The organism is Nocardia arizonensis, assembly GCF_001310275.1.
GTDB lineage: Bacteria > Actinomycetota > Actinomycetes > Mycobacteriales > Mycobacteriaceae > Nocardia > Nocardia arizonensis.
Genome location: NZ_LGYZ01000014.1, coordinates 1 through 56,416 on the forward strand (window position 1 = coordinate 1; position 56,416 = coordinate 56,416).

59 protein-coding genes and 1 tRNA gene (1 of these 60 cut by a window edge) are annotated in these 56,416 nt (G+C 68.5%); 37 read left to right on the top strand and 23 right to left on the bottom strand.

The window, feature by feature from the left end; genetic code table 11:
- Positions 1 to 428: 428 nt before the first annotated feature.
- A complete protein-coding gene (locus APZ21_RS02575) occupies positions 429 to 1,379 on the top strand; it encodes a hypothetical protein (protein WP_082392771.1) in 951 nt (316 codons plus the stop codon).
- Positions 1,380 to 1,422: 43 nt separating this feature from the next.
- Positions 1,423 to 3,690, top strand: coding sequence for a heavy metal translocating P-type ATPase (locus APZ21_RS02580; protein WP_054811580.1), 2,268 nt, complete (start codon positions 1,423 to 1,425; stop codon positions 3,688 to 3,690).
- Positions 3,691 to 3,740: 50 nt separating this feature from the next.
- On the opposite strand, the gene APZ21_RS02585 is transcribed toward APZ21_RS02580, so the two are convergent.
- Positions 3,741 to 3,902, bottom strand: coding sequence for a hypothetical protein (locus APZ21_RS02585; RefSeq protein ID WP_156370581.1), 162 nt, complete (start codon positions 3,900 to 3,902; stop codon positions 3,741 to 3,743).
- A gap of 202 nt (positions 3,903 to 4,104) precedes the next feature.
- Positions 4,105 to 4,177, bottom strand: a tRNA-Gly gene (locus tag APZ21_RS02590).
- 125 nt (positions 4,178 to 4,302) lie between these two features.
- Here APZ21_RS02590 and APZ21_RS02595 point away from each other — a divergent pair.
- Positions 4,303 to 4,578 (top strand): helix-turn-helix domain-containing protein, encoded by a 276-nt coding sequence (locus APZ21_RS02595; protein ID WP_054811582.1) that lies wholly within the window; start codon positions 4,303 to 4,305, stop codon positions 4,576 to 4,578.
- Position 4,579: 1 nt separating this feature from the next.
- On the opposite strand, the gene APZ21_RS02600 is transcribed toward APZ21_RS02595, so the two are convergent.
- Positions 4,580 to 5,341: a lysophospholipid acyltransferase family protein gene (locus tag APZ21_RS02600; protein WP_054811636.1), complete on the bottom strand. Its 762-nt coding sequence runs from the start codon at positions 5,339 to 5,341 to the stop codon at positions 4,580 to 4,582.
- 108 nt (positions 5,342 to 5,449) lie between these two features.
- On the opposite strand from APZ21_RS02600, the gene APZ21_RS02605 reads away from it, so the two are divergent.
- Complete coding sequence (locus APZ21_RS02605; RefSeq protein ID WP_054811583.1) at positions 5,450 to 6,358, top strand: hypothetical protein; 909 nt, start codon at positions 5,450 to 5,452, stop codon at positions 6,356 to 6,358.
- Between the two features lie 63 nt (positions 6,359 to 6,421).
- Positions 6,422 to 7,960, top strand: coding sequence for an MBL fold metallo-hydrolase (locus APZ21_RS02610; RefSeq protein WP_054811584.1), 1,539 nt, complete (start codon positions 6,422 to 6,424; stop codon positions 7,958 to 7,960).
- A gap of 77 nt (positions 7,961 to 8,037) precedes the next feature.
- On the opposite strand, the gene APZ21_RS36230 is transcribed toward APZ21_RS02610, so the two are convergent.
- Both APZ21_RS36230 and APZ21_RS02615 read right to left on the bottom strand, forming a co-directional pair.
- On the bottom strand, positions 8,038 to 8,142 hold the full coding sequence (locus tag APZ21_RS36230; protein WP_420845269.1) for a BP74-related protein: 105 nt from the start codon (positions 8,140 to 8,142) through the stop codon (positions 8,038 to 8,040).
- A gap of 130 nt (positions 8,143 to 8,272) precedes the next feature.
- A complete protein-coding gene (locus tag APZ21_RS02615) occupies positions 8,273 to 9,220 on the bottom strand; it encodes a DMT family transporter (protein ID WP_054811637.1) in 948 nt (315 codons plus the stop codon).
- Positions 9,221 to 9,378: 158 nt separating this feature from the next.
- Between APZ21_RS02615 and APZ21_RS02620 the strand changes: the two genes are divergently transcribed.
- Genes APZ21_RS02620 through hisD form a run of 3 tightly spaced genes read left to right on the top strand, consistent with a single transcriptional unit; the run spans position 9,379 to position 13,774 of the window.
- On the top strand, positions 9,379 to 11,298 hold the full coding sequence (locus APZ21_RS02620; RefSeq protein ID WP_054811585.1) for an HAD family hydrolase: 1,920 nt from the start codon (positions 9,379 to 9,381) through the stop codon (positions 11,296 to 11,298).
- Entirely contained in the window at positions 11,295 to 12,431 is a 1,137-nt protein-coding gene (locus tag APZ21_RS02625) for a pyridoxal phosphate-dependent aminotransferase (RefSeq protein ID WP_054811586.1), read from the top strand. The genes APZ21_RS02620 and APZ21_RS02625 overlap by 4 nt, the downstream gene beginning before the upstream one ends.
- Entirely contained in the window at positions 12,428 to 13,774 is a 1,347-nt protein-coding gene (hisD, locus tag APZ21_RS02630; RefSeq protein WP_204249029.1) for a histidinol dehydrogenase, read from the top strand. The genes APZ21_RS02625 and hisD overlap by 4 nt, the downstream gene beginning before the upstream one ends.
- A gap of 52 nt (positions 13,775 to 13,826) precedes the next feature.
- Here the strand turns inward: hisD and APZ21_RS02635 are convergent, their stop codons facing one another.
- The 3 genes from APZ21_RS02635 to serS all read right to left on the bottom strand — a co-directional run bounded on the left by APZ21_RS02635 (position 13,827) and on the right by serS (position 18,428).
- Positions 13,827 to 15,152: an MFS transporter gene (locus APZ21_RS02635; RefSeq protein ID WP_371852349.1), complete on the bottom strand. Its 1,326-nt coding sequence runs from the start codon at positions 15,150 to 15,152 to the stop codon at positions 13,827 to 13,829.
- Between the two features lie 78 nt (positions 15,153 to 15,230).
- Entirely contained in the window at positions 15,231 to 17,081 is a 1,851-nt protein-coding gene (locus tag APZ21_RS02640) for a putative bifunctional diguanylate cyclase/phosphodiesterase (RefSeq protein WP_239476464.1), read from the bottom strand.
- An 84-nt stretch (positions 17,082 to 17,165) separates the two neighbouring features.
- Positions 17,166 to 18,428: a serine--tRNA ligase gene (serS, locus tag APZ21_RS02645; RefSeq protein ID WP_054811588.1), complete on the bottom strand. Its 1,263-nt coding sequence runs from the start codon at positions 18,426 to 18,428 to the stop codon at positions 17,166 to 17,168.
- A gap of 106 nt (positions 18,429 to 18,534) precedes the next feature.
- Between serS and APZ21_RS02650 the strand changes: the two genes are divergently transcribed.
- The 5 genes from APZ21_RS02650 (at position 18,535) to APZ21_RS02670 (ending at position 22,558) form a co-directional block, all read left to right on the top strand.
- Positions 18,535 to 19,665, top strand: a complete 1,131-nt coding sequence (locus APZ21_RS02650; protein ID WP_082392773.1) for a septum formation family protein — start codon at positions 18,535 to 18,537, stop codon at positions 19,663 to 19,665.
- Between the two features lie 2 nt (positions 19,666 to 19,667).
- On the top strand, positions 19,668 to 20,018 hold the full coding sequence (locus APZ21_RS02655) for a metallopeptidase family protein (protein ID WP_054811589.1): 351 nt from the start codon (positions 19,668 to 19,670) through the stop codon (positions 20,016 to 20,018).
- A 159-nt stretch (positions 20,019 to 20,177) separates the two neighbouring features.
- Positions 20,178 to 20,501, top strand: a complete 324-nt coding sequence (locus APZ21_RS02660) for a PE family protein (protein WP_054811590.1) — start codon at positions 20,178 to 20,180, stop codon at positions 20,499 to 20,501.
- Between the two features lie 47 nt (positions 20,502 to 20,548).
- Complete coding sequence (locus APZ21_RS02665; RefSeq protein ID WP_054811591.1) at positions 20,549 to 21,727, top strand: PPE domain-containing protein; 1,179 nt, start codon at positions 20,549 to 20,551, stop codon at positions 21,725 to 21,727.
- The gene (locus APZ21_RS02670; RefSeq protein WP_054811592.1) at positions 21,728 to 22,558 is read left to right on the top strand and encodes an ESX secretion-associated protein EspG; all 831 of its coding nucleotides are present in this window, start codon (positions 21,728 to 21,730) and stop codon (positions 22,556 to 22,558) included.
- A gap of 1 nt (position 22,559) precedes the next feature.
- Here APZ21_RS02670 and APZ21_RS02675 read toward each other — a convergent pair whose 3' ends face one another.
- The 3 genes from APZ21_RS02675 to APZ21_RS02685 are packed head-to-tail and all read right to left on the bottom strand — an operon-like array spanning position 22,560 to position 24,582.
- The gene (locus APZ21_RS02675) at positions 22,560 to 23,222 is read right to left on the bottom strand and encodes a histidine phosphatase family protein (protein WP_054811593.1); all 663 of its coding nucleotides are present in this window, start codon (positions 23,220 to 23,222) and stop codon (positions 22,560 to 22,562) included.
- Positions 23,219 to 24,133 carry a prephenate dehydratase gene (pheA, locus tag APZ21_RS02680; RefSeq protein ID WP_054811594.1) on the bottom strand — a complete coding sequence of 305 codons (915 nt, stop codon included), beginning with the start codon at positions 24,131 to 24,133 and terminating at the stop codon, positions 23,219 to 23,221. The genes APZ21_RS02675 and pheA overlap by 4 nt, the downstream gene beginning before the upstream one ends.
- A 47-nt stretch (positions 24,134 to 24,180) precedes the next feature.
- Positions 24,181 to 24,582, bottom strand: a complete 402-nt coding sequence (locus tag APZ21_RS02685; protein WP_239476465.1) for a hypothetical protein — start codon at positions 24,580 to 24,582, stop codon at positions 24,181 to 24,183.
- Positions 24,583 to 24,717: 135 nt separating this feature from the next.
- On the opposite strand from APZ21_RS02685, the gene APZ21_RS02690 reads away from it, so the two are divergent.
- The 6 genes from APZ21_RS02690 to APZ21_RS02710 all read left to right on the top strand — a co-directional run bounded on the left by APZ21_RS02690 (position 24,718) and on the right by APZ21_RS02710 (position 28,525).
- Positions 24,718 to 25,479, top strand: coding sequence for a DUF2470 domain-containing protein (locus APZ21_RS02690; RefSeq protein WP_054811595.1), 762 nt, complete (start codon positions 24,718 to 24,720; stop codon positions 25,477 to 25,479).
- Positions 25,480 to 25,500: 21 nt separating this feature from the next.
- Entirely contained in the window at positions 25,501 to 25,626 is a 126-nt protein-coding gene (locus APZ21_RS35950) for a hypothetical protein (RefSeq protein WP_275426174.1), read from the top strand.
- Positions 25,627 to 25,638: 12 nt separating this feature from the next.
- On the top strand, positions 25,639 to 25,860 hold the full coding sequence (locus tag APZ21_RS02695; RefSeq protein WP_054811596.1) for a hypothetical protein: 222 nt from the start codon (positions 25,639 to 25,641) through the stop codon (positions 25,858 to 25,860).
- Between the two features lie 27 nt (positions 25,861 to 25,887).
- Positions 25,888 to 26,688: a CPBP family intramembrane glutamic endopeptidase gene (locus APZ21_RS02700; RefSeq protein ID WP_054811597.1), complete on the top strand. Its 801-nt coding sequence runs from the start codon at positions 25,888 to 25,890 to the stop codon at positions 26,686 to 26,688.
- A gap of 99 nt (positions 26,689 to 26,787) precedes the next feature.
- Positions 26,788 to 28,200 (top strand): LCP family protein, encoded by a 1,413-nt coding sequence (locus APZ21_RS02705; RefSeq protein WP_082392774.1) that lies wholly within the window; start codon positions 26,788 to 26,790, stop codon positions 28,198 to 28,200.
- A 55-nt stretch (positions 28,201 to 28,255) separates the two neighbouring features.
- Entirely contained in the window at positions 28,256 to 28,525 is a 270-nt protein-coding gene (locus tag APZ21_RS02710) for a hypothetical protein (RefSeq protein ID WP_169812096.1), read from the top strand.
- A gap of 91 nt (positions 28,526 to 28,616) precedes the next feature.
- On the opposite strand, the gene APZ21_RS02715 is transcribed toward APZ21_RS02710, so the two are convergent.
- The 4 genes from APZ21_RS02715 to APZ21_RS02730 all read right to left on the bottom strand — a co-directional run bounded on the left by APZ21_RS02715 (position 28,617) and on the right by APZ21_RS02730 (position 31,856).
- Positions 28,617 to 29,537: a DUF5926 family protein gene (locus tag APZ21_RS02715; RefSeq protein ID WP_054811600.1), complete on the bottom strand. Its 921-nt coding sequence runs from the start codon at positions 29,535 to 29,537 to the stop codon at positions 28,617 to 28,619.
- Positions 29,538 to 29,561: 24 nt separating this feature from the next.
- A complete protein-coding gene (locus APZ21_RS02720) occupies positions 29,562 to 30,323 on the bottom strand; it encodes a glycerophosphodiester phosphodiesterase (RefSeq protein ID WP_054811601.1) in 762 nt (253 codons plus the stop codon).
- Entirely contained in the window at positions 30,320 to 31,432 is a 1,113-nt protein-coding gene (locus APZ21_RS02725) for a DUF4328 domain-containing protein (RefSeq protein WP_054811602.1), read from the bottom strand. The genes APZ21_RS02720 and APZ21_RS02725 overlap by 4 nt, the downstream gene beginning before the upstream one ends.
- Positions 31,433 to 31,493: 61 nt before the next feature.
- Positions 31,494 to 31,856 (bottom strand): rhodanese-like domain-containing protein, encoded by a 363-nt coding sequence (locus APZ21_RS02730; RefSeq protein WP_082392775.1) that lies wholly within the window; start codon positions 31,854 to 31,856, stop codon positions 31,494 to 31,496.
- A gap of 506 nt (positions 31,857 to 32,362) precedes the next feature.
- Between APZ21_RS02730 and APZ21_RS02735 the strand changes: the two genes are divergently transcribed.
- The 4 genes from APZ21_RS02735 (at position 32,363) to APZ21_RS02750 (ending at position 35,556) form a co-directional block, all read left to right on the top strand.
- Positions 32,363 to 32,974: a hypothetical protein gene (locus tag APZ21_RS02735; RefSeq protein ID WP_054811603.1), complete on the top strand. Its 612-nt coding sequence runs from the start codon at positions 32,363 to 32,365 to the stop codon at positions 32,972 to 32,974.
- Between the two features lie 218 nt (positions 32,975 to 33,192).
- Complete coding sequence (locus tag APZ21_RS02740) at positions 33,193 to 33,816, top strand: superoxide dismutase (protein WP_054811604.1); 624 nt, start codon at positions 33,193 to 33,195, stop codon at positions 33,814 to 33,816.
- Between the two features lie 182 nt (positions 33,817 to 33,998).
- Entirely contained in the window at positions 33,999 to 34,526 is a 528-nt protein-coding gene (locus APZ21_RS02745) for a hypothetical protein (protein WP_054811643.1), read from the top strand.
- 295 nt (positions 34,527 to 34,821) lie between these two features.
- Positions 34,822 to 35,556: a TMEM165/GDT1 family protein gene (locus tag APZ21_RS02750; protein ID WP_054811605.1), complete on the top strand. Its 735-nt coding sequence runs from the start codon at positions 34,822 to 34,824 to the stop codon at positions 35,554 to 35,556.
- A 7-nt stretch (positions 35,557 to 35,563) separates the two neighbouring features.
- On the opposite strand, the gene APZ21_RS02755 is transcribed toward APZ21_RS02750, so the two are convergent.
- Positions 35,564 to 36,223 (bottom strand): TetR/AcrR family transcriptional regulator, encoded by a 660-nt coding sequence (locus tag APZ21_RS02755; protein WP_054811606.1) that lies wholly within the window; start codon positions 36,221 to 36,223, stop codon positions 35,564 to 35,566.
- Positions 36,224 to 36,421: 198 nt separating this feature from the next.
- On the opposite strand from APZ21_RS02755, the gene APZ21_RS02760 reads away from it, so the two are divergent.
- The gene (locus APZ21_RS02760) at positions 36,422 to 37,189 is read left to right on the top strand and encodes an SDR family NAD(P)-dependent oxidoreductase (RefSeq protein WP_054811644.1); all 768 of its coding nucleotides are present in this window, start codon (positions 36,422 to 36,424) and stop codon (positions 37,187 to 37,189) included.
- Positions 37,190 to 37,260: 71 nt separating this feature from the next.
- On the opposite strand, the gene APZ21_RS02765 is transcribed toward APZ21_RS02760, so the two are convergent.
- The 3 genes from APZ21_RS02765 to APZ21_RS02775 form a co-directional block, all read right to left on the bottom strand.
- Positions 37,261 to 38,079 (bottom strand): class I SAM-dependent methyltransferase, encoded by an 819-nt coding sequence (locus APZ21_RS02765; RefSeq protein WP_054811607.1) that lies wholly within the window; start codon positions 38,077 to 38,079, stop codon positions 37,261 to 37,263.
- A 135-nt stretch (positions 38,080 to 38,214) separates the two neighbouring features.
- Entirely contained in the window at positions 38,215 to 40,170 is a 1,956-nt protein-coding gene (htpG, locus tag APZ21_RS02770; RefSeq protein WP_054811608.1) for a molecular chaperone HtpG, read from the bottom strand.
- A gap of 50 nt (positions 40,171 to 40,220) precedes the next feature.
- On the bottom strand, positions 40,221 to 41,939 hold the full coding sequence (locus APZ21_RS02775) for a TM0106 family RecB-like putative nuclease (RefSeq protein WP_063125163.1): 1,719 nt from the start codon (positions 41,937 to 41,939) through the stop codon (positions 40,221 to 40,223).
- Between the two features lie 311 nt (positions 41,940 to 42,250).
- On the opposite strand from APZ21_RS02775, the gene APZ21_RS02780 reads away from it, so the two are divergent.
- The 9 genes from APZ21_RS02780 (at position 42,251) to rraA (ending at position 47,467) form a co-directional block, all read left to right on the top strand.
- Entirely contained in the window at positions 42,251 to 42,883 is a 633-nt protein-coding gene (locus tag APZ21_RS02780) for a DUF6474 family protein (protein ID WP_054811610.1), read from the top strand.
- Positions 42,884 to 42,891: 8 nt separating this feature from the next.
- Complete coding sequence (locus tag APZ21_RS02785) at positions 42,892 to 43,431, top strand: hypothetical protein (protein ID WP_054811611.1); 540 nt, start codon at positions 42,892 to 42,894, stop codon at positions 43,429 to 43,431.
- Positions 43,432 to 43,477: 46 nt separating this feature from the next.
- On the top strand, positions 43,478 to 44,140 hold the full coding sequence (locus tag APZ21_RS02790; RefSeq protein WP_054811645.1) for a YcnI family copper-binding membrane protein: 663 nt from the start codon (positions 43,478 to 43,480) through the stop codon (positions 44,138 to 44,140).
- Positions 44,137 to 44,667 (top strand): copper resistance CopC family protein, encoded by a 531-nt coding sequence (locus tag APZ21_RS02795; protein ID WP_054811612.1) that lies wholly within the window; start codon positions 44,137 to 44,139, stop codon positions 44,665 to 44,667. The genes APZ21_RS02790 and APZ21_RS02795 overlap by 4 nt, the downstream gene beginning before the upstream one ends.
- 10 nt (positions 44,668 to 44,677) lie before the next feature.
- Positions 44,678 to 45,610, top strand: a complete 933-nt coding sequence (locus tag APZ21_RS02800; protein WP_174553626.1) for a CopD family protein — start codon at positions 44,678 to 44,680, stop codon at positions 45,608 to 45,610.
- 37 nt (positions 45,611 to 45,647) lie between these two features.
- A complete protein-coding gene (locus APZ21_RS02805; RefSeq protein ID WP_054811613.1) occupies positions 45,648 to 46,136 on the top strand; it encodes an SRPBCC family protein in 489 nt (162 codons plus the stop codon).
- On the top strand, positions 46,133 to 46,513 hold the full coding sequence (locus tag APZ21_RS02810) for a DUF5313 family protein (protein ID WP_054811614.1): 381 nt from the start codon (positions 46,133 to 46,135) through the stop codon (positions 46,511 to 46,513). Before APZ21_RS02805 ends, APZ21_RS02810 begins: the two co-directional genes overlap by 4 nt.
- Positions 46,514 to 46,560: 47 nt before the next feature.
- Positions 46,561 to 46,926 carry a DUF5313 family protein gene (locus APZ21_RS02815; RefSeq protein ID WP_054811615.1) on the top strand — a complete coding sequence of 122 codons (366 nt, stop codon included), beginning with the start codon at positions 46,561 to 46,563 and terminating at the stop codon, positions 46,924 to 46,926.
- 64 nt (positions 46,927 to 46,990) lie between these two features.
- Positions 46,991 to 47,467, top strand: a complete 477-nt coding sequence (rraA, locus tag APZ21_RS02820) for a ribonuclease E activity regulator RraA (protein ID WP_054811616.1) — start codon at positions 46,991 to 46,993, stop codon at positions 47,465 to 47,467.
- Between the two features lie 11 nt (positions 47,468 to 47,478).
- Here rraA and APZ21_RS02825 read toward each other — a convergent pair whose 3' ends face one another.
- Complete coding sequence (locus tag APZ21_RS02825; RefSeq protein WP_054811647.1) at positions 47,479 to 47,700, bottom strand: RNA-binding S4 domain-containing protein; 222 nt, start codon at positions 47,698 to 47,700, stop codon at positions 47,479 to 47,481.
- 132 nt (positions 47,701 to 47,832) lie between these two features.
- Between APZ21_RS02825 and lysX the strand changes: the two genes are divergently transcribed.
- A complete protein-coding gene (gene lysX, locus APZ21_RS02830; RefSeq protein ID WP_082392776.1) occupies positions 47,833 to 51,156 on the top strand; it encodes a bifunctional lysylphosphatidylglycerol synthetase/lysine--tRNA ligase LysX in 3,324 nt (1,107 codons plus the stop codon).
- A gap of 121 nt (positions 51,157 to 51,277) precedes the next feature.
- Positions 51,278 to 51,505 carry a hypothetical protein gene (locus APZ21_RS02835; RefSeq protein WP_054811617.1) on the top strand — a complete coding sequence of 76 codons (228 nt, stop codon included), beginning with the start codon at positions 51,278 to 51,280 and terminating at the stop codon, positions 51,503 to 51,505.
- A 63-nt stretch (positions 51,506 to 51,568) separates the two neighbouring features.
- Here APZ21_RS02835 and APZ21_RS02840 read toward each other — a convergent pair whose 3' ends face one another.
- Positions 51,569 to 53,080 (bottom strand): MFS transporter, encoded by a 1,512-nt coding sequence (locus APZ21_RS02840; RefSeq protein WP_054811618.1) that lies wholly within the window; start codon positions 53,078 to 53,080, stop codon positions 51,569 to 51,571.
- A gap of 79 nt (positions 53,081 to 53,159) precedes the next feature.
- Here APZ21_RS02840 and APZ21_RS02845 point away from each other — a divergent pair, with 79 nt between their 5' ends.
- Entirely contained in the window at positions 53,160 to 53,864 is a 705-nt protein-coding gene (locus APZ21_RS02845) for a winged helix-turn-helix transcriptional regulator (protein WP_054811619.1), read from the top strand.
- A 56-nt stretch (positions 53,865 to 53,920) separates the two neighbouring features.
- Positions 53,921 to 54,547: a histidine phosphatase family protein gene (locus APZ21_RS02850; RefSeq protein WP_054811649.1), complete on the top strand. Its 627-nt coding sequence runs from the start codon at positions 53,921 to 53,923 to the stop codon at positions 54,545 to 54,547.
- 85 nt (positions 54,548 to 54,632) lie between these two features.
- Here APZ21_RS02850 and APZ21_RS02855 read toward each other — a convergent pair whose 3' ends face one another.
- Together APZ21_RS02855 and APZ21_RS02860 are read right to left on the bottom strand one after the other, a co-directional pair.
- On the bottom strand, positions 54,633 to 55,529 hold the full coding sequence (locus APZ21_RS02855; RefSeq protein WP_082392777.1) for a cutinase family protein: 897 nt from the start codon (positions 55,527 to 55,529) through the stop codon (positions 54,633 to 54,635).
- Positions 55,530 to 56,013: 484 nt separating this feature from the next.
- Positions 56,014 to 56,416, bottom strand: the 3' end of a protein-coding gene (locus tag APZ21_RS02860) for a glutamate synthase subunit beta (RefSeq protein ID WP_054811620.1). The gene runs 1,067 nt beyond the window's last position; only the last 403 of its 1,470 coding nucleotides appear in the window; its start codon lies off the right edge, out of view; its stop codon occupies positions 56,014 to 56,016.

The following is a 56,416-nucleotide window of genomic DNA, read 5'->3' on the forward strand; positions in this document are numbered from 1 at the left end:
GTCTTTGGCCGCGACTTCGTGGGCGGCGGGGTCGCGGCCCTTTGGGCTTCGCGAACTGTGACTTTGTCCGTGACCGCGCCTTCGGGGCGGCGGGGTCGCGGCTCTTGGGTCCTGCGAATTGGTTCTGTGGTCTCGAGCCTTCGTCGTGGGGTTTGCGGGCCTTCTGGGGCGTGCCTTTGTTGCGGCGGGGTCGCGGGGGTTTCGGGGCTCGCGGGTGGGTGGCCGAAAGGTGCTTCTTTGTCGCTTTGTCTCGGTCGCTCGGGTACGAGGGAGGGCCTTGTCGGCGGGCTCTGGTCCCCGGTTCGACCGGGGGCTTTGTTGTATCCGCACCTGGGTTCGAATCTCTTGACAAAGTACCCTAGGGGGGTATGGTAGCCATTGCAATCGGCGCGACTGGCGCGCCGCTCAGACGAGCACACGGAGCACCGATGAACGCACCGCTCAAGTTCGCCGGATTCGCCCTCGGTCTCGCGGCCGTATTCGGCATCGCGCTCGCCACCGGCGCGCTGCTCGGACCCGAGCCGTCCGAGCCGGTCGCGCACGAGGAGCACACCGCGGGCGCCGGTGGCGCGAACGAGATGCCGGGAGGCCTCATGGCCGCCGACCGCGGCTACACACTGCAACTGGAGAATTCGATCGCCGCCGCCGCGCCCGATGCCGCGCTGCCGTTCCGCATACTCGACGCGCAGGGCGCGCCGCTCACCCGTTACGTGACCGAGCACGAGAAGGATCTGCACCTGATCGTGGTGCGCCGGGACATGGTCGGCTTCCAGCACGTCCATCCGGTCCTCGACGACAGCGGCCGCTGGACCTCGACCGTCGACCTCACCCGCGCGGGCGATTACCGCGTCTTCGCCGACTTCGTCCCGCAAGGGGGTTCGAATCTGATCCTCGGCGCGGACCTGCGCGTCGCCGGGCAGTACGACGTCCGCGCGCTGCCCGCACCCGCCGCCGTGGCGACAGTCGGCGACTACACCGTCACGCTCGACGGCGCCCTCACCGCGGGCCGGACCGCGCAACTCACCCTGTCGGTGCGCCGCGACGGGCGCCCGGTCACCGACCTGCAACCGTATCTGGGCGCCTACGGCCACCTCGTCGCGCTGCGCGCCGCCGACCTGGCCTACTTGCACGTCCACCCGCAGGGCCATCCCGGCGACGGCGTCACCCCGGCCGGACCGGGTATCACGTTCGCGGCCACCGCGCCGAGCGCGGGCGACTATCGCCTGTTCATGGACTTCCGGCATCAGGGGGTGGTCCGCACCGCGGAATTCACCGTCCGCGTCGCGGCGTCCGATGGGACCGCCGCCGAGACACACGGCGACATCGCCGAACCGGACGGCGACCACGGCGCCACCCCCGCCCCGGCCCATTCGCACTGATCAGACGACAATCGGCACTGTGCCGCACAGAACGGAGCACACGATGACCACCGCGACGCGACCGCCCGAGACCGCGCAAACCGCGCCGGACCGGGTCGAACTGGTGATCGGTGGCATGACCTGTGCGTCGTGCGCCAATCGCATCGAACGCAAACTCAACAAACTCGACGGCGTTCGCGCCACCGTGAACTACGCCACCGAGAAGGCGGGCGTCGAGATCACCGGCGGCGCCGTCACCCCGCAGGACCTCATCGACGCGGTCACCGAGACGGGTTACACCGCGAGCCTCCCCGGGCCGAAGAACGAAGCGCCCCGCGATACCCCCGAGGGGGATCCCGCGGCCGCGCTGCGCACTCGGCTACTGATCTCGCTCGCGCTTTCCGTACCGGTGATCGCCATGGCGATGATCCCGGCGCTGCAATTCACCAACTGGCAGTGGCTGTCACTGACCTTGGCCGCACCGGTGGTGGTGTGGGGCGCGCTGCCGTTCCACCGCGCGGCGCTGACCAACCTGCGCCACGCCGCCGCGACCATGGACACCCTGGTCTCGCTCGGCACTCTCGCCGCCTTCGGCTGGTCGCTGTACGCGCTGTTCTTGGGTACCGCGGGCACGCCGGGCATGACGCATCCCTTCGAATTCACCATCGCCCGAATGGACGGCACCGGCAGCATCTACCTGGAAGCCGCGGCGGGCGTCACCACCTTCATCCTGGCCGGGCGCTACTTCGAGGCGCGTTCCAAGCGCCGGGCGGGCGCCGCGCTGCGGTCACTGCTCGAACTGGGCGCCAAGGAGGTCTCGGTCCTGCGCGACGGCGTCGAGGGCCGCATTCCGATCGAGGAACTGCGTGTCGGGGACGCGTTCGTGGTGCGCCCCGGGGAGAAGATCGCGACCGACGGCGTCGTGGTCGACGGTTCCTCCGCGGTGGACGCCTCGATGGTGACCGGTGAATCGGTGCCCGTCGAGGTCGGCGTCGGCGACACCGTTATCGGGGCGACCGTCGACGTCGGCGGCAGGCTCGTCGTGCGTGCCACCCGGGTCGGCACGGACACCCAGCTCGCCCAGATGGCGAAGCTGGTCGAGGAGGCGCAGAACGGCAAGGCGAACGCGCAGCGACTCGCTGACCGGATCTCCGGCATCTTCGTGCCGGTGGTGATCGCGCTGTCGGTCGCCACCCTAGGCTTCTGGCTCGGCACCGGCGGTTCGGTGGCCGCGGCGTTCACGGCCGCGGTCGCGGTGCTGATCATCGCCTGCCCCTGCGCGCTCGGGCTGGCCACACCGACCGCCCTCATGGTCGGCACCGGTCGCGGCGCCCAGCTCGGGATTCTCATCAAGGGCCCCGAAGTCCTCGAATCCACCCGCCGGGTGGACACGGTGGTGCTGGACAAGACCGGCACCGTCACCACCGGCACCATGACCCTGCTCGACACCGTCCCCGCCGATGGTGTCGACGCCGAACAGATGCTGCGGCTGGCGGGCGCGCTGGAGGACGCCTCCGAACACCCCATCGCCCGCGCCATCGCCGAGGGCGCCCGCGCACGGGTCGGGACGCTGCCCGCGGTCGCCGATTTCACCGCGTCGGCCGGACTCGGGGTCAACGGCATGGTGGACGGGCATGCGGTGGTCGTGGGCAGGCCCCGGCTACTGGCCGACTGGTCGCTGCGACTCGATGACGACCTGGAGCGGACCCGGCTGGCCGCCGAGGCCGACGGCCGGACGGTCGTCGCGGTCGGCTGGGACGGCAGTGCCCGCGGACTGCTCGTGGTCGGCGACGCGGTCAAGCCCACCTCCGCCGAGGCCGTCGCCCGATTCCGGGCACTCGGCCTCACCCCGATCATGCTGACCGGCGACAATGCCGCCGCGGCCCGCGCGATCGCGGATCAGGTCGGCATCGACGAAGTGGTCGCCGAGGTGCTGCCGCAGGAGAAGGTCGAGGTCGTCGCCCGCCTGCGGGCCGAGGGCAAGGTGGTCGCGATGGTCGGCGACGGAATCAACGACGCCGCCGCGCTGGCCGAGGCCGACCTCGGTCTGGCCATGGGCACCGGCACCGACGTGGCAATCGAGGCGAGCGATCTGACCCTGGTCCGCGGTGATCTGCGGGCCGCCGCGGACGCCATTCGCCTGGCGCGCGCCACGCTGACCACCATCAAGGGCAACCTGTTCTGGGCATTCGCCTACAACGTCGCCGCGATCCCGCTGGCCATGGCCGGACTGCTGAATCCGATGCTCGCGGGCGCCGCGATGGCGTTCTCGTCGGTATTCGTCGTCAGCAACAGCCTGCGGCTGCGCCGATTCGAGCCCGCGGCACGCTGAGACCGGATACCGAACGGCCTCGGCCTATCCGCCGCGCGACCCCGCCTGGTTCAGCGGGCCGCGCGGCGGAATTCGGTCGTTGTCGCCCCCGGCCCTTCGGCGGCGATGAGGCGCAGACAGGTGTCGTGTTCGGATTCACCGGGTCGGCGTTCGTTGCGGAGCCGTAGGACGGCATGCGCCAGATCGATGCCCAGAACATTCGATAAACGCATCGCGTCGACCTTGGCCACGGAAAAGCCCTCCTATGTCTCGAGAAACGATGTACCCGGACATCCGGCTGCTGAACCCTCTTATTCGATTCGGTCCCGCGAGTACGCGGAGTAGTCGGATCACCGGAAATCTCGGGCGCGTCGCGCGCTTCGCACCGGGAAGGCCGACGGTGCGGTGGCCCTCCGGTTGTTCGGAGGGATTGAGAGCGGATGACGAGATTCGAACTCGCGACCCTCACCTTGGCAAGGTGATGCGCTACCAGCTGCGCTACATCCGCGTGCACGCCGCTCCGACCTGGATTTCCGGCGGCGCCCTCGTGCGAGGGTGAACTGTAGTCGAACATTACGGAAAACCGGAAATCACCAGGTCGGGGCGGGTTCGCGGGATGTAGTCCCTTCCAGCGTGATCCGCAGTCGCGCCACCGCCCTCGGCCGTATCCGCTGGCTCACCGCGTGCATCGGCGTCTCACCCAAGCACTTCGCCAGGCTCAGGCGGGTGCGCCGGGTGCTGGAGCACGCGGGTCGCACGCCACTGGCCCAGCTCGCGACGGGCAGCGGCTACTACGACCAATCCCATATGAACGCCGATTTCCGCACCATCATGGGTATTCCGCCCGCCTCGTTCCAGCGCGGCGAACGCCCACGGCCCACGCCGTGCGCCGCGCTGCGGGCGGCGTGATTCACCCCTGATCCGACTCCTCCCGGCGGGCTTTCGCGGCGGCGCGCTCGGCGGCCTCCGCCTCGTCGAGCGCGTTGGCCTCCTCGAGGGTCGGCGCGCTGCCGCCGAGGCGGGCAGGCACCCAGTACGCGCCGGGTTCGTGGACGTAGTCGCGCTGGAGTTCGGCCAGCATGGACTGCATGGTGGAGCGCAACCGCGCGGTGAGTTCGGCGGCGGGCTCGACGGCGGGAATCGGTTCGCCGACCGCGATGGAGATGGGGGTGTTGGTGCGGCCGAGCCGTTTCGGGAATCCCTTGGTCCAGACCCGCTGCGCGCCCCAGATGACGATCGGGATGATCGGCACCCCCGCCTCGATGGCCATACGGGCGGCGCCGGACTTGAATTCCTTGATCTCGAAACTGCGGCTGATCGTCGCCTCCGGGTAGACCCCGACCAGTTCCCCGCGACGCAGATACTCCACGGCCGCCTTGTAGGAGTCGGCGCCCGCGGTGCGGTCCACCGGAATATGCCTGAGCGCGCGCATGATCGGACCGGTGACCGCGCTGTCGAACACCTCCTTCTTGGCCATGAACCGGATGTAGCGCTTGGGGGTTCGCACGGGGATGCCGGCATAGGTGAAGTCCATGTAGCCGGTGTGATTGACCGCGAGGACGGCTCCACCGGTCGCGGGGATGTGCCCGTCCCCGGTGACGGTGAACTTCAGACCTTCGACGAAGAAGACGGTACGGGCCAGCCCGATGATCGTCCGGTAGACGGGTTCCACAATTCCGCTAGCGTAGTCGCAGACTGTTCCGTAGGGCAGCGGCGCCGCCGCCCGCCCCGGCACGGACACGCCGATTCGGACACACACCGACGAAAGAGGATCTCCGAAGTGGAACGCGCCCGACCGCTATCGCGTGAGCACCACCGGACGGCGCGCGGTGGTCCCGGCGGAATTTCCGCCGCGGCGCTGGTCGGCGGTGTGGTGCTGAGCGCGTTGCTGCTCGGCGGCTGCGATTCGGTATCCGGCATCCCGGTCGACGATCCCGCGCCCGCGCGGGCCGCGGCGAGCACCATCGTCACCACCGCGACCCCGCCCCCGACGTCGACGACCGCCGCGCTCGCACCGCCGCCCGCGGACGCGCCGCCGGTCGGCGAGGTGCCCGGGTGGCCCGATGCCGCGGTCGCGGTGCGCCGCTGGGCCGCCGACCTGCGCACCGCGACGCTCACCGAACTCCAGGCCAAGTGCTGGACCATCGCACCGGGCAACGCGGCCGAGATGTACCAGGGCAAACAGGCGATCCTGAACGCGCTCGCGCAGCCGGGCGTCGCGAGCGCGAACGCCGCGACCTGGAAGTCCCGGGCGACCACGGTCACCGTCGAGCGTGACCTGATCCACACCGGCTACGCCTGTCCGCGGGTGTTCCCCGCGGGTTCGGAGATCGCCTACAACGATGCCGACGCCCGTCACACCGTGCGGCGCTATCTCGCGCGACTGGTCGGCTCGCCGCTCGACGCCGCCGATCGGGAGGCCGACTACCCGCTGGTGTGCAAGGCCACGCCCGCGACCTGGGATCCGAAGGGCACCGGCTCGCCGACCCAGCCGCCCTTGGCCGTCAATTCCGCGAAGTTGTCCGGTATCACCGAATTCGACGGCCAGGAGATCAGCTCGGCCCGACTCGGCTCGGAGTACCTGGCTGTCGAGGCTCCGGTGACCGATTCGACGGGGACGACGAAGACCCGTACCTTCACAGTGGCGGAGGGGCCGGAGGGCTATTGCATCGGCGACGTCACGTCGTAACCGAGTCCCATGCGCCCATCCCGGTACCCTTGATGGCTGGTAAAGGTCAGGAGGAAACAGCTCGTGCAGATCACCAGCGTCGGACACGCGGGATTCCATATCCGCACCGCGGCCGGGACGATCCTTTGCGATCCCTGGGTCAACCCCGCGTATTTCGGATCGTGGTTCCCCTTTCCCGACAATACGGAGCTGGACTGGGACGAGCTGGGCAGTTGCGACTTCCTCTATGTCTCGCATCTGCACCGCGATCATTTCGACGCGAAGAATCTCCTCGAACATGTCGACAAGGACGCCACGGTCCTGTTGCCGGACTTTCCGGTGCCGGATCTGAAACGTGAGCTGCGGAAGCTCGGCTTCCACAAGTTCTTCGAGACCGAGGATTCGGTCAAGCACACCGTCAGCGGTCCCGGCGGCGATATCGACATCATGATCATCGCACTGCGCGCGCCCGCCGACGGTCCGATCGGCGACTCGGCACTGGTCGTCTCCGACGGCGAGACCACCTGTTTCAACATGAACGACGCGCGCCCGGTGGATATGGACGTGCTGCGGGACTCCTTCGGCCACATCGACATCCACCTGCTCCAGTACTCGGGCGCGATCTGGTATCCGATGGTGTACGACATCCCCTCCCGCACCAAGACCAACTTCGGCAAACAGAAGCGTCAGCGCGGTATGGACCGGGCGCGCAGCTATATCGAACAGGTCGGCGCGACCTGGGTGGTGCCCTCGGCGGGACCGCCGGTATTCCTCGACGACGAATTGCGCTATCTGAACGACGATCACGGCGACGAGGGCAATATCTTCCCGGATCAGATGGTCTTCCTCGACCAGATGCGGATTCACGGCAACGAGGGCGGCGTTCTCATGATTCCGGGATCGGTCGCCGATGTGCGCGGCGCCGAACTGGAATTGAATCATCCATTCGAACCCGGTCTGATCTACGACAACAAGGCCGAGTACATCGAGAAGATGGCCCATCGCCTCGCGCCGGTGCTCGAGGCCGAGAAGGCCACCTGGGCAACGGGTGACGGGCCGCTGCTCGAACCGCTGCGGGAGCTGTTCGAGCCGATCATGGCGCAGTCCGATCTGATCTGCGACGGCATCGGCTATCCGGTCGGCCTGGTACTCGGCGCGGAGACCGTCGTGCTCGATTTCCCCAAGCGTGTGGTGCGCGCCCCCGTCGAGGGTGAGGGCAAATACCGCTACGGATTCCGTATCGAACCCGATCTCGTGCGCACCGTCCTGCGCGACCACGAACCCGACTGGGTGAACACCATTTTCCTGTCGACCCGCTTCTCGACCTGGCGGATCGGCGGATACAACGAATTCCTCTACACCTTCTTCAAATGCCTCACCGACGAGCGCATCGCCTATGCCGACGGCTGGTTCGCCGAGGCGCACGACGATTCCGCGTCGACCGAACTGGACGGCTGGGAGATCCAGCGTCGATGCCCGCACCTCAAGGCGGATCTCTCCAAATTCGGCGTGGTGGAGGGGAATACGCTCACCTGCAATCTGCACGGCTGGCAGTGGGATCTGGAGTCGGGCCGCTGCAAGACCTCCAAGGGCCACGAACTGCGCTCCAAGCGCCTGCCCTGACCGTACGGATCCGCCGCTTCCGACCTACGCCTTCGGCCGGCACCCGTCCCATGCCGGCCGAAGGACTCACCGCCGGATCAGGCCGCGATCTCCCTGGTCAGCCGGGACGACCACGGGCACCAGAAACAGCCGGGCAGGAAGGCGCCGCATGCCTCGTCGAGGTGATCCTCGGTATAGGTGATGCTCGAATCGCTATTCGATCAGCATGTCCGCACCATCGCACACCGGTCCAGCTCGCGAAATACGAATCGGCGGAACGGATCAGACAACAGACGGCAACCGTCCGGTATGCGGCGGATCGGTCCCGCTCCGCTACCGGCGACAGCTCGCGAGGGCGACCGCCACGAGGGTGAGCGCGCAGCCCGCCGCGGTTGTCACCGAGATACCCGCATCGGTCGGAGCGGCCACATCCAGTACCAGCGCCGCGCTCAGCTGACCGGCCACCGAGGTCAACGCCAGCAGCAGTACGCCGATCCAGCGAACCGTCAGCGCCGCCAAGGCGATGAAGCCGACACCGATGACGCCGCCGAGATACAGCCACGGCTGCGTGGGCAGAACGAGATGCCTGTCCGAGACCGCCCACAGCGCCGCCTCCAAGGCGACCAGCGCGACCACACCGACCCCGAAATTGACCAGCGCCGCCGCGAGCGGGCCACCCGCGGCGCCGACCCGGCCATTGACCGCCTGCTGCCAGGCCAACCCGATGCCGGCCAACGCGGGCGCGACGATCAGCAGCCAGGGGGGCAGCGCCCGCAGCGATTCCGGCAGCGCCGACGCCGCGCCCCCGGCCTGCGACCGGCCGAGCCCGGCCATCAGCACCGCGCCCGTCGCCAGTGCCGCGCCGCCCATCCGCGCCGCGGTGACCGGGGTGCGCCCGCTCGGCGCGAGTCCGAGTCGATCGACGACCAGACTGCTCGACAGCTGACCCGCCACTGCCGCGACCGTGAAGGCGGTGACGCCGACGGCCGCGATGGTGAGCCCCTGACAGGCGACGAACAGCGCACCGCAGAGCCCGCCGAGCAGATGCCACGGCCGTAATTCGGCGCACGCGAGCGCCCGCCGGACACCGCCCATCCCCCGGCGCACGCGTGCGTCGAACACGAAGACCGAGCACAGGATCACCAATCCCACCCCGAAACTGATGGTGGCCGCGGCGATCCCGTCGTGCAGCCGGACACCGAGCGCACCGTTGATCCGGCCCTGCACCGCGACGCCGGCGCCGATGCAGAATCCGCAGATCAGCCCGCCGGTCCTGCGCATATCCACTCCCGCACGGTACTTGGCGCGCGGACCCGTGATCGACACGACCGTCTGCCTCGAATTCCAGCGCGGATCGGGTCGCGTCCTATACGATACGCAGCAGGTATGCCCAGGCAGCTGCATGCCGAGGCGTGCGAGGCGCCGGGTATGATCGCGACATGCTTCTCGCTGGTCGCCTCGCCATCCCCGAGGGCATCGAGGCCCTGCTCTTCGATCTCGACGGGGTCATCATCGACTCGCTCTCCCTCGATTACCAGGTGGTCGGGGAGATGCTGCGTGCCGAGCTGGGCGAGACCACCGAGGTGCCGAAATCGATCATCCGCACCCATTTCGCGCTGTCGCTGCCGGATTTCTGGCGGGCGATCTCCGACAGCCGCGGTCTCGGGCTCAGCGCCGAGGCCGTCGACCGGCTGGTCGAGGCGCACGAGGCGCGCCGCCGCGAGATCACCATGACGGTGCACGATGGCATCGCCGACATCCTGACCGACGCGCGCGCCGCCGGTCTGCGGGTGGCCGTCGTATCCAACAATCCCGAGGCCGAGATCCGCAAGACCTTGGCCAATATCGCGCTCACTCCCGATCTGGTCGTCGGCAACGACGTGCCGGGACTGCGCCGCAAGCCCGCGCCGGACATGTACCTCGAGGCCGCGCGCCGCATCGGGGTCGAACCCGCCGTGTGCGTCGCGATCGAGGACTCCCTGGTCGGCACCCGGGCCGCGCACGACGCGGGCTGCGTCACCATCGGCGTCGCCACCGGCGCGAACTCCTACCGCGAACTGTCCGAGTCGGGCTTCGTGGCACACACTTATCTGGATTTCGCGCCGTCGGCGGTAACGCTCGGCCGCGACGGCGTCACGAACAAGACGCTGCTGACCCCCAACGAATTCGTCAGCCACATGGTCGAGCACATCGCCTGGCGTCTGGGCTGCTCGGTGCGTTTGACCTGGCGCAACGACGACTGGCACTGGCTCGGGCGCGCGGTCGGCGAGCAGGTGCGGGCGCAGTCGCTGCGACTGCCCGCGGCCAGGACCATCGGCATGATCGATGACGGCAGCGCCGAGGTCACCGTGGACGTCACCGAGCCGGGACAGGTCGTGGTCCACGGCTCCGGCCAGGTCGATCTGGACTGGTTCCTCTCCGCCCGTGTCGAACAGGTCGCCGAGGGGTCCGCGCTGGTGGAACTGCTGCGCGGTGTCGCCGAGGGCGCGCGGGTGCGCATCGACGTGCGCGTCGCCAGTTTCGAGGACCCGCACCACACCTGGGAAGGCGTCTACCGCGGCGTCGGCATCGCGTTCGACCGCCTGGTCAACGAGCGTCCCGTCGCTCCCGGCAAACCCGCGGGCGGTATCGCCGCCGCCGGCGCCTGCGCCACTGACGCCTTCGAGCGTCCGGTCGAACGCGGCTGGGTGGTGCGCGGCGCGTCACCGTGGAGCGCGCGGGTCGAGCGCCGCACGGCCGAGAGCGTGGTCGCCATCGACGTCGAGATCGACGCTCCCTCGGTGCGCTACACCGTCGAGGTGGCCGACACCATCGACGTCGCGGGCATCGGCGACCTGCTGCGCGAATTCGCCGAGGGCGCGGGTCTGCGACTGGACGTGCTCTTCGAGGCCACCCGGCTCAACTCGAGTCACGTCGTGACCGAGGATGTCGGCATGGCGCTCGGCCGCGCGCTCAAGCAGATGTCGGTCGAGCGCATGGAAGCCTTCGGCATCCAGGGCGCGGGCTCCAATTACGAACGCGTCGGCGAGCACACCCCGATCCGGGTCGGCGTGAGCATGGAGGGCCGCAAGTTCTGGAAGTTCGTGCCGATGGACGAGACGTACGCCGATCTGCGCAAGCGCTTCCTCATCGGGCACACCCTGTCCAACGGCCTGTTCACCGAGGATCTGGACGATTTCATCGACGGCCTGTCCGGCGGTATGGAAGCCAGCGTCATGGTGCACATCGACCGTGATATCGACCCCGAGAAGGGCTGGCCGCTGCTGTTCCGCGGACTCGGCGAAGCCGTCGCCGGACTGCTGTCGGCCAACCCGCACCGGCGTTCCCTCGCACCGGGGGTAAAGGCGACCCTGGCATGACGACGTCCGATCGCGCGACGGTGCCCTTCCGTATCGCCGACCACGTTCTCCACGCCTCGCCCTACGTTCCCGAATGGCTCGACCTCGACCGGTCCCGCTACATCCGGCTGGACCGCAACGAGAACACCCGGCCGCTGCCCGCCGCGGTGCGCGAGGCGCTGGCGCGCGGTATCGACGCGGCCGCGGTCCAGTCGTACCCGGAACCGGCGCCGCTGCACCCGCTCGTCGCCGAGTACGCGGGTGTGCCCGCCGACCACGTGATGGTCACCAACGGCTCGGATCAGGGTATCGATCTCACCGTGCGCCTCGCGCTGCCCCCGGGCGGTTCGATGGCGGTGGCGCGACCGGAGTTCGCGGTGTTCCACCATGTGGCCGATGCCATCGGCGGGCGGATACTCGGCGTGCCCTACGGGCCCGGATTCGAATTCCCGTACGCGGAGTTCACCGCGGCCGTCGAATCGGGACGGCCCGATCTGATCACGCTGATCAACCCGAACAATCCGACCGGAACCGCCATCGACCCGCGGTACGTCGAATCGGTGGTGGCCTCGAATCCCGGTGTCGCGATCATCGTCGACGAGGCGTATTACGAATACACCGGCCACACCGTCGCGCGGCTCACCGAGCGGTACCCGAATCTCATGGTGCTGCGCACCTTCTCGAAGGCGTTCGCGATGGCCGGGCTGCGGCTCGGCTATGTGATCGCCGCCCCGGAGATCATCGGCCACCTGCGCAAACTCCAGAATCCGTTCGACGTCAACCAATTGGCGATCGTGGCGGGCACGGCGCAACTCGCCCGGGCCGACGAGGCGATGGCCGAGGTCCGCGACGCCATGGAAGTGGTCAAACCGTTCGTGGTGCGGTCGCTGACCGAACTCGGGGTCGAATTCACGCCGGGCTCGGCCAATTTCGTCCTGATCCGCCCGCGCGACTGCGCCGACGCGGTCCGGTACCTGAGCGACGCGGGCATTCTGGTGCGCTCCATGACGGCGCCCGCGCTGCGCGGCACGTTCCGGGTCAGCCTCGGCACGTTGACGGAGATGCGGCGCTTCATCGAGGTGTTCGGGACATACGTGAACGGGGAACGACACGTCGGCTCGGACCCGAATCGTCCGAAGGAATGGGAAGGGTGACCGTGACCGACACGCTCCAAATCAACCGATACGTCCTGAGCGACCTGTCGCCCGCCGAGCGGCGGCGGTTGCTGGAGCTGCGCGCCCAGGACAATCTCGAGACGGTCGAGCCGACCGTCCGCAAGGTGGTCGAGGCCGTCCGGTCCGAGGGGGACGCGGCCCTCGTCCGCTTCACCGCGGAATTCGATCGCGCCACCGTGTCGGCGGCGGATCTGCGGGCCTCGGAGGCCGAATTCGACGCCGCGGAGAAGCTGGTCGACGACAGCCTGCGCACCGCGATCGCGCAGTCCATCGAGAACATCCGCAAACACCACCGCGCGCAGCTGCCGCGGGCGATGTGGATGGAGGAGGTCGTGCCCGGCGTGCTCGCGGGCGAGCGGGTCACCCCGATCGACTCGGTGGGCCTGTACGTGCCGCGCGGCAAGGGCTCGTTCCCGTCGGTGATGATGATGCTGTGCGTGCCCGCGATCATCGCGGGCGTGCCCGAGATCGTGGTGTGCACCCCGCCCGGCCCGGACGGCACCGTCGACGCGGCGTCACTGGTCACGGCGCGGATGTGCGGTGTGACCACCGTGATCAAGGTCGGCGGCGCGCAGGCGATCGCCGCCATGGCCTACGGCACCGAGACCGTCCCGAAGGTGGACAAGATCCTCGGACCGGGCAACCAGTACGTGACGGCCGCGCGCCGCATGCTCTCCGGCGTGGTCAACCCGGGCCCGCCCGCGGGGCCGAGCGAATCGGTGGTGCTGTGCGACGGCGACGCCGATCCGTTGACCACGGCACGCGAACTGCTGGTCGAGGCCGAGCACGGCGAGGATTCGGCCGTACTGCTGGTCACCGATTCGGCCGAGCTGGCCGACGCGGTCATCGACCTCGTTCCGGGGCTGGTCGCACAACTCCCGGAGCGGCGCGCCCTGAACTGCACCACGGTGCTGTCCAATTACGGCGGCGTGGTGATCACCGACACCGTCGCCGAATCGGTCGAATTCGTGAACGCCTACGCGCCCGAACATCTCCGGGTACTGGTGCGCGACCCGTTCGAACTGCTGCCCTCGATCGTCCACGCGGGTGAGGTGCTGCTCGGCGAATACGCCTCGATCCCCTACGGCAACTTCGCGATCGGCGTGAACGCCATCCTGCCGACCGGCCGCAATGCCCGCACCTATTCGTGCATGGGCGTGGAGGAGCTCATGAAGCGCTCCTCGTTCGCCTACGTTTCCGAGGCGGGCGCCCGACGCATCGGCCCCGCCGCCGTGAAACTCGCCTCCTACGAGGGCTTCCCGGCACACGAGGCCGCCGCGCGGCATGTGCTCGATCGGATCGCGGGCGACGGCGACAGCTGACGGCTCCGCACACGCGCGCCCATCCGTCCGGGTGGGCGCGCGACAGGCCGATTCACCTTTCGATACCGCGGCGCGGCAACCACTTCGGGGCCGCCCAAGCGATGACGAGCATGACCACGCCGAGTAGCGCCACCGTGCTCGACAGCGACAGCCACCGCGTCACCACCACGACGAACCCGAATACCGCCAGCGCCACGACCTCCGACAGCAACCCCGACACCGAGGTGACGGTGGCGCGCGCCTGCCCTTCGATCGCGTCCTGCAGGCGCGCCTCGGCGACGACATCGGCATTGAAGACGATGCCGTAGGCGAGACCGATCGCCGTGAAACCGGCCACGGTCAGTGGATAGACGAGTCGCGGCTGTCCGGCCGCGATTCCGGCGGCCACCGTGCCCGCGATGAACAGCACCCCGGCCACCGCCAGCGCCACGCCCATCACCACACCCGACATGCGTTGAGTCCGACCGGCCAGCAGCGACCCGGCCAGCGACCCGAGCACCGTGACCCCAACCAGCAGCGGCACTATCGCCGTCGAGACGCCCGCGTCCTCGGCCAGCAGGGCGAAGTACTCGTCATAGGCGGTGACGCCGTAGATCAGCGCGACCAGCAGCACTCCCGCGCGCACGTGCCGCACCCGGACCGATTCGCCGATACCCGCCCGCAGCATGGACCGGTACCGCGCGAAGATCTTCGGTTCGGCGCCGCCGATCGCGGGTCCGATCTCACCAGGTATGGACGGGATCTGTGCCGGCGCGTCGGCATCCAGTTCGTCCACGCCCGCGGCCGATACGGCCTTGGGCGGGCTCGGCAGGGTCAACGCGATCACGCAGTGCAGACCGGACACCGCCACACTGACCCAGCCGACCAGCGCGTAGCCGCCCAAGGCGTAGAGCGGCGCGGCCGCGAGAATCGCCACGACCACCGAGGATTCCTGGGCCGCCCGTGCGTAACCCATGACGCGCGGATACGACTTGCCCGCGCCCGCCGCGGTGAGTTCGTCGTAGACCAGCGCCTCGAAGGTGCCCGACTCCAGGGCGCTCGCCACACCCCAGACCACGAAACCGACACCGAATCCGACGAACGACGGCGCGAGCGTCCACACCGTGAATCCGGTGGCCATCAGCACCGCGCTGAGTATCAGCATCGCGCGGCGCGACACCGTATCCGCCCATGCGCCGGAGGGCACCTCCAGCAGGAACGCGGTCACCGACCACATGGCCAGCAGCAGGGAAATCTGCGCGGTGCTCAGCCCGTGGTCGGCGAACAGCAAGGCGTAGAGCGCATACAGCGGGATCAGGTCGCGCGAACCCCGGAACAGGACGGCGCGAACGGTCAGCCCGCGAATATCGCGGCGACGGCCCCGCGACAGGGCCGTCAACGAACCGAGGAATCAACAGCCGTAGACGAGAAGACGCATACCGTCAGCTTCGAGCGCGACGACGTATCCGTCAAGCGATTATCCGAGCGGCAGCCAGCCGTTGGCGGCGTGGCGGGCGTCGTCGTCGCGATGGGAGTCCGACGTACCGGGACCGATGCGGCCGCGCCGCTCGTTCAGATCGCTGATCAGCTCCGACACCGGATGCGAATCGCTGTAGTGATAGCCCTGGGCCAGCGCGAAACCGAGTTCGGTGAGCACCGCGGCCTGATATTCGGTCTCCACGCCTTCGGCGATGACCTGGAGGTCGAGTGCGTTGCTGAGCGCGGCAATCACGCCGAGCAGCGGCGGCGCGGGCGAGTCGGAGCGGATCGCGGCCACGAAGGACTGGTCGACCTTCAGTATGTCGCTCGGCAGGGTGGCGAGCCTGCTGAGCGAGGAATAACCGGTGCCGAAATCATCGATCGCGATACGGACGCCGCTGTCGCGCAGGGCGTGCAGATTCGCGATGGCGGTCTGGGATTCGGCGGCGAGTTCGCTCTCGGTGACCTCGAGGACCAGCTGATCGGCGGGCCATCCGGTGCTTGCCAGAATGCCCGCGACCCGCTCGGCATAGTTGGATTCGGCCAGTTCAAGTCCGCTCACGTTGACATTGAGCGTGAGATCCAGCAGTGCGAAGGTCTCCTGGAGGCGGGCCGCGTCGGCGCAGGCGCGCCGCAGCACCAGCTCGTCCAGGTCGGAGATCAGGTCGTATTCCTCGGCGACCCGGATCAGTCCCTCGGTGGTGACATCGGGTTGGGCGCTGGAGGACCAGCGCAGCAGCGCCTCGACGCCGACCGCCTTGCCGCCGCCCTCGCTGAGGCTCACGATCGGCTGGTAGTGCACGTCCAGCGCGCCGCTGTCGATCGCCTCGCGCAGTTCCACCGCCAGCGGCAGCTGCCGGGAGGATTCCAGCACGGTGCGATTGCGGCCCGCTTGCTTGGCCCGGTAGAGGCCGACGTCGGCGCGGCTCACCAGCAGTGATCCCGACTCCCCCGGCTGCCAGGAGGTGACACCCGCCGAACAGCCCGTGGTGACCGCGGCGCGCAGTTTCTCGGTGAGCAGTATCGCGGCCTGTTCGGTGGTGTTGGGCAGCAGCAGAGCGAAGGCGTCGCCGCCGTAGCGGGCCAATCGCTGATCGGGGGCGAGCAGGGCGGCCCAGGTGTCGGCGACCCGTTGCAGCACGGCGTCGCCCGCGCGGTGTCCGAGATGGTCGTTGATCTTACGGAAACGGTCGAGGTCGACCAGCACCAGCGACAGGCCCTGGCCGCCGCGGGCGGCCGATTCGATGGCGGCATTGAGCGCCCGGTCGAATCCGCGTCTGTTCAGCAGGCCGGTGAGCACGTCGATATCGGCCTCGGAGGCCATCCTGGTCAGGATGCCGACCACGACGCCGACCCCGAAGGTCACACCCGCCGGAATCATCCCGGACCACCAGGGCAGATCGCGGGTCGGCAGCACCAACAGGCACATGACGATGGCGAAGGCGAGATGCGCCGATGCCTGCGACCAGCGGAAGAACAGCGCCGCGTCGCAGGCGACGAAGACGTAGAAGGCGGCCAGGCTGATCGCGCCGACGGTGTTGGGGAACGAATGCACGGCCACGGTGATCAGCACGGTCGCTATCGCGACGTAGGCGTGGTGGATGCCGTGCGGCATCCGCGGCCCCCACGCGAGCAGCGTAAGACCCAGCACCAGCGCAATGGCTGCCGCCGTACCGACCAGCGGTCGATTACCCTCGTCGCCCGGGGCGATGGCCGTGATCACCAGGCCGAGCACACCGCCCATGACGTAGAACGCCCCGGTGGTCCGGGCCATGACCATTGCCGTCGCCAACGCCGATGCCGCCCGCACCCGGGTTCGGGTATCGCCGCGCGCCCCGATTCCTCGCACGGCCAATAGCCTAGACACAACGCATCCCGCCGGATGCCACATCCCGCTAATCGGCACGGCGAACCGTCAGCTATTATCCGGCGGTCACGCGCGCGGGGTGATCACCTCTGCGCCGACGAAGGGTACCAGCGCTGCGGGCACGCGCACCGAACCATCGGCCCGCTGGTGGTTCTCCAGGATCGCCACGAGCCAGCGCGTGGTCGCCAGCGTGCCGTTCAAAGTGGCTGCGATCTGCGGTTTCCCATTCTCGTCGCGATAGCGCACGGACAGCCTGCGGGCCTGGAAGGTGGTGCAGTTCGAAGTCGAGGTCAGCTCGCGGTAGGTGCGCTGGGTGGGAATCCAGCCCTCGCAGTCGAACTTGCGCGCGGCCGAACTGCCGAGATCGCCTGCCGCGACGTCGATGACCCGGTAAGGGACCTCGACGGCGGCGAGCATGTCGCGTTCCCACGCCAGCAGGCGCCGGTGTTCGGCCTCGGCCTGTTCGGGCGTGGTGTAGACGAACATCTCCACCTTGTCGAACTGGTGCACCCGGATGATGCCCCTGGTGTCCTTGCCGTAGCTGCCCGCCTCTCGGCGAAAACACGACGACCAGCCCGCATACCGCTTCGGCCCGCCTGCGAGATCGAGGATCTCCCCGGAGTGGTAGCCGGCCAGCGGCACCTCCGACGTGCCGACCAGATAGAGATCGTCCTCGGCCAACCGATAGACCTCGGCGGCGTGCTGCCCCAGGAATCCGGTGCCCGCCATGATCTCGGGGCGAACCAGTACCGGCGGGATCATCATGGTGAAACCGTTGGCGACCGCGCGCTGGGCGGCCAACTGCAACAGCCCGAGCTGCAACAGCGCGCCGTAGCCGGTGAGGAAGTAGAAGCGCGCGCCGGAGACCTTCGCGCCGCGTTCGGTGTCGATCACGCCGAGCGATTCGCCGAGCTCGACGTGGTCCTTCGGCTCGAAATCGAATTCCGGCGGCGTCCCGACGGTTTCGAGGACGACGAAATCGTCCTCGCCGCCGGGGGGCACGCCGTCGGCGACCACATTGGAGATCGCGCGATGGGCGGCATCGAGTTCGGCGTCGGCCGCGTGCTGCGCCGCCTCGGCCTTCTTGACCTCGAGAGACATCTCCTGCGCGCGCGCGAGCAGGCCGGAACGTTCCTCCTTGGACGCCTTGCCGACCAGTTTGCCCATGGACTTGTGTTCGGCGCGCAGGGTGTCCGCGGTGGCCACCGCCGCCCGGCGGGCCGCGTCGGCGGCGAGCAGGGCGTCGACGAGGGCCGGGTCTTCGCCGCGGGCACGCTGCGAGGCGCGGACCGCTTCCGGGTCCTCTCGCAGGTGTCGGAGGTCGATCATGAGTGGTCAGCCTAGTCGGCCCGCGCCGGGCCGATTCGGCCGCATGAGCGGCGCGATTCCACCGGGTCGTGGCACCGGGGGTTCGGCACTGCCATGATGGATCGCGATGTCCACCGACGATGTGCCCCAGGATCCGCGGGCGAGCGCGCCTTCCGATGGCGCGCCGCACCCCCAGTCGCTGCCGCAGTCGCTGATCATCGACCGGAAATCGGTCGCGGGCGGCGGCGCGCCCCTGTCCGCGCCGAAGCTGCGCTGGGCGCTGCTCACCGTCGCGGTCGGCGCGGTGATCGCGGCGCTGGTCGGGTTGTTCATCACCGGATTCGACAACGAGAAGGGCTTGGAGGCGCACAATCCCGCCGCGCCCGCCCAGCCCGTGATCGACAAGGAGTTCGGCACCGCGGCCCGCGGCGACTGCCTGAGCTGGACGAAACAGGATCGCTCGGATCTGGTGAAGGTGGCCTGCTCGAACAAGCATCTGTTCGAGGTCGCGGCGGATATCGACATGAGCAAGTACCCGGGCGTCGAATTCGGTCCGGGCTCACGTTTCCCGGACTCGCTGCGGCTCACCGAACTCAAGGAGGAGCACTGCGTCCCCGCGGTGCAGCAGTACCTGGGCGGGCGCTTCGATCCGCGCGGCCGCTACGTGGTCGGCCTGATGTACCCGAGTACGGACGGCTGGAAGCACGGCGACCGGACGCTGCGCTGCGGCGTGCAGTACTCGGGCAGTTCCGGTACGCCGCTGACCTCGACGGGCAGCGTGATCGAGCACGATCAGTCCAAGGTGTTCGAACCCGGCACCTGCCTCGGCATCAACCAGAACCTGCCAACCGATCCGGTGGACTGCGCGCAGCCGCACGCGGTCGAGATCATCTCCACCGTCGACCTGGCCGCCCATTTCCCCGGCGGTCCGCCCTCCAAGGACGAACAGGATCGCTTCGTCGAGGAGGAATGCACCCGCGCCGCAACCGATTACCTCGGTTCGCCGGACGCGGTCCGCAACAAGACGCTGACACTGTTCTTCGACTACCTCGACGCGCGCAGCTGGCTGGCGGGCAGCCGCAAACTCGACTGCATGATCGGCAAGGGCGCCGACCGCGAGGGTTTCGCGCCGATCACCGGTTCGGCCAGGGGTGAGATCCTCATCAACGGCCAGGCCCCGGTGCCGCCGCCGAACAGCGGGCGCTCCACTCCCACACCGCTGCCCGGCGCCGCACCGCTGCCACCGCAGCCCCGCTGACCATGTCGGTGGTCATGTCCGAGGACCGGTTCGAGGAGCTGGTCGGCGACGCCCTCGACCGCATACCGCCCGAATTGACCAGGGCCATAGACAATGTCGTGATCCTGATCGAACCGCGCAACGACGAGGACCCGCACCTGCTCGGGCTCTATCACGGGATCGCGCTGACCGAACGCGACAGCCACTACGGCGGCTCGCTGCCGGACACCGTGACCATCTACCGCGAGGCCATCCTCGACATCTGCGGCGACGAACACGAGGTGGTCGAAGAGGTCGCGATCACCGTGATCCACGAGATCGCACACTATTTCGGCATCGACGAAGACCGCCTGCACGAGCTGGGCTGGGGCTAAGATAACCAGTCGACAACTCTTGCGAGTTCAGTGCGAACTGGGCAAGATCGCACTGAAGCAGGGGATTCGATGGAACCGATCGCGTAGCTGTCGCGTCCTATCACTCGAAGGGGGAATTCTCAGTGGTTCCGCCCCACCGCCACTAGAAGGAGTCGAGTCATGGTTGGTCTGGTCAACATCTCACCCGAGGCCGTGCTTCTCGCGGCATCGGAGTTGGATCTTCTCGCCGAGCGGCTGGGGGTCGCCGCCGCGCTCACCGCACCCGCGACGCACGTTCTTCCCTCCGGCGCCGACGAGGTCTCGCTGCACGCGGCGAACCACCTCAACAAGGCGGCGATGTCACACGATTCGTCCATTGCCAACGCCCAGCTCCAATTGCACCACGCCGCAGCGATTCTGCGTATGCAGTTGGCCACGCACATCGGTGAGGACACGGTCAAGGCCGGCGTCATGCACGGGGTCGCAGGCACCATCGGAGCCTGAACGGCTGCCGCTACGCGCCGATCACAACACAAGGGGAGATAGAGACAATGACCGCAGGAATCACCGGGGTCTTCTGGCTGCCGCGAATGGCGGCGGGTAATTCCATCGCGCTGAACTCCGGCGCGCACGCGATCCCGATCTCGGCCGCGGCCACGGCGTGGGGCGGAATGACGGCCGCGTGGGTGGACGCGACCGCGACGGTCACCCGCGTCGTCGCCGAACTCGGCGTCGGCATGCAGGGTGTCAACGGCGTCGCGGCGCTGTCGCGGCTTGTCGGCTTCACCGGCTGGCTCAACCAGCAGAGCGCCATGGCCACCACGATGGCGTCCAAGGCCGCCGCGAACGCCACCGCCTACACCGTCGCGTCGCTTGCCATGCCGAGTCTGCCGGAGATCGCCGCCACCGAGGGCGCCGTCGTCGCCTCGGCCAATCCGCCCGGTGCGGTGTCGGGTGCGCTCGAGGCCGCCGAAGTCGCCAAGCAGGCCATGGACATTCGCGCCGCGATGGTGATGGAGACCTACGAGGCGGCCACCACCGCGATGGTGGTGACGCCCGGCGAGTTCTACAGCCCGCCGCCGATCGCCAACGGCGCGGGTACCGCCGAAGGCGGCTCGCCGGATGCCTCGCAGTCGCCCGACACCGCCTTCCAGGGCGATCCGGTGCAGGCCGCGGTCGGCGCCGCCATCTCGGCGATCAACAATCCGGCGGTCGCGAGCGCGGCCACCCAGGTCGCCAATGTCGCGGGCACGGTCGCGACCGGCGGCGTCAGCACCGTGGGCAACCTCGGCGCGAATGCCATCGCCGCGGCCACGAGCATGTCGGCCCCCGTCGCCGGAACCGGCGCCGCGCCGATGACGATGATGGGTGTCGGCGCCGTCGGCGCGGGCGCGGCATCGGCCGTCACCCGCTCCGCCTCGACCGGCGGCATGTCGGTGGGCCTCAACGGCGGTTCGCTGAAGCTGCCCGAGGGCTGGGGCGTCGGCGGCTCGATCGGCTCGACGGCCGCGTCCACCCCGGTCGCCGAGAATGTCGCCGCACGTGTGGAGGCCGCGCCGGTCCGTACGTCCTCGCCCACGTCGGGCAGTCCGCTGATGGGCAATGCCCGCGCCGAGGACGAGGACGAGAGCCTGCACAAGGGCGCGGAGTACCTGCGTGCCGACCATTTCAACGACGGTCGCTACGCCGCCGACGGCGTGATCGGCGCCGAGCCGGTCGGAGATCGCTGAGTGACGATCCTGGGTGAGGGCCGCGGCCCGTCGTTGCTCGGGGGCGTCGTCCTGTCGCTCGACGAAATGCAGTTCCTCATGGAGGAATTGGAAACCGACGAGATGCCCGTCGTCCTCCAGGCGATGGGCCGCTACGACAATGTGACCGCCCACGATGCCGCGATGGCCGTGGCCGCCCAATCGCTCACCGAGCGGGAACTGCTGATCGACCGTGCGGTGCACAGGGAGCTCGAAGACAGGCTGCGCACCCTCAATCGCCCGCACTGGCTGCTGGCGATGCGGTGGGTCGTCGAGGGCCGGATAAGCAGGCTGTGTCTCGCGAAGGGCGACGACTTGGTCGTCGTCGCCCTTCGCGGGCCCGAGTCCTATGTCATCGACGAGGTCGAAGAGGATCTGCCCGGTCCGATCATCGCGGCGCTCGGTCCCGCCGAACCACTCGGACTGACCGGGATGAATGCGCAGACCGACGCACTGGCAACGATTTTCGCCGATCTCGGCGATGCCGCGGCCACCGCGAACCGGCTCGCGAAGGCGGGCAATCCCCCGCGCGACGCACAGGCGCTGGCCTCCGCGCTCGTCGATATCCATTCGCACGCACAGATTTCCGGCGTGGTGTACGGCGACGGCACCCGGGAGATCGCCGACAATCACATCGCCATCTTCAATACTCGCGGCGGGCGCTTCATCATCACCGCGAGCGTCGCCGAAGACGGCATCAAATGGTCCTCGATCAGCAGTGGCACCAATGCCCGGCTGCGCCAAGCCCTACTCGATCTCATGAACTCCCTGCCCGAACGGCGGGAGTTCCCGCCGACGGCTCCCCGGGATTGAGCTAACCCATCGGATCGTCGGGGGTCGCCGACACCTCGAAGGTGAAGGGCTGGACGAAGCGTCCCCATCGGACGCATTCCCATCCGCCGTCCACCCGCGGAACGAGTTCGATGGTTTCGGTGTTGTCGAGGTGGTTGTTCGTGGTGAACGGCGGTTCCACCCCCGCGATGGTGCGCGAAACCAGCCGCATGGCGGCGCCATGCGTCACCAGCAGGACATCACCCGCGTCGGGGTCGCTCAGGTAGTCGCCGCGCAGGGTGTGCACCACCGGCAGGAACCGGGCGAGTACCTCGTGCCCGGACTCGCCGCCGGGCGGTCGTCGGTCCAGATCGCCTTCGTGCCAGGCCCGATAGACCCGCTGGAACAGGTCGTGCGAGCGTGGATCGCCGCGGCCCTCCATGTCTCCCACCTGCACCTCGTGCACACCTTCCAGCGACAAAGCGCCCACACCGGTGGCCGCCTCGATATAGCTCGCGGTCTGGCGGGCGCGCAGCGCCGTGGAGGAGAACAGCGCGGTGGGCGGTGTCGACAGACCCGCGCCGAAGGTCTTCGCCTGTGCCACACCGCGTTCGGTCAATGGCAGGCCGGGTACCCGCGTATCGAGAATCTTGGCCACATTGCCTTCGGTCTCCCCGTGCCGGACCAGGATCAATCTGCCGCTCATAGGTCCGCCACCCCCTTTCGTAGTTGGATCAGCCACTCCGCGGCCGCCTCGTCCGAGGGCGGCGCGGCGCCGATGGCCGAGACGGCGGGCCAAGATCCGAGGAAACGGACCCGCGCCGTGCGATGCAGCGCCTTGAGCGCCTCGGCCACCGCGGCGTCATCGATATGTCCGACGCAGTCGAGAAAGAATCGGTATTCGCCCATTCCGGCTCGGGTCGGCCGGGATTCGATCCTGGTCAGGTCTATGCCGCGGGTCGCGAATTCGGCGAAGGCGCGCATGAGCGATCCGGGTTGGTTCGGCAGTTCGAAGACCACCGAGGTCCGGTCGGCGCCGGTCGCGGGCGGTGCGACGCGAGGCTTGGTGACCAGGACGAATCGGGTGATGGCCTGATCGTTATCGGCTACTCCCGATGCCAGCGCGGTGAGTTCGAGTCGTTGCCCGGCCAGCGCGGTCGACACCGCCGCGTCGGCATGTCCGGCCGCGACGTCCTCGGCGGCGGCCGCATTGGATGCCGAGGTATAGATTCGCGCCTGCGGCAATTGCTGGGCAATCCACCCGCGTACCTGCGCGGCGGCGACCGGATAGGCGGCGAGCAGCCGGATATCGGCCAATGCCGTACTCGGCCGGGCCAGGATGGTGAAACTCACCTCGAGTTCGGTTTCGGCGATGATCTGGAGCCTGGGTCCGACGGCGAGCGAATCCATGGTCGCGGAGATCGACCCCTCCACGGAACTCTCGATGGGCACCACCGCTCCCTCGACCTCGCCCGCGCGCACCATGTCGAGCGCGGCGCCCTGACTCGGCGCCGCCACCCGCTCGACGGGCCCGTCGAAGGCGCCGGAGGATTCGAGGTCGGCCAAGGCCATCTCGGTGAATGTTCCTGAAGGTCCGAAATACGCGATTCGCGGCACGCCTACGAGATTACTGGCGTGCGGGGTGGATGCTCCAAGATCGCGGTCTACCCGGCGAGAACGCCGAGCGCGGTCGCGACCGTCTCGGGAGATTCGGTCTCGACGGCAAGCAGCACGTCGCGCAGGGCCGTCACAGCTGGGGGTTCGAGTCCGCGCAGGAAGTCGGCGTCGGGTCGGGTCAGCGCGGCGGCGATGTCCTCTCCGCACAGTGCCGCGGCGGTTGCCGCGATCACCGCCACGGCCCGCTCGCCATCGTCGGTGCGCGCGATGAATCCGGTGTCGGCATGGGCGATGCCCGCCAGGAATTCGGCGACCTCGACATCGGGGCGGTCGGCGTCCAGACGCGGAATCGACGGCGCGGCGCCGGTACCCGAAGGACGCACGAGATCGTCGACGAGGCTGCGCCGCGGGGGCGGCGTCAGCGAGACCATGACCGGATCGTTCACCACAATCCCACGGTATCCGGCGACACCGCGCGGTCCGCGACACGTCCCGGACCGCTTGCGCCGGACGCTTGCGGTTCTACGCCGCGTGACTTAGCTTAGGTTTACCTAATTTTATTGCCTTCACAATCGGAGGTCCGCATGCCGAACTCGACCGCCACACCGACCACCGCCGAGCGAGTGCGCAACGCGTGCGCCCGCGCCGAGCAGGCGGTGCTGGCACTGCCCGGCATCGACCCCACCCAGACCTCGGTCCACCACCTGCGCCAATGCGGTGATGTGGTGATCGCCGTCCCGTCGGATTCGGCGGCCGCGGCGCTCGTCGCCCGCGGCGGACCCGGCGGCGCGGCCGCGGTGCTCGAACTCACCGATCACGCACCGCTGCCGCTGCGCGAACCGGTGCGCGCGCTCGTCTGGCTTCGCGGCGTGGTCCGGGCGGTGCCCGCTCCGGCACAGCGCGCGCTGGCGGCCGAGGTGGCCAAGGATCACCCGCACGCGGCCCTGCTCGACATCGGCCACACCGCGACCCTGCTGCGCCTGGTGCTCGGCTCGGCCGTCATGGCCGACGCGACCGGCGCCGAAGCGGTATGCGTCGACGAACTGCGCCTCGCCCGGCCCGACCCGTTCTGCACGCTGGAGTCGGCATGGCTGCAACACATGGACGCCGACCACGGCGATGTCATCGCCCAACTCGCCCGTCACCTGCCCGCCGCGTTGCGGCGCGGCGCGGTGTATCCGCTGTCCATCGACCGCTTCGGCATCACGCTTCGGGTCGAGACCGCCGATGCCGACCACGATTTCCGCCTACCGTTCAGCGCCCCCGCCGACGATGTCGACGCGCTCGGCCGCGCGGTGCGGACGCTGGCGGGTTGCCCGTTCCTCAACGGGCTCCGGCGGATCTGATCGTCGTCCGAGAACTGAGTCATGTGTCCGTATCTGCCCGCCTTCGAACCGACTCCGGGCAGCGGCCTGCGCAAGCGGATTCGCGACGAGATCAATTACCGCGTCCAGATCGGCTACACGGGATTCTGGCTGCCGCCGGGCACCTAGGCCCGCCACCGAATGCCGCGCCGATTCCCGTGGGTGTTGCATCCGCTACTGCAATTCCCGTTCATCCTGACCGCGGAGACGGCTCGGCGGTTGATCCCGGGCGTGGACGGCGTGGTCGACCGGATACAGCGGCGCCGCCGGGAAGCCTGGTACCGCAACGAGATGGGCGAGGCGGCCGCGGAATTGCGTCCCGTGGAGAATTCGTCGCTGACCTCGCGCCCCGACGCCCGATGACGCGGTAGCGGCAATAGATTCGTGCCCATGTGTGCGGAATCGGGCGACGGCTCGGACAGCGGATGGGACAGCGCCGATTCGGCGCGACAGCGATTCGCGATCAAGGTCGAGATCATGATCGTGTTGACCGTCACCTTCGGATTGAGCGGTGTCGGCGCCGCGCTGACACTGGTGGACAGTGCGCTGTCCCCGGGCGGCGTCGGCGGAAAGACCGTGGCGCTCAACGCCTCACGGTCCACCCAATCGCTGATCGACCTGCTGTACCAGTTGCTCGGGGTGGCGCGCCTCGCGGCCTGGTCGGCGCTGGGCCTGTACCTGCTGTGGCGCAGCGGTATCGGCCCGCGGCTGGTCGGATTGGCCCGCATTCGGTTGCGCTCGGATGTGCCGCCGGGGCTCGCGCTCGCGGCGGTCATCGGCCTGCCCGGACTCGGCCTGTACCTGGTGGCGCACGCGCTCGGATTCAGTGTGACCATCGTGCCGAGTTCATTGGGCGAGCACTGGTGGCGTCTGCCCGCGCTGGTCATGTCGGCCTGCGCGAACGCCTTCGCCGAAGAGGTGATCGTGGTCGCGTACCTGCTGACCCGGCTGCGCGCACTCGGCTGGTCGCGCGATTCGGCCCTACTGGCCTCGGCCCTGCTGCGCGGCAGCTACCACCTCTACCAGGGGCTCGGCGGCGGGCTGGGAAATCTGGTGATGGGCTTGATCTTCGGCCGATACTGGCAGCGGACCACGCGCCTATGGCCGCTGGTGCTCGCGCATGCGACCATCGATGCGGTCGCCTACATCGGCTATACGTTGCTACGAGGTCACGTTTCCTGGTTGCCGTAACGGCAGTCGGCGCGAGGGTGATCTACGGAGGGAGCGCGGGTACGCAACCCCGCGCGACGCGACCATCCGCAGCAACCAACGATCAGTAGAGTCGGAACGATGAACGGCGACGACCCCCAGTTCAACGCCCCAAGGCGCCGGGTGCCGCCGCCACCCCCGGGACAGCACGGCGATCCGCGCCGCCCGCCGCCGCGCCCACACAGCGAGCAGCGCCCGCCGCGGGAGCAGCGGCAGCATCCCGACCCGCGGCAGCGTCCCGACGCGCATCGCCCGCCGCCCGATCGCGGTCAGGCGCCACGGCAGGTTGAGCCGACCAAGGTCATGCGACGTGACGAGGAGCACGCTCCGCCACTTGCCTATTCCCAGCGCCCGCCCGAGCCGGGTGTGCGTCACGCCCCGCCGCCGCGCGCCCAGCAGCGGACTCACACACCCGAACGTCGCGATGATCGGCACGCCGCGGGTCGGCACGCGCCGACCCAGCTCCCGCAGCCGTATCGCGAGGACCCGCCGCCTGCGGGCCCGCCCGGCGGGCGGCGCGGCGCCCGCGCCCCCGAGCCGCCGCGCCGGCGCCGCAAACGCCATCCGTTCCGCTGGTTCCTGATCATTCTGTTGGTTCTGATCCTCGCGGTGGTCGGCGCCGTTTTCCATCTGGACGGCAAACTGACCCGCATCGACGCGCTGACGAGCTACGCGAATCGGGTCGGCGACACCCCGGGCACCAACTGGCTGCTGGTCGGCTCGGACGGCCGCGGCGGATTGTCCGAGGAGCAGGAACGTGAACTCGCGACCGGCGGCGAGGTAGGCCCAGAGCGCACCGACACCATCATGCTGGTGCACATTCCGAAATCGGGGAAGACGACTCTGGTCAGCCTGCCGCGCGATTCCTATGTGTCCATCCCGGGCAATGGCAAGGACAAATTGAACGCGGCCTTCGCCATCGGCGGCCCGCAATTGCTGGTGCAGACCGTGGAGATCGCGACCGGTCTGCACATCGATCACTACGCGCAGGTCGGCTTCGCCGGATTCGCAGGCATCGTCGACGCGCTCGGCGGTATCGATGTCTGCGTCCCCAAGGCGATCGATGATCCGCTCGCGGGCATCAATATCCCGGAGGGTTGTCAGAAGATGGACGGCCCGACCGCCCTGGGATTCGTGCGCAGCCGCGCCACCGCACTGGCCGATATCGACCGCATGAACAATCAGCGCCTCTTCATGTCGGCGCTGTTGCGGAAAGCCACCAGCGGCGCGACCCTCGCCAATCCGCTGCGGTTGTGGCCGCTGGCCTCCGATACGGTCGGCTCGCTGAAGGTCGACGAGGGTGATCACCTGTGGGACCTGGGCCGACTCGGCTGGTCACTGCGCGGCGAGAGCGTCACCACGACCGTGCCCATCGGGGGATTCGACGACACCGACAGCGGCAACGTCCTGCTGTGGGACAAGGCCAAGGCGGGCCGGTTCTTCGAGGCGCTTGCCTCGGATCAGCAGATTCCCGAGGATCTGCTCACGCGGTGAGCGCGCGAGAATTGTTTCTCGCGGGCAGGCCGGTGAAAGAAAAGGCAATTACGCCGTGATCGTGCGGTATTTATTCGATCGAGATATGGGCGTCGAAGCATCCGGCGAAGGCCCAGCCCGTCGCGACGGGCTGGGCCTTTCACTGGTCTCAGTGGTGGTCGCAGTGTGCGCTAACGACCACGGGATCGAATTGCGTAAGGCCGGTTCCTACGAGGCACTCAGCGAGCTGAGCAGCGACGTGAGCAGCGCGACAAGCAGTTCCATGGTGTCCTACTTTCCTCATCTGATCGGTGTGGTCTCCCGCACCGTCACCATCTTTCGGTGATGGGGAGAACCTAACCGAGCAAAGTTTAGAAAGGAGCGTTTTTCACAAAATTACTGCCCGGGAATTCAGCGCGCCCGGTCAGGACCCGGATTCAGCGCAGAGTGACCTGGCGGGAACGCAGACCGTCGCGCGAACGACGCTCCTCCGAGGTCAGCGGCGCGTCCACGGCCACCGCGGCAGCCAGCCGGGCGCCGAATTCCTTCGCCGCGTCCACCCACTCGTCAGCGTGCCGCTCGGGATCGAGATCGAAGACCGGAACCAGCAGCCCGTGCGTGCGGAACGAGCCCGCGAACCGCGAACCCTCCCCCAGATGCAGACCGCCAGACGCGTGCAACCGCGCCAGGGCCAACATCAGATCGTCCTCGTTCTCCGGCCGCACCCAGCGGATATGCGCCTTCTCGCCTGCACCGACCCACCAGGCCGCACCGATCGCGTCCGGCCCGAGATCCAACCGCGCCGAAGGCATGATCGCCTGCTTGGCCTGCTCGATGGTCAACGCGACCTGCGGATCGGGCTGCACGCCCTCGGGCACCCACCAGTCGAAATCCTGATGCACGGTGAGTTCCAGATCAGCGCCGGGATCGATGACATCGGCAAGCCCGGGACCGCCCTCGACGGTGGATACCTCGCTCAGCGAGTCACCGGGTTCGGCCGACTGCGTCCACAGGATCGCCGCGGCGATATCGGCCGACGGATCCGCGCTCTGCGCCTGCACCTGCACACCGACGAATCCGGTCGGCTGATCGCCCGCGCGCACCAGTGCCGCCACCGCACCCGGCAGTACCGTGGCGAGCACCACCGAACGCTCGGCGGCCACATCCGGCGACAGTTTCAGCGTCGCCGTCGCCGACGGCACGAATTCACGAAGGGCGACCAGATCGCACTCGGCCGCCAGACCTTCGAACGGACGTGTGACCGTCTGCGCCGCCTGCTCTTGCGCGGCCTTGCGCTCGGCCAGCCGCTGCGCCCGGTTCCCTCCGGGCTTCGGAGTGTTGCGCTTGCTCTTTCCCACGGATGGTCAAACTACTACCCCGCACTAGCCGAGCAGCGCTTTGGTGCGTCCGGGGTGATTGGTGGCGACCCAACTGACCCCGAGATCGGCGCACAACCGCACGTCGCCGGGATCGTCGACGGTCCAGCAGTAGGTGGCACGGCCCGCCGCGGCGGCCTTGTCGACCAGATCGGGATGATCGCGCAAGGTCGTCACCGAGGGGCCGACGGCCGTCGCGCCCACCGTGGTCGCCGCGCTACCGCCCAGGTAACGCGAGGACTCGCCGAGCAGGACGGTCGGGAGCAGGGGCGCGGCGCGGCGGATGCGCCAGACCGCGGTGGCGGCGAAGGACATCACGACCGCGCGCGAGTGGTCGGCCGAAGCCGGGGCCGCGATGCCGAACCGCTGGAGTTCGGCCAGCAGTTTGTTCTCCACCAGCGCGCCGTAGCGCACCGGATGTTTGGTCTCGATGAACAGTTTGGTCGGTCTGCTGCGCCAGTCCAGCACCAGGCCGATCAATTCGCTCAGCGTCAGCACCGAGGCCGGCTCACCGTCGCCACCGAAGTCGAGTTCGCGAAGCTCGTCGAGGGTCATCTCGCTGACCAGGCCGGAACCGGAGGAGGTGCGGTCGACCGTGCGGTCGTGTACGCAGACCAGATGTCCGTCCCGGGTGAGCCGTACATCGCATTCCACACCGTCGGCGCCCTCCTCGAGCGCCAGTTCGTACGCGGCGAGCGTGTGCTCGGGGCGCGCCGCCGAGGCTCCCCGGTGCGCGACCACGAACGGCGCGCGACTGCCCTGGCTCACTTGGCCATAACCTCCTCGTGCTTACGATCCACGGCGTTGCCGGTATCCCGATCTTCGGCGATGTCCTCGGTCGCCGCATTTCGGGCCGCCGCAGTCCGGGCCGCCGCAGTCCGGGCCGTCGACTCTTCCTCCCCCGCGGCGGCTTCGTCCGCCACGTGACCGGGATGGACCGGTTCGATGACCGGCGCCACCGGTTCGGCGGCGACCACCCACCGGCGCTCGGTCCGCGTGCCGCCGAGCAGATTCCGGCCATCGAGGTAGCGCAGCACCCACAAGGTCAGCACGGCCAGCGTCGCGGCCCAGATATCGGTGAACGCAGTGAACAGGACGCCGTCGGCCTTGGCCTGCAAGGAATCCGCGGTCCGCCACAGCAGCGCCGCCGCGACCAGCGCCCCGCCCGCCAGCCAGGCGCACCACCAGATCCGCACCGCGCGCAGGGCGCGCGGATCGGCGGCGGTGCGCGCCAGCTCGGTGAGGAACACGCCGGGCCAGAGCAAGTTGATTACCGGAATCAGACTGCCGAGCGCGAGGGTGCGCGGCGCGCGCGGATCACGGTGCCCCGCCCGCGCGTAGGCGGCGGCGCGGGTGTCGATCAGCCACACCACCGCTGCGATGGCGGCGGCGAAGCCCGCGGCCATCGCCAAGGTGCTCGAGGCGGTGACGAGGGCGTCGGACAGTCGCAACAGCCACGGGTCGATCAGGCGGGTGCGGTTGCGCAGCAGGATTCCGTAGCGCAGCAGTTCACTGAGTCCGGCGAGCCCGAACATCGTCGCGGTGAGGATCAGCAGGGTGTGCACACGCGCGCCGAAGCCCGCGAAACGGCGCGGGCGCGGCGCCGCCGGGGCGGGGGGGCGATCGGCCAGACCCCAGGTCGGCATGTGGTCGTAGGCGGGGGTCCGGGTAGGAGACGCGACCGAGGCGCTGTGCGCGGGGCGGTTGCGGTGATCGGGTCGCCGCGCCACCCACCGGTAGTTGCGGCGCTCGGGCGGGCCGTCGATCGGTCCGGGCGAGAGCAGGACGCCGCGGCAGCGCGGGCACCAGTGCATCGGGGCGCCCTGCACCCCCCAGCGCGCGCCGCAGCGCGCACACGGCTGCACGACCGTACTCATGGCTGCCTCCTCAGCGACGGCGACCGGTGTGCGTCGATTCGATCGGCGCACCTCGTCCTCGTCAGTAGATCTTCGCCTGCCTGCCGCCGTCGGCGATCAGCGGCCGTCCGGCCCGCTGCCAGGCCACCATCCCGTCGCTCACGTTGATCGGCTCGAATCCGACATGTGCCAGATATCTGACCACTTCGACGGACCGGCCGCCCTGTCGGCAGACGACATACAGGTCGATGTCGTAGTCGAGTTCGTCGATCCGCGCGGGCACGTCGACCATCGGGATGTGGATCGCGCCCGGTGCGTGTCCGAGCTCCCATTCGTCGTCCTCGCGGACGTCGAGCAGGATCGCCCGCACACCCGCGGGGCCGGTCCGGTCGAATTCGCCGGGCACGTCCCTGGCCGGAATCGACGCGATCTCGGAGCTTGTCACGATTCGATCCTGCCACGACCGCCGCGATACGGGGGAGTACCGGTCCGGCGCGGACCCTGTCGGGACATCGGGGGAATTTCAAACTTAGAGTTTGTTATTTGCGGCATTTCCCGCTCGATACCCCGTTGTCGATGCGAGTTATCCACATAATCCACAAACTGATCCACAGCTTGTGGTCCTTCCCGGGACAAAGCCGCGTGGCTCGACGGTCGAGCAGAACGATCGACAACGACCCGACAACGACCCGACAACACTGGCGAACACCGGCGAACACCACGCCCCAGCCCGTCCCGCCGCGAACGCGAAGCGTTGCGAACGACCGTTCCGGAACTCCCCTCCTGACATCCCGGAGCGGTCATTCGCCGCCACGGCGGAACCGGTGCCCGATTTGGTTCCGACAACAACTTGGACGCCGCTCGCACCGATTCGGTTCCATCGAAATTCGGCGAACACCACCGAAAAGTGAAATACGCGGTTCCCGCGTGGGGGGTCGGTAGCCTGGTCGCATGAACGCGAGCAGGGGGCTTGTCGACGGATTGGACACAACCGGACTCGATACCGCGCTGGCGGAGGCGAAATGCCTCGGCGTCCAAGTCGACGCCGCGGCCCGCACACTGCGACTCGACCTCGAGGTGCTGACATTGACCGCCGACGGGCGGACGATCAACGATCACCGGGTCGGATTGACCTTCACCGGAGTCGGACGCGTCGCCGCATCCCTGCGCGAACAGCGCTGGGACGATACCGAACCCCGGGTGCTGCCACTGCAACTCGATGGACTCGCCGAGGCCATCCGCAGTTTCGGCGGCGGCAGGCTGCACGGCTGGGAGTTCGTCGACCTCGACGACAGCGGCTGGACGCTGTGGAGCGAATTGCTCAGCTTCGACACCGCCATCGACAACCACATCTGCCCGCACGTCATCGAGTTCTCCCAAGAAGAGGGCATCGACCCGCGCGAGCTCGACGTGCGTGTGTGGTTCGACGGCATGAGCATCCACGACGCCGACGGTCGCGAAGTCCCGATCGCCGAGTTCATCGCGGGCGGGGCGCGGTGGTGGGCGGCGCACGCCGCGGCCGATCCGCGAACCATCCGCCCCGGCATCGTGCCGCCGCTCTGAAGTCCGTCCGCCCACTGGCTCGCGGCGGTGGGACATGGTTCGATCGAATGCGCGCGGGTACGACGAGAGACGAAGTTCGCCATCAGACGGGTCGGCCCGCGGGGGCAGCCGGAATAGCGGGGGCTTCGGACCGGGTTGGACCCTGCGGGTGTACGAATGATGGCTGGGGTGCGCGCGAGAGTCCGGGCGCATCCGGCCCGACATTAGGAAGGGACATCGTGGCTGAGTACACGCTGCCAGATCTGGATTACGACTACAGCGCCCTGGAGCCCCATATCTCCGGGCAGATCAACGAGATTCATCATTCCAAGCACCATGCCGCCTATGTCGCGGGCGTGAACACCGCCCTCGAGAAGCTGGAAGCGGCTCGCGAGGCAGGCGATCACGGCGCCATCTTCCTGTTCGAGAAGAATCTCGCCTTCCACCTCGGCGGTCACGTCAACCACTCGATCTGGTGGAAGAACCTGTCCCCCAACGGCGGTGACAAGCCGGTCGGCGAGCTCGCCGCCGCCATAGACGACCAGTTCGGTTCGTTCGACAAGTTCCGCGCGCAGTTCACCGCGGCCGCCAACGGCCTGCAGGGTTCGGGCTGGGCCGTTCTCGGCTACGACACCCTCGGCCAGAAGTTGCTGACCTTCCAGCTCTACGATCAGCAGGCCAACGTGCCGCTCGGCATCATCCCGCTGCTCCAGGTCGACATGTGGGAGCACGCGTTCTACCTCCAGTACAAGAACGTCAAGGCCGACTATGTGACAGCGTTCTGGAACGTCGTCAACTGGGAGGACGTGCAGGAGCGTTTCGCCCGCGCTGTCAGCCAGGGCAAGGGCCTCATCTTCGGCTGATCCCGCCCCATTCGCACCCGGACCCCCGCCGCGCACACCGTGCGGCGGGGGTCCCGCGTATCGGGCCACCGACATGGCCGGCACTCTCTGGTACTTGTGTGCCAGGTGACACCTGGGTCATTGTCGGATTCCACAGTTCGAGGACGGGCAAAGCCGCCCCCGGTTCCATGACGGGAGGCATCATGCGTGCAAACGAACCCATCGGCATCACGCCGTTCCACGCGAGCGGGTCACTGAGAGGCTTCGTCATCTCCGGCCGCTGGCCGGACACCACCAAGGAATGGGCGCAGGTTCTGGTGCTCGCGGTACGGGTGGCGACGCTGCCCGGTCTGCTGACCACCTCGACCGTTTTCGGCGTCCGCGAGGAGCTGCCCGACGAACCCATGCCCGGCACCGTCGGCATGGTCATGGCCGAGGGCACGGTACTCGGCGAGCAGGCGCTGAGCCCGGGTCGGTTCGCCGATCACGTGCCGCCCGCTCTGCTGATGCTGCATCCGCCGTCGCAGACGCGACCGTCGCTGCCCGAATGCGCGGGGGCGGCATCGGGCTGCGTGCTGCTGCCCGGCGTGCCGCATCTGGGTCTGGAACACCGCGCGGCGTGGGCCGAAGCGGAATCCGACGGTACGGTGACCTCGCTGGTCAGCCGGGTCGGACTCGATCCGATCAGTGATCCCGACACCGCGGTTCTGGCTATGCTGCTGGCCGCGTAAGGGTACCCGAAGTTCTGCGATTGGATCTCCAAACTTATTGTGCGCGCGGCGATTTGGATTGCACCCGGTTGTCAGGACCACCTCGCCGCGGGTACAGTCGGTAGCAGCGAAGGGGAGTAGCCCCCAATCACACAATCGACATACTGATCCGCGCACCCCGTCGGGGTCGCGGGTCCGGTTGTGTGAACCGGACTCGATTCGGTGGGCGAGACCTTCGGCCTGACAAGTTCGCGTTGTCGGCCGGAGGCGTGCTCGTATTCCGGCAGGCAGGCCGAGGATCCGGGGAGCCGCACACATGGTCGCCACGATATTGCTCAGCGTCGGCATCGTCTTTCTCGCCGAACTGGGCGACAAGTCCCAGCTGATGGCACTGACGTTCGCGCTGCGCTACCGCTGGTGGGTTGTGCTCGGGGCTATCGCCACCGCTACCGCCGCCGTCCACGTCATCTCCGTCGGCGTCGGATACTTCCTCGGCGCGGCGTTGCCCGCGCGCGCCATCGCACTGGTCGCCGCGCTGACCTTCCTCGCCGTCGGCCTCTGGAGCCTGCGCGAACACTTCGGTCCGGCGGAATCCAAGGCCCGACCTCCCGCCCCGCGCTCGGGACGCGCGCCCTACTTCGTGGTCCTCTCCGCCTTCCTGCTGGCCGAACTCGGCGACCGCACCATGTTCGCGACCGCGGCGCTGGCCACCGACAACAGCTGGTTCGGCGTGTGGATCGGCTCGACCATCGGCATGGTCGCCGCGGACGCGCTGGCCATCGGCGCGGGCATCCTGGTCGGCAAGCATCTGCCCGAACGCGTGATCGGCGTCTGCGCGGGTCTGCTGTTCCTCTACTTCGGCGCGACCACCCTGCTCACGGCGGCGCTGCCCGATGTTGGCGCGGTGGCATGCGCGGGTATCGCGGTGATCGTCCCGGCGGTGGCGGCGGGACTGCTGCTCGCGCGGCGGCGGGCACTCGCGGCGGCGGCCGCCGAATCGGCCGAGCCGTCCGACCGCATCCGGCACGAGGCAGGCGGGCCACGGGCCTGAATCAGAATCAGGGCGTGCGCATGGCCTCGCCGTATAGATCGCCCGAGCGCAGAACCAGTTGCAGCAGCGGCGCCCTCAGTTCGCGCAGCCCGTCCATGTCGTCGGCGGCGATCTTCGCGGTGACCAGGGCGCTCACCCCGGCCGCCAGCGCCTGACAGGCGAAGCGCTGTGCCTCGGTGCGGGCGTCGAGCACCTCGGCGATCATGCTCACGAAGGATTCCTGCAACGCAGCGCGCTTGGCCACGGCCTTGGCGCCCGCGGCGTACACCTCGACCAGGAACAGCCGCGCGTAGGCCGGTTCGGCGGCCAGCGCCTCGAGGTAGGCGTGCAGGACGCGGTCCATGCGGTCGGAGTCGGCGGGCGAACCCGGCCGCGGCGCGTCCATGTCCGATGCGTCCGCGAGCCGGTCGATCACGCCCGCCACGGCGCGTTCGAAGGCGGCCTCGAAACAGTCCTCCTTGGAACGGAACTGTTCGTAGAAGGTCTCCCGGGACACTCCCGCCCGTTTGAGTACCGCCGCGACCGAGGTGCCGACATAACCCTTCTCCGCCATGGCGTCGGCCATCGCCCGCAGAATGCGTTCCCGCTGCGAGGCGATCACCTGCTCCCGGGGCAGGCCGTGACGCCCGCGCGGCAGTTGGCGGGTGACGCCTGCAAGTTCGGTCATTCGATGGCTCCGGGTCGTCTGGCCGTTCGGTGGTCAAGAATGCCACCGCACCGCGGACGATTCCAGGGCCGGATACCCGCGCACGTCTCCGCCGCCGCGGCCCGAAGTGTGAGCCAACCGTACTCGTTCTCGCCCGGCCTACCCATTAGGGTGCAATTGACGATAGGCCAACTGGCTGTCACGAACGAGAGGACCATCGTGGAGATTTCGGGTACCGCCGCCATTGTCACCGGAGGCGCGTCCGGCCTCGGCGCCGCCACCGCCAAGCGATTCGCCGAACTCGGCGCCACCGTCTTCGGCCTGGACGTACCGCAATCCATCGAGCGTGCGGGCGACAATGTGCCCGCGGGTGTCACGCTGATCCCCGCCGATGTCACCAGCAACGACGAGGTGTCGGCTGCCGTGGCGAAGGTCGTCGAATCCGGCGCGCCGCTGCGCATCGTCGTCAACTGCGCGGGCGTCGGCTGGGCCGGACGCATCCTGTCCAAGAACGGCCCGCACGACCTCGAACTGTTCCGCACCGTCATCACGGTCAACCTGCTCGGCACCTTCAACGTCATGCGCCTGGCCGCCGACGCCATCTCCAAGACCGAGGCGGTCGACGAGTACGGTCAGCGCGGTGTGATCATCAACACGGCCTCGGTCGCCGCGTTCGAGGGTCAGATCGGCCAGATCGCCTACTCCGCCTCCAAGGGCGGCGTACACGGCATGACCGTGCCCGCGGCGCGTGACCTGGCGCAGTTCGGCATCCGCGTCAATACGATCGCCCCCGGCATCATCGACACCCCGATGCTGGCCGGTGTCACCGAGGAGTACCGCAAGGGCCTCGAGGCGGGCGTGCCCTTCCCGTCGCGTCTCGGCCGCCCCGACGAGTACGCGCAGCTTTCGCAGTACATCGTCGAACACGACTACCTCAACGGTGAGACCATCCGCATGGACGGCGCGCTGCGCATGGCGCCGCGGTAGTCTCCGCGTCATGGGAAGCTCCCCGCCCGATTCGGGCCGGGGAGCTTCCTCGTTTCCGCATCGGTTCGGGGTTATCGCACCGGCTTGTGACCGATACCGAACAGCGCGGTGGTCGACAGCGCGATGCCGGGGCGGTAGTGCGATTCCAGATAGGCCCGCACGGCCGCGGCGCGCTCGGCCCACCTCCGCTCGCCGTCGTTGCGTCGCAGCCACCGCATCGAGGCGCTGCCGAGCACCATCGCCTCCCACATTTCCTCGGCGCTGTCGAAGGCGATCGACGCGCTGTGGCGCTGAATGGTGACCCCCGCGAATCCCGCCGCGCGCATCTCACTCGCGAAGACCTCGGGATTCTCCAGACCGAGGAAGTCCGGCCGCGGTTCCCGCATATGGGGATCGGCCGCGGCATTGGCCGCGAACATGGTCATCATCAGCGGCGATTCCAGTATCGGCGCCCAACTCGACACCACCGCCAGGCCGCCGGGCCGCAGTACCCGAAACAGTTCGGCGAAGCCGGCGTTGCGATCGCGGAAGAACATCAGGCCGAACATGGAGAAACCCACGTCGAACCGATCGGACCGATACGGAAGCGCCTGTCCGTCACCGCATTCGGTCACGATATTGCCGATATCCGCGCTCGCCGCGGCCGAGCGCAGCCGCGTCAGCATGCGCTCGGAGATATCGATGGCGTGCACCGAGGCGACCTGAGGGGCCGCCAGCAGGCTCAGCACGCCGCTGCCCGCCGCCACGTCGACGATATGCGCGTCCGATCCCGGTCCGGCCACCTCTAGCGCGTGCGAGGAGAACGGCCGCATGATCGCGGACGCGAATTCGGCGTAGCCGTCGGCGACCAGATCCCATGGTTCGGGCGCCGCGAAGGGATGAGCGGACATTCGGTGAACGATCCTTTCGACCGGATCAGGCTACTCGCGCGACCAGGTCGCGAATCAGCGAGTCGGGCGAAAAGCGCTGGGCCCGAACGCCACCGAATCGGAGGCCGCCGCCGCGGCGGCCTCCGATCGGGCAGCCTACAGCGTGCGGGTCAGCCGGTCGGTGAGGATGTGCGCGAACCGCGCCGGATCCTTCAGCTCACCGCCCTCGGCCAGCACCGCGGTGCCGTAGAGGAGTTCAGCGGTCTCGGTCAGCTCCGGCACCTTGCCCGCGTCGGCGTCGTCCTTGCGCGTGAAGTAGGCGTCGCGCAGACCGGTGACCAGCGGATGCGTGGGATTCAGCTCCAGAATCCGCTTGCTCTCGGGCACCATCTGGCCCGAGGCTCGATACATGCGCTCGAGCATGGGCGTGAAATCGTAGACATCGCCGACAAGGCAAGCGGGCGAGGTGGTGAGCCGGTTGGTCAGGCGCACCTCCTTGACGTTCTCGTCGAGCGTCTTGCCCAGCCAGGTCAGCACGTCGGCGAAGTCCTTGTCCTGCTGCTCGCGCAGCGCCTCGGAGGCCTTCTTCTCCTCCTCGGTCTCCAGATCGACCTCGCCCTTGGCGATGGACTGGAAGGACTTGCCGTCGAATTCGGTCACCGAACCGACCCACATCTCGTCCACCGGATCGGTGAGGATGAGCACCTCGCGGCCCTTGGCCTTGAAAGCCTCGATATGCGGCGAGGATTCGATCTGCTGACGGCTCTCGCCGGTCATGTAGTAGATCGCCTCCTGGCCATCGGCCATGCGCTCGACGTACTGCGCCAGGGTCGTGAGCTCGGAGTCGGAATGGGTCGAGGAGAACGACGACACCTGCAACAGGGTCTCGCGATTGTCGAAATCGGACAGCAGACCCTCCTTCAGGACGCGCCCGAATTCCTTCCAGAAGGTCTGGTACTTGGTCTGATCCTCGGCGCCTTGGAGATCCTTGACCGTGGACAGCACCTTGCGGACCAGGCGCTTGCGAATCATCTGGATCTGGCGGTCCTGCTGGAGGATCTCGCGCGAGACGTTGAGCGACAGGTCCTGGGCGTCAACCACACCCTTGACGAAACGCAGGTACTCCGGCATCAACTCCTCGCAGTTGTCCATGATGAACACCCGCTTGACGTAGAGCTGCACGCCGCGCTTGTGCTCGCGGGTGAACAGGTCGAACGGCGCGTGCGACGGGATGAACAGCAGCGCCTGGTATTCGAACGTGCCCTCGGCCTTGAGCGGGATGATCTCGAGCGGATCGTCCCAACCGTGGCCGACGTGCTTGTAGAACTCCTTGTACTCCTCGTCGGAGACCTCGCTCCTCGGGCGGGTCCACAACGCCTTCATGGAGTTGAGGGTCTGGTCCTCGATGATCGTCTTCTCGGTCTTGTCCTCCCCCTCCCCCTCGGTGACGGTCCGCTCGACCCGCATGCGCACCGGCCAGGCGATGAAGTCGGAGTACTTCTTGACGATCTCGCGGAGCTTCCACTCCAGGGTGTAGTCGAAAAGGTGGTCGTCTTCGTCGACCGGCTTGAGGTGCAGGGTGACCGCGGTACCCTGCGGGGCGTCGGACAGGGTCTCGATGGTGTAGGTCGACTGGCCCTCGGACTCCCAGCGGGTGCCCTCGGATTCCCCCGCCTTGCGGGTGGTCAGCGCGACCTTGTCGGCGACCATGAAGGTCGAGTAGAAGCCGATGCCGAACTGGCCGATCAGCTCCTCCGCGGCCGCCTCGGACTTGGCTTCGTTGAGTTTCTTGCGCAGCTCGGCGGTGCCCGACTTGGCCAGCGTGCCGATGAGATCGACCACCTCGGCGCGGGACATGCCGATGCCGTTGTCCCGGACGGTCAGCGTCCGCGCGTCCTTGTCGACCTCGAGCTCGATGTGTAGGTCGGAGGTGTCGACGTGCAGGTCCTTGTCCTTGAAGGACTCCAGCCGCAGCTTGTCCAGTGCGTCGGAAGCGTTCGAGATCAGCTCCCGCAGGAACGTGTCTTTGTTGGAGTAGACCGAGTGGATCATCAGTTCGAGCAGCTGATGGGTCTCGGCCTGGAACTCGAGTTGTTCGACGTGCTCTGTCACGGTCGCGATGGTACCGCCGCGCCGTCACCGCCGAAGCAGGACCGGCCTGGTCAGACCCCCGCGTGGAAATCGGCGAGGCCAGGCACCTCGCGATCGGCGCAGTGTTCGGTGGGTACGCGGGGGCGCATCCACTCCCGCAGCGCCGAGGTCGCGCGCACATCGTCCTCGTTGTACTCGAGCAACCGGATGCGCTGGGACAGGTCGATCACACCGTCGTCGTAGCCGACCGCGCGGCGATACCAGCTCATCGACGCCTCGCCGCCCGCCTCGGGATCGCGCCAGGCGAATCCGGCCACGGGCGCGATCTTCTTGAGCCCCTTGCCGTTCGGGCAGATGAACTGTTCCGAGACGGCCTGGAACATGTCGACCCACTCCGGTCCGTCCACGAAGGCGCGCACCTGTTCGACGGTGGGCACGCCGGGACGGCCCGCGAACCGGCGCGCGGACTCGTAGAGCCATTTGTCCTCGGCGGTGCGCGAATAGCAGTAGGCGGCGAAGCTCCTGCCCGTCGCGACGGCCTCGGCGCGCACCGTCATCAGCCAGGTCCAGAATTCGCCGAAGGAGCGGCCCTCGTCCTCGGTGGGCAGCGGGTCCCAGGTGAAGAAGGGCCGGTACACCCCGTCGAGCAGGGTGCCCCAGAGGTATGCGCCATATTCCTGATAGCTCTCCAGATCGACGTCGACCTCGACGTCGGCCCGGCGCACCGTCACCCGGTCGGCCCGGCGCACCAGCGACGCGCCCGCGAGCCAGGCCCGCGCGGTGACCACCGCCTCATCGAACGGGCCGTGTTGCCAATCCTCCGGATCCGGACCCGCCCAGGCGGCCAGATCGTCGATGGTCTGCACGCCGTGGCCGCGCAGCACCTCCGCGCGCGAACCGGGAGCGACCAGGCTCACGTCGCGGTGTTCGACGAGCCAGCGTTCGCAGCCCGCGCCCTCGTCGACCCCGCGCTGCCACCACGGGCACTGGCGGCATTCGGGCACCTTGGACGGGGTGGTCGGCAATTCGTTGCGCGCCACCGCGATTCGGTCGGCGTAGCGCAGATCGTAGTCGGCGAGCACCGGGCCGAGATCGTGCACGAGGATGCGGTCGGGATCGTAGCGGCCCGCCTCGGCGCCGCCGCCCACGCGCACCGCCGGGCGGCCCCCGGCCGCGAGATCATCGCGGCCGGATTCCTCCTCGCGGCCGAACTGGTAGCCGATGACGCCGCCGAGCAGCGCCGAACTGGCAAGCCCGTGCCGTTGCAGCATTCGGTACAGATGCGCCAGCCGTTGCAGATCGCGCGGCTGCTGGCGCAGCTTGTGATGCGGATCCGGTTGCGGATTCCAGTGATACGGATCGCTGGTGGTGGGATGGAAGTCGGCGGGCTCGGGTTTGCGCGGATCGCTGACCTTGTGGTTGACGACGATGATCGGGATGAACCCACCGCGGTCACGGTCGCGCAGCAGGATTTCGGAGCCGCCGCGGCGCCCGGTGTCGGGCTCCTGCGGCAGCAGCCCGCCCCAGATGTTGTGGGTGCCCGCGGCGCAGGCGCGCATCGTCGACTCGGCGCGCTCGGTGGCGCGCAGTGTGGGATCTATCACGATCCAGCCCTCGGGATCGGCGCCGACCAGCGCGTCGCGCACCCGGCGCCGATGCTCGCCCGCCGCCTCGCGGCGCTGACGCACTCCGGCGTCCTCGACCACGCCGGTGAGCAGATGCGGGTGAGTGGCGGTGAGGTGCAGGCGATGCCTGCACCCGATGAGCGCGCGTGCGTCGATGAAGGCCACCGATCCGCCGCCCGCGCCGCCTTCGAGGCGCCGACCAGCGAAATCGCGTGCGGCCCGCTCGCCGGCCGCGCCGTCGTCCACGCGACCCCCGCGGTCGCCGATGCCCGAATTCACATACGCAGTATGGTCCCAGCCTCCGACACGTCCGCGCACCGCATGACCCGCCGACGGACCCGATACGCGCATCACTTACCCCCTCGCAACCCAGGGCGCGGACCCGATAGTGTTACGACAAACCGTGTGACATGGGCGGACGGGCGTTCCCCGGCGTCGTAGCCGCCATGGCGAACCAGCATGACGGAGGGCCTTCGATGGGGTTGTTCACGAAGCGCAAGCGGCGACCGAGCCGCCGGGCCGAGGCGAAAGCCCTCAAGCACAAGGCCGGTATGGAGGCCAAGCTCGGCGCGAAGAACGATCGCAAGGCCCAGCGCGAGCAGGCCCGCACCCAGCGCAAAGTGGCCAAGGCGCAGATCGCCGCCTATCAGGCCGAGGAGAAGGCGGCGCTGAAGGTGGCCGCGCGCGCCGAACGCGATCCGTTCAGTGCCGCGCAGGTGCGCAAGTACCTCGGTGTCGCGCGGGTTCTCGTCCCGGTGCTCGCACCGCTGGCCTACCGCGGCGCGACCCTGCTGCGCGGCAGGCTCGACACCCGGCGCGCGCAGCGGCTCGGCGTCGGCGTCGAACAACTCGGCGATTTCGCGGGCCACGGCGGCAAACTCCAGGCGCGCATCGTCAATGTCGAAGCGGCCCTTGACAAGATCTCCGGCGGAAAATCGGAGAACCAGAAGTTCGTCGCATCCATCGAAGAGCGGCTGGCCGGACTGACGGCAGCGGTCCGTACCGCCGAGCAGATGCCCGCCCCGCGCCGCCGGGCCGTGCACACCTCCATCTCCGACGAACTGTCCGGTATCGAAGCCGACGTCCTGGCCCGCCTCGGCGTGAACTGAACGACGCCGTGACCGCCGCGCCGCGCACAGTAGCCGACACCGCCGCCCCGCGCGGCGGTGCCATCGGCGCGTCGGTGGCCGCACTGGCCATCGCCGCGCACGGCGCGGCGGGCGGCGGCGTCCCCGATTCCGCCGACGGCGCGCTGGTGCTGCTCGTCGCGATGCTCGCGGGCGCGCTGGTCGCCGCGTTACCCGCGAACCGCACGGCGGTCTTCGGCGTACTCGGCGCCGGACAGCTCACCGCGCATGTCGCGCTGTCGGGTCTGGTCGGACATGCGCACACCCCGTCGCCCGGCGCCACCTCCGTACTGCCCGGCGGCTGGATGCTGCTCGCGCACGCGGTCGCGACCGTGGTCTGCGGCGGCCTCGCCCTGCTGGCGCAGCGCCTCTACGACCTCGTCACCACCGCCATCCGGGCCGCGACCACGAATCCGGTGGCGTGCCCGATCCCCACGTTCGTCGGACCCGCCGATCCGGGTACCGCCGCCTACCGCCCGTCTCCGAGGGATGCGACCGGCCCGCGTGCGCCACCGCTGTTCCCGCAGTAGCCCGCACCACATCCGCACCGTCCTCATCGGAGAGAAGCCCTTCATCATGAGAATTCCAGTTCTGCGCGCCTGCACCGCGGCGACCGCCGCCATCGGCGCGGTACTGCTCGGCGGCGGCACCGCCGCCGCACACGTCACCGCGGACGCGCCCGGCGCACGGCAAGGCGGTTATTCGGTGGTCACCTTCCGGGTGCCGACCGAATCGGTGACCGCGTCGACCACCGCGCTCACCGTGGCGCTGCCGAAACTGAAAAGCGCTCGCACCGAACCCATTCCGGGGTGGAACGCCAAGGTCGACCGCAATGACAAGTCCGAGGCCGTCGCGGTCACCTGGACCGCCGATCCCGGCACGCCCGGTATCGCGCCCGGACAGTTCCAGCGTTTCGTGCTCTCGGTCGGACCGCTGCCCGAACAGCAGACCTTGAGTTTCGCGGCCGTGCAGACCTACAGCGACGGCAAGACGGTCGCGTGGGATCAGCCCGTTGGACCCGACGGCGCGGAACCGGAACATCCGGCCCCCACCCTCGCCCTCGCCGCGGCCGCCGACGGCGAGCGCGGCGCGCATTCGGTCGGCGACGAACACACCGAAGCCGCAGCCAGGAAGTCCACCGACGACACCGCCCGCTGGCTCGGCGGCGCCGGTCTCGCGCTCGGAGTGTTCGCCGTCGCCCTCGGCGCCGGCGCCGTGCTCCGCGGACGGCGCTCATGATCGACCGCGTGTTCGCGGTCCTGCTCGCCGGACTCGCACTGCTCGGCGTGAGTTCGGTCGTGGCCGGTCCGGCAGCGGCGCATTCGGTGCCGATCTCGAGTGTGCCCGCCGACGGCAGCACCGTCGACGCGGGACCGGCCAGGGTGAGCGTCACCTTCAACGAAGCGCTCCAGACGAGTTTCCCGTCGCTGACGGTGGTCGGCCCGGATGGCAATCTGTGGTCGAAGGGGCAGCCTGCGGTCGACGGCGGCACCGTCGGCGTCGAGGTCGGCGAACTCGGTCCGGTCGGTGTCTACACCATCGCCTATCGGGTCACCTCGGCCGACGGGCATCCGGTCAGCGGCACCCGCACCTTCACCCTGAGCAAGCCGGGTAACGGCACGCCGGGTCCGAGACCGGATGCCAAGGGCGCTGACACCGACGACGACGGCGTGCCGCTGTGGGTGTTCGTATTCGGCGGCGTCGTCCTGTTCGGCGGCGGTCTGGCCGTCGCACTGTACGGCGGCCGGGCGCGGAACAAGAGATAAGGGATTCGGCGTGCGCGGTGGGGCGGCCGGTGGCGGATACGCGCGGACACTGCTGCCGGTCATCCCGGCCTGCCTGCTCGGGGTGGCCGTGGCGCTGGCGCTGGCCGCGCCCGGACCCGCCCCGGGCGCGGCGCTGATCCGAGTGCTCGCGGACTGCGCGGGCGCGACGGTGCTCGGACTCGCGGCGTTACCACGGCTGTATCCGCGCGCGGATCCACCGTGGCGGCTGCTGGCCGCATTGGCGGGCACCTGGACCTGCGCCGAATTCACGCTGCTGCTGTTCGAGGCCGCCGATGTGGCGGGCGTGTCCGTGCGCGCGCTCGGCGCCGACGATTTCGGCACCTTCCTCACCGCGATCAGCGGCGGCCAGATCGGTATCGCCATTCTGATCGGCGCGGGCGCGGTGACCGGCTACGCGGCACTGGCCTACCGCCGTCCCGACATCGCCTCCCCCGATCTGGTGTTGGTGTTCACGGCGGTGGCGCTGGCCCTGCGGCCGATCACCGGGCACATGTCCCAGCAGAGTCTCGGTTCGGTGCTGGCCGCGGTGCACGCCCTGGCGGCCGCCGCCTGGTTCGGATTGCTACTCGCACTGGCGCTGGTGGTGCGCACCCGCGGCGCGTGGGCACAGGCGCTGCCACGGTATTCGGCGGTGGCGCTGCCGCTGATCGGGAGCCTCGCGGTGACCGGCATCGTGAACGGACTGGTGCGCCTCGGCGGCGTCGGTCCGGTGCTGAGCACCGGATACGGGCGCATCCTGCTCGCCAAGTCGGCGGTGCTGGTCGCGTTGCTGGCACTGGGCTGGTGGTGGCGGCGGACCTGGGTGCGGCGCGCGGCCGATCACCGGATGGCCGCGGAGGACTCGCTGCGCCGCGCCGTGCTCGAGGTCGCCGTGATGGCGGTCGCATTCGGGTTGGCGGCGGCGCTGGCGGTCACCGCGTGAGAGCGGCGCGGCGCTGGTCAGACGCTAAAGTAACGATATGACCGAAGTGAAGATAATGACGGCCTGCGCGGCCTCGGCCGAATCCGCGTTCCGGTACGTCAACGATTACCGGAATCTGCCGCGCTTCCTGCACGGTGTCCAATCCTTCACTCCGGTCGGCGAACAGATCGAGGGCGTCGGCGCGGCCTTCGACGGCCACATCAAACTCGGTCCGGCGTCGCTGCGTTCGCGGGTGCGGGTGAATCGCTGGGAGGAGGATTTCGCGATCGGGATCACCTCCGTCGAGGGGTTCGAGGTCTGCTCGACCTTCCTGTTCCACGTCGAGGGCGATGACCTGTGCACGATCGACGCGATCGTCGACTATCGGGTGCCCGGCGGTTTGGCCGGACGCGCCCTCGGCCGGACCATCGAACCGTTCGTGAAGATCACCGTGCGCCACACCACCGACAACCTGATCCGCCAGATCACCGAATTCCACAGCCGCGGCCCGGATTCGCTCGATCGGCAGCCCGGGGTGCGGTTATGACCGCGGCGACCGGACCGAACTTCGCCCAGCGCATCGGGTATCTGTGCGGCCGCACACTGCCCGCCTCGATGTCGGACTGGGTGTTGGCCGATCTCACCGGCCCCGGGGCGACGCGGCGCTACCTGAGCCGCATCCTCATCCCGATCATTCCGGTGCTTTGCCTGTTCCTGCTGCTGCCGGGCCCGTTGTGGATGGGTCTGGCGATGATGGCGCTGCTCTACATTCCGCTCATCTATTTCACCGTCGCGCTGATGTACGTGTTCCGGCGGCACCGGCTCATCCAGCACGGTCTCGACCCCGAACTGGCCGATGCCGACTCACGCCGCCGCGCCGACGCCGACCGGCTGGACTACGAACGCAGGCACGGGCGCGGATGAGGCCGACGCACTAGCGGTGACGTATAACACAGGCATAGCCTGAATGTATGAAAAAGCCCACAACCGGTCAGCGGATCGCCTACGATATCGGCCGCGCGCTTCCCCCGGAGCTGCACGAGTGGGTCATCCACGACCTCGTCGGACACGGGGCCATGGAACGCTATCTCGTCCGGTTCCTCGTACCCGTCATCCCGTTCTTCGCCCTCGTCCTGCTGTTCCCGGGGCCGATGCCGCTGAAGATCGGGATGATCGTGATGATGATCGTCCCGCTGGTCGTCTTCACCGTTGCGCTGAGCTATGTCTGGCGGCGCTTCCGCCTGACACAGCACGGTCTCAGTCCCGACCTTCTCGACCACGCCAAGATCACCGAACACGACCGCGACGTCTACGAACTACAGCACGGTCACCGATAAGACATCGATCACACCGCGCGGGGGCCGCGAATACGCGGCAACGCGAGCGCGGCAGAATCGAGCCATGACCGTTGTCGCCACCGCAGACCTGGCCGATGAGATCGGCCCCGAAATCCGCAGCTGCGATACGCAGTTCATCCAGTTCGGCGGTCGCGAGAGCTTCGCGGGCCGAATCACCACCATCCGCTGCTTCCAGGACAATCTGCTGGTCAAGCAGACACTGAGCGAACCGGGCCACGGCGGGGTGCTCGTGGTCGACGGCGGCGCGAGCGTGCACACCGCACTGGTGGGCGACATCATCGCGGGCCGCGGCGTCGACAACGGCTGGGCGGGCGTCATCGTCAACGGGGCCGTACGCGATTCGGCCATACTGCGCACCCTCGACATCGGTATCAAGGCATTGGGCACCAACCCGCGCAAGAGCACCCAGACCGGCAGCGGCGAACGCGACGTCACCATCGAATTCGGCGGTGTGAGTTTCGTTCCCGGCGAGATGCTCTACAGCGATCACGACGGCATCGTCGTGCGCGCCGAGGACTGAAGACGGACCGATCAGGCCGGCGCCACCCGGACCCGGTGACCGGCGAGGGCGACCACGTCACCCGCGTGCAATTGGCGCCCGCGCCGCAGTTCGACCTCGTCGTTCACCCGGACCAGGCCTGCGGCGATCACCGTCTTCGCCTCCGAACCGGAATCGATCAAATTGGCCAGCTTCAGGAACTGCCCGAGCCGAATGATCTCGTCATCGATCGGAACATCGACTGGATCTGACATGACATACATCCTTACCCGGGCCGGAATCCGCCGGCACGCCAACCCCCCGCGTCACCGCCGACCGGCCCGCGCCTCCCGACATCCCGGGTGGTCTTGGGACAGTCCGGGCGCGGGACCGTACACACTGGTTCGGTGACTTCCACGCAAGCCGGTCATCGCACGGACATCGCACCTCGGCAGGACAGACCCACCCCGCCGGTCCCGCATCGCGGCCACGGCAGGTTCTCCGAGGTACCGCATATCGCGGGGATGGTCCTCGGCGGCCTGGCGGCCGCATGTCTGCTGTGGAGTCTGTCGCCCGCGCTGCGCTTCCTGACCCAGGTGCCGCGGCGCTACATCGACGTCTACTTCTTCGACGCGCCCGACACGAACCTCATGTGGGCGCTGATCCTCGGTCTCATGGCCGGGGCCATCGCGAGCCGCAAGCGCATCGCGTGGTGGCTGCTCGTGGTCTACCTCGCGCTGTTCGCGCTGATCAACGCGCTCGACTTCACCGAGACCGGCAACTACAGCGCACTCGCGGGCATGGTCGCCCAGTTGGCGGTGATCGGTGTACTCGTCGCGGCGTGGAGCGAGTTCTACACCAAGGTGCGCCGCGGGGCCGGGTGGAAGGCGCTCGGCGTGCTGGTGGGCGGGCTTGCCGTCGGCTGCCTGATCGGCTGGGGACTCGTGGAGCTGTTCCCCGGAACGCTGCCCGGCGGTTGGCAGCGACCGGGCTGGGCGGTCTACCGGGTGACCGCGGCGGTGCTGGTCGACAACGAGCACTTCGACGGTCACCCGCGGCCCTGGGTCAACTTCCTGCTCGGCCTGTTCGGCGCGATCGCGCTGCTCGCGGCGGTGATCGTGTTACTGCGCTCCCAGCGCGCCGAGAACGCCATGACCGGCACCGACGAATCGGCGATACGCGGACTGCTGGAACGCTCCGATGTCGAGGACTCGCTCGGCTACTTCGCGACCCGCCGGGACAAGGCGGTGGTGTTCGCGCCCAGCGGCAAGGCCGCGATCACCTACCGGGTCGAATTGGGTGTCTGCCTGGCCAGCGGGGATCCGATCGGGATGCGCGAAGCATGGCCGCAGGCCATCGACGCCTGGTTGAGATCGGCCGACCGCTTCGGCTGGGCGCCCGCCGTCATGGGCGCGAGCGAACTCGGCGCACAGGCGTATCGGCGAGCGGGACTGTCGGCCCTGCGCCTCGGTGACGAGGCGATCCTCGACACCCGCGGCTTCTCGCTGGCCGGACCGGAGATGAAGCAGGTCCGCCAGGCCGCCAACCGACTGCGCAAACACGGGTTCACGGTGCGCGTCCGACGGCACCGCGACATACCGGCATCGGAATTCCCGCATGTCATCGGCCGGGCCGAGGCATGGCGCGATACCGAGACCGAACGCGGATTCTCGATGGCCCTCGGCCGACTCGGCGATCCGCTCGACGGCGACTGTCTGCTGGTCGAGGCGGTCAACGCCCAGAATCGGGTGCTGGCCATGCTGTCGCTGGTGCCGTGGGGCCGCACGGGCGTGTCACTGGAACTGATGCGCCGTGACCCCGACGGCCCCAACGGCACGATGGAGCTGATGATCTCGCAGCTCGCGCTGACTTCCGAACAACACGGCATCACGCGGGTCTCGCTGAACTTCGCGGTCTTCCGTTCGGTGTTCGAGGAGGGCGGGCGGATCGGCGCCGGTCCGGTGCTGCGGCTGTGGCGCGGTGTGCTGCTCTTCTTTTCGCGCTGGTGGCAGCTCGAGGCGCTGTACCGCTCGAATGTGAAGTACCAGCCGCACTGGGTGCCCCGGTTCTTCCTGTTCGAGGAGCGCAGGCAGTTGCCGCGGGTCGCGATGGCCAGCGCGCTCGCGGAAGGATTCCTGCCGCGCTTCGGCAAGGATCCGGTGACCACGACCCATACCGGTCTGCGCAGTGCGGTACCCGACACCGTCACCGGACTGCACGCCGACGGCACCCCGCCCGACATGCCGGAAAGCGAACTCGCCGAGCAACTTCCGCGACGGCCGGAACAGGTCCGGGTGCGCATGGACAAGCTGGCCAAGATGACCGCGGACGGAATCGACGCCTACCCGGTCGCCTATCCGCCCACGCACACCGTCGCCGCGGCCAGGCGCTCGCCGCGCGGCACCACGGTACGGGTGTGCGGGCGACTGCTGCGCATCCGCGACTACGGCGGCGTGATCTTCGCGGTGGTGCGCGACTGGACCGACGACATCCAGCTGATCATCGACCGCGACCGCGTCGGCGCGCGGCGCAGCGCCGAATTCGGCGAATACTTCGACCTCGGCGACCTGATCGAGGTCAGCGGGCAGATCGGACAGAGCCGCCGCGGCGAACTGTCGCTGCTGGCCGCGGACTGGCGGATGAACGGCAAATGCCTGCATCCGCTGCCCGACAAATGGAAGGGTCTGGCCGATCCCGAGGCCAGGGTGCGCCAGCGCTACGTCGACATGGCGATCAACCCCGACGCCCGCGAACTGCTCACCAAACGCAGTGCGGTGCTGCGCTCGCTGCGCGATTCGCTTAACGGCCTCGGCTACCTGGAGGTGGAGACGCCGATCCTGCAACAGGTGCACGGCGGAGCCAACGCGACCCCGTTCATCACCCACATCAATGCCTACGACCTGGATCTGTACCTGCGCATCGCGCCCGAGCTGTATCTCAAACGACTCTGCGTCGGCGGTATGGAGAAGGTGTTCGAGATCGGGCGGACCTTCCGCAACGAGGGCGTGGACTTCAGCCACAATCCCGAGTTCACCATTCTCGAAGCGTACGAGGCGCACAGCGATTACGAACGCATGATGCACATCTGCCGGGAACTGATCCAGAACGCGGCGGTCGCCGCCAACGGCGCGATGGTCGCACTGCGCCCCAACGACGACGGCACCTTCGAGGAGGTCGACATCTCCGGGGAGTGGGCGGTGAAGACGGTGCACGGGGCGGTGTCGGAGGCCGTCGGCGCGCCGGTCACCCCGCAGTCGCCGGTGGCCGATCTGCGCGTGCTCTGCGACAAGGCCGACATTCCGTATCAGCACGGCTGGGACGCGGGTCAGGTCGTCCTGGAGATGTACGAACATCTGGTGGAGTCGCGGACCGAGGAGCCGACCTTCTATATCGACTTCCCCACCTCGGTCTCCCCGCTCACCCGCGCGCACCGCCGCGTCGCGGGAGTCACCGAACGCTGGGACCTGGTGGCATGGGGCGTCGAATTGGGCACCGCCTACAGCGAACTCACCGATCCGGTGGAACAGCGCCGCAGACTCACCGAACAGTCGATGCTCGCGGCCAATGGCGATCCCGAGGCGATGGAACTCGACGAGGACTTCCTCGAGGCGCTCGAACACGCCATGCCGCCCACCGGCGGACTCGGTATGGGCGTCGACCGGATCGTCATGCTCATCACCGGTCGCAGCATTCGCGAGACCCTGCCCTTCCCCCTGGTCAAGCCGCGCTGAGGCGCCGAGACCCGAACCGCACCGGCAGGATGCGTTCGCGAACGGTTAACAACGATTTCTCCCGCGCGATAACCTTGATGATTCGGCCCGGGAGGAGGCCGCCGTCGACGAATGGGGAAGTATGTATCTCGATCTGCTCACCAATGCGAGCCTGCTGGACCACAGCGTGTGGACCAGCCCCGACGTGATCGCGTCCGACACGTGGAACACCGCGCTGGATCTCGCCGCCAAGAAGAAGAAAAAGAGCAGCGGGATCGGATTCTTCGGCGTCATCTGCTGCGTGCTCGTGGTGGTCGCGATAATCGTCGCCATCGTGCTGTTCACCAAGCGCCGCGGCAACAGCGGATAATCCCCGCGAACCCCGACGGCTCGAACCTCGGCGAGGTTCGAGCCGTCGACGTTCCGGCTGGGATCAGAGTACGGTGCGCTCGGTCGCGACCTCGGCGTCGAGCAGTAGTTCCGCCTCGGCGGGCAGTTCGGCCGCGGGCGACCTGAGCACCGTGGCCGCCACCGCGAGCGCGACAACCACCAGTGCGGCCCCGATCCAGAAGGCCAATTGGAATCCGCTGGTCAACGCCTCTTTCGGAGCGCTGCCTTCGGCCAAGAGGTGGTCGGTGCGGCTCGCGGCGAGGGTCGCGAGCACCGCGAGTCCGAGTGCGCCGCCGACCTGCATGGTGGTGTTGGCCAGACCGGAGGCGAGTCCGGCCTGCCGCTGGTCCACACCCGACATGGCCAGGTTCATCAATGCCGGGAAGGCCAGTCCGGCGCCGGTGCCGAACAGCACCACCGGCCCGAAGACGTGCGTCCAGTAGCCGCCGTCCACCGGGGCCTGCGCGAGCCACACGAGTGCGCCCAGGATCAGGGTCAGGCCCGGCAGCAGCACCATTCGCGCGCCGAAGCGCATCACCAGATGTTCGGAGAACTGCACCGACAGCACGCCCATGATCGCCGCGACCGGGAAGAACGCCAACCCGAGGGCGACCGCGCTGTATCCGAGCACCTGCTTCAGGTACAGCGATCCCATGAAGAACATGCCGAACATGCCCGCCACGGTCAGCACCTGGACCACGTTCGCGCCGGACAGATTGCGCGAGCGCAGAATTCCCAGCGGCATGAGCGGTGCGGACGCGGTGGCCTCGCGCAGCACGAAGGCCGCGAGCAGCAGCAGTGCGACCGCCCCGAGCGCCAGGGTGCTCGAATCGGTCCAGCCGTATTCGGCGGCGGGTTTGACGATGGTGTAGACGCCGAGCATCAGGGCGGCGGTGATGAGCACCGCACCCGGAACGTCGGCTCCCTCCTTCAGGCCGATCCCACGGTCCTTGTCGAGCACCCGGAACGCCGCGACGCCGACCAGGATGCCGATCGGCAGGTTCACCAGGAAGATCAGTCGCCAGTCCAGCGCGGTGAGCAGACCACCGAGCAGCAGGCCGATCGCGCCGCCCGCCGAGGCCACGAAGGCGTAGCGGCCGATGGCCTTGGCCTGGTCCTTGGGGTCGGGGAACATCGCGAAGATCATGCCGAGGATGACCGCGGAGGTCATCGCGCCGCCGATGCCCTGGAGGAATCGCGCGGCGATGAGGGTCACCGAATTGATCGCGGCGCCGCACAGCGCCGATGCCAGCGTGAACACCACCAGACCGGACAGGAACATGGTCCGGCGTCCGATCAGATCGCCGAGTCGCCCGACCAGCATGAGCAGGCCGCCGAAGGAGATCAGATATCCGTTGACCACCCATGCCAAGCCGGACGCGGTGAAGTGCAGATCCCGCTGGATGTCGGTGAGCGCGACGTTCACGATCGTGGCGTCGAGCACGATCATGAGCATTCCGCCGCAGAGTACGTAGAGCGCGAGCCACGGACTGCGGCTCGCTCCGGAGGATTCGGCGCTCCCCGTGCGCGCATGTCGTTGTCCTGCATCGGCCATACGGGAAACGCTAGCAAGCGTTAGTCCTAAAAGACAACTATTTAATTAAGTTGCGCAACCGACTGATATGCTGTAGGACATGACTGTTGCACCGGAGCATCGCGGCAAACGCAGCTATCAGGACGCCTGCGGCGCGGCGCGCGCACTCGACCTGGTGGGCGAGCGGTGGACGCTGCTGGTGGTCCGGGATCTGCTGCACGGTCCGAAACGCTTCACCGACCTGCGTTCGGGTCTCCCCGCCATCAGCCCGAACGTGCTGTCGCAGCGGCTGGAGGAACTCGTCAACGCGGGCATCGTGTGCAAACGCAAATTGCCGCCGCCGGTCGGCGCGGCGGTCTACGACCTCACCGCGTGGGGGCGCGAACTCGACACGGTGATCCTGGCCCTCAATCGCTGGGGCGCCAAGGCTCCGCGCGGGGCCTACCGCTGCGCCGACCTCAGCACGGACTCGGTCGTCGTCTCGTTGCGCAGCTTCTTCGACCCCGCCGCCGCCGTCGGAGTCGAGGCCGACTACGACCTGTACTTCACCGAATCCAGTTCGGGCGAGGATGAATTCCACGCCGTCGTCACCGACGGCACGTTCACCATCACCCGCGGGGTCAGCGGCGAGGCGGCCACCACGATCCACACCAGCGTGCCCGCCCTCGTCGCGCTGGTCTTCGACGGACTGCCCTACGAACAAGTCCGCGCCGGCGGCGACTTCACCGTCTCCGGCGACGAAGCCGCGGCCGAGCGTTTCGCCGGCTACTTCGACCTGCCCTCGGGGTGCATGGCCCCGCGTTGATCGGTCGCGTCCGGGTCGCCGTGAGAAACCGCGCCTCGATGCGGCAGAGTGTTGGGGTGCAGTTGATACTCGTTCGCCATGCTCAGCCGCTACGGATCGACAACGCCGCGGCCGGGCCCGCCGATCCGCGGCTGTCGGAAATCGGTATGGAGCAAGCGAAACGAGTGCCCGCGGCCCTGAGTCGGCACCGCGTCACCCGGGTGCTCAGCAGTCCGCAGCGCCGCGCGCGCGAAACCGCCGAACCCACCGCCGCCGAACTGGGTCTCGCGCTCGAGGTCATCGATGACCTGGCCGAATACGATCGCGACCTGCCCGCCTATATTCCCATCGAGGACGCCAAAACCGAATTCCGGGCCGCCTACGACCGGATCAAGGCGGGCTACCTACCCGAACAGATCGACGGTCCGGCCTTCGCCACGCGGGTGCGCGACGCGGTCACCGAGATAGCGGCCACCACCGATCCGGCCGACACCGTGGTGGCCTTCGCCCACGGCGGGGTGATCAACGTCCTGCTCCAGGACGTGCTCGAACTGGCCCGGCCGCTGACCTTTCCGATCGACTACGGGTCCATCACCCGAATCCTGTTCTCCCGCACCGGGCGGCGCACCGCCGCCACGGTCAACGAGAACGGCCACGTGTGGGATCTGCTGCCGCGCAATATCGCCGCGGGGCGGGCAGGCTGACGGCGCACGAGCCACCACCGACACGTGAAAGGCCCACCTCCCGTGCCGCGGAGGTGGGCCTTTCAGCGTCGTACCGGATACCGGATCAGGCCATGCCCGCGATCCAGTTGTGCATCCAGGAGATCGCGGTCTGACCGCCGCCGACGTTGTAGCTGCCGTAGCGGGTGTGCGACTGCGAACGGTAGAAACGCTCGAGATCCTTGGCGCGCTGCTCGTTCGCCGAATCGGTGAGCTGCGACTGGAGCACGGGCACACCGCCGTTGGCCATCAGATCGTTGAGGATGGCGCCCGCCTCGATCTGGTAGCGCCAGACATTGGCCGGATTGGCGTCCGAACTCTGGGCAAGGAAGCCCGCGAACCGGGTGACGAAATCGTCGTCGGCGGTGGCGCAGTACAGATCGTCGACCGCGCAGATGGTGCGGGTGCGATCGCTGACCCAACCGAATCCGCCGACCCGGGGACCGCCGGCGCCCGCGCCGCCCGCGGGCGGGCCGACCTGAACATCGGTGGGCGAGCGACGCGGATCGGAGATCAGCCCGACACCCGCGATGCGCTCGGGACGGATCGGGCCGACGCCGGTGCCGATCTCGGCGGCCAGGTCGCCCGCGGCGTCCGCGCCCTGGCTGTAGCCGACGAGCGCGATATCGGTGCCGCCGCAACGCTGGGCCATCGCGGTGACCAGACCGCGCGCGTTGTCGGTCGCCTCCTTCTTGGAAGCGCCGTACACGTCGCCTTCCCAGGGAAACGCGGTGGCCGCGTAGGTCACGTAGTCGACGTCGACGGACCGGGGGAGATTGTTGGTGACACCTGCCAGCATGCCGGGCTGCGGAGTCTTCTCGTGACCCGTCTCCCAGGTTCCGGGGACGGCTACGACGTATAGGCTCGGGCAACTGTCCGCCACCGCGGACGCGCCGGCGAACACCAGACCCGACGCCACTGCCGCTGACGCGCCGAGAGCCGCGACAACCTTCTTCAACCGCATACTGCTCCAGTTCGAACTGTGCCCCGGGGGAGCAATTCCGACACGTTTGCCGCTAACCATGCTGAACACGACGGATGACCTTCCAGTGCACAGACGGTTAACTGAAGTTACCCAAATGCGCGTATGCGACTGACTCACATCCCACAAGTCCGGCGCCGCGCCGCTGATCACAATAGAGCCACGGCCGCGCGGACGCCATACGAACAGGCCGGACACGTCGCGATAGTTCCGGCGACGGCCGTGTCCGCACCGATCGCCGAGTGATGCTGCGCGAGTCCGACTTCCGGCCCGATCCGCCACACCGGATGCGAGGCGCGCACGCGCCCGACGCTGATTCGGACAAATCCGCGCGCGCGTAATAAGAGCGATCGCCTATCACGCGGGTATCTCCGTCGCACGATCCGCGCGTGTACCGACCCTCGCGGATATACGAAAAAGGCGCCCGCGGAACGGATGTCCGCGGGCGCCTTTTCCAGGCGGAAGGTCAGCGCTGGGCGACCATGGTCGGGGTGATCGGCGCGGGCAGCGCGGTCTCACCCTCCAGGTAGTTGTCCACCGCCGACGCCGCCGCACGGCCCTCGGCGATGGCCCACACGATCAGCGACTGACCGCGGCCCATATCGCCCGCGACGAAGACGCCGGGCACATTGGTCGACCAGTTCTTGTCGCGCTGGACGTTGCCGCGCTGGTCGTAGCCGACGCCGAGATCCTCGAGCAGTCCGCGCTTCTCCGGGCCGACGAAGCCCATCGCCAGCAGCACCAGATCGGCCTCGAGGGTGAACTCGGTGCCGTCCACCTTCTCGAAACGGCCGCTGACCATCTTGACCTCGTGCGCCTCCAGCCCGGTGACCTTGCCGTCGGCGCCGACGAAACGTTCGGTGTTGACG

Bases quoted from the DNA above. Each gene is read 5' to 3' on its own strand.
- APZ21_RS02580 (WP_054811580.1), top strand. From the start codon at position 1,423: ATGACCACCGCGACGCGACCGCCCGAGACCGCGCAAACCGCGCCGGAC.
- APZ21_RS02620 (WP_054811585.1), top strand. From the start codon at position 9,379: ATGCTTCTCGCTGGTCGCCTCGCCATCCCCGAGGGCATCGAGGCCCTG.
- APZ21_RS02810 (WP_054811614.1), top strand. From the start codon at position 46,133: ATGACCGCGGCGACCGGACCGAACTTCGCCCAGCGCATCGGGTATCTG.
- APZ21_RS02745 (WP_054811643.1), top strand. From the start codon at position 33,999: ATGCGTGCAAACGAACCCATCGGCATCACGCCGTTCCACGCGAGCGGG.
- APZ21_RS02690 (WP_054811595.1), top strand. From the start codon at position 24,718: ATGCCGAACTCGACCGCCACACCGACCACCGCCGAGCGAGTGCGCAAC.
- APZ21_RS02790 (WP_054811645.1), top strand. From the start codon at position 43,478: ATGAGAATTCCAGTTCTGCGCGCCTGCACCGCGGCGACCGCCGCCATC.
- APZ21_RS02755 (WP_054811606.1), bottom strand. From the start codon at position 36,223: ATGACCGAACTTGCAGGCGTCACCCGCCAACTGCCGCGCGGGCGTCAC.
- APZ21_RS02585 (WP_156370581.1), bottom strand. From the start codon at position 3,902: ATGCGTTTATCGAATGTTCTGGGCATCGATCTGGCGCATGCCGTCCTA.
- APZ21_RS02660 (WP_054811590.1), top strand. From the start codon at position 20,178: ATGGTTGGTCTGGTCAACATCTCACCCGAGGCCGTGCTTCTCGCGGCA.
- APZ21_RS02750 (WP_054811605.1), top strand. From the start codon at position 34,822: ATGGTCGCCACGATATTGCTCAGCGTCGGCATCGTCTTTCTCGCCGAA.
- APZ21_RS02615 (WP_054811637.1), bottom strand. From the start codon at position 9,220: ATGCGCAGGACCGGCGGGCTGATCTGCGGATTCTGCATCGGCGCCGGC.
- APZ21_RS02650 (WP_082392773.1), top strand. From the start codon at position 18,535: ATGTCCACCGACGATGTGCCCCAGGATCCGCGGGCGAGCGCGCCTTCC.
- APZ21_RS02805 (WP_054811613.1), top strand. From the start codon at position 45,648: ATGACCGAAGTGAAGATAATGACGGCCTGCGCGGCCTCGGCCGAATCC.
- serS (WP_054811588.1), bottom strand. From the start codon at position 18,428: ATGATCGACCTCCGACACCTGCGAGAGGACCCGGAAGCGGTCCGCGCC.
- APZ21_RS02725 (WP_054811602.1), bottom strand. From the start codon at position 31,432: ATGAGTACGGTCGTGCAGCCGTGTGCGCGCTGCGGCGCGCGCTGGGGG.
- APZ21_RS02700 (WP_054811597.1), top strand. From the start codon at position 25,888: ATGTGTGCGGAATCGGGCGACGGCTCGGACAGCGGATGGGACAGCGCC.
- APZ21_RS02765 (WP_054811607.1), bottom strand. From the start codon at position 38,079: ATGTCCGCTCATCCCTTCGCGGCGCCCGAACCATGGGATCTGGTCGCC.
- APZ21_RS02840 (WP_054811618.1), bottom strand. From the start codon at position 53,080: ATGGCCGATGCAGGACAACGACATGCGCGCACGGGGAGCGCCGAATCC.
- APZ21_RS02625 (WP_054811586.1), top strand. From the start codon at position 11,295: ATGACGACGTCCGATCGCGCGACGGTGCCCTTCCGTATCGCCGACCAC.
- APZ21_RS02815 (WP_054811615.1), top strand. From the start codon at position 46,561: ATGAAAAAGCCCACAACCGGTCAGCGGATCGCCTACGATATCGGCCGC.
- APZ21_RS02795 (WP_054811612.1), top strand. From the start codon at position 44,137: ATGATCGACCGCGTGTTCGCGGTCCTGCTCGCCGGACTCGCACTGCTC.
- APZ21_RS02845 (WP_054811619.1), top strand. From the start codon at position 53,160: ATGACTGTTGCACCGGAGCATCGCGGCAAACGCAGCTATCAGGACGCC.
- APZ21_RS02675 (WP_054811593.1), bottom strand. From the start codon at position 23,222: ATGAGCGGCAGATTGATCCTGGTCCGGCACGGGGAGACCGAAGGCAAT.
- APZ21_RS02575 (WP_082392771.1), top strand. From the start codon at position 429: ATGAACGCACCGCTCAAGTTCGCCGGATTCGCCCTCGGTCTCGCGGCC.
- APZ21_RS02835 (WP_054811617.1), top strand. From the start codon at position 51,278: ATGTATCTCGATCTGCTCACCAATGCGAGCCTGCTGGACCACAGCGTG.
- APZ21_RS02655 (WP_054811589.1), top strand. From the start codon at position 19,668: ATGTCGGTGGTCATGTCCGAGGACCGGTTCGAGGAGCTGGTCGGCGAC.
- APZ21_RS02695 (WP_054811596.1), top strand. From the start codon at position 25,639: ATGCCGCGCCGATTCCCGTGGGTGTTGCATCCGCTACTGCAATTCCCG.
- rraA (WP_054811616.1), top strand. From the start codon at position 46,991: ATGACCGTTGTCGCCACCGCAGACCTGGCCGATGAGATCGGCCCCGAA.
- APZ21_RS02825 (WP_054811647.1), bottom strand. From the start codon at position 47,700: ATGTCAGATCCAGTCGATGTTCCGATCGATGACGAGATCATTCGGCTC.
- APZ21_RS02665 (WP_054811591.1), top strand. From the start codon at position 20,549: ATGACCGCAGGAATCACCGGGGTCTTCTGGCTGCCGCGAATGGCGGCG.
- APZ21_RS02705 (WP_082392774.1), top strand. From the start codon at position 26,788: ATGAACGGCGACGACCCCCAGTTCAACGCCCCAAGGCGCCGGGTGCCG.
- APZ21_RS35950 (WP_275426174.1), top strand. From the start codon at position 25,501: ATGTGTCCGTATCTGCCCGCCTTCGAACCGACTCCGGGCAGCGGCCTG.
- APZ21_RS02735 (WP_054811603.1), top strand. From the start codon at position 32,363: ATGAACGCGAGCAGGGGGCTTGTCGACGGATTGGACACAACCGGACTC.
- APZ21_RS02780 (WP_054811610.1), top strand. From the start codon at position 42,251: ATGGGGTTGTTCACGAAGCGCAAGCGGCGACCGAGCCGCCGGGCCGAG.
- APZ21_RS02855 (WP_082392777.1), bottom strand. From the start codon at position 55,529: ATGCGGTTGAAGAAGGTTGTCGCGGCTCTCGGCGCGTCAGCGGCAGTG.